This window comes from Pseudomonas sp. Os17 (assembly GCF_001547895.1).
In the GTDB taxonomy this organism is placed as follows: Bacteria; Pseudomonadota; Gammaproteobacteria; order Pseudomonadales; family Pseudomonadaceae; genus Aquipseudomonas.
In genome coordinates this window covers 5655353-5709298 of record NZ_AP014627.1, presented here as the reverse complement: position 1 = coordinate 5709298, position 53946 = coordinate 5655353, and the positions used below count along the sequence as shown (strand labels likewise).

59 protein-coding genes, 1 other RNA gene, 1 pseudogene and 1 riboswitch (2 of these 62 only partly in view) are annotated in these 53946 nt (G+C 61.1%); of the genes and pseudogenes, 39 read left to right on the top strand and 22 right to left on the bottom strand.

What is annotated here, in order from left to right; translation table 11 throughout:
* Nucleotides 1–312: the 3' portion of a ferrochelatase gene (gene hemH, locus POS17_RS25165; RefSeq protein ID WP_060841010.1), read on the top strand. Its footprint begins 714 nt before the window's first position; the window shows 312 of its 1026 coding nt (coding positions 715–1026); its start codon lies off the left edge, out of view; it ends in the stop codon at nt 310–312.
* A 56-nt stretch (nt 313–368) separates the two neighbouring features.
* Here the strand turns inward: hemH and POS17_RS25160 are convergent, their stop codons facing one another.
* Together POS17_RS25160 and upp are read right to left on the bottom strand one after the other, a co-directional pair.
* A complete protein-coding gene (locus POS17_RS25160) occupies nt 369–1643 on the bottom strand; it encodes a uracil-xanthine permease family protein (RefSeq protein WP_060841009.1) in 1275 nt (424 codons plus the stop codon).
* 2 nt (nt 1644–1645) lie between these two features.
* On the bottom strand, nt 1646–2284 hold the full coding sequence (upp, locus tag POS17_RS25155) for a uracil phosphoribosyltransferase (protein WP_011063386.1): 639 nt from the start codon (nt 2282–2284) through the stop codon (nt 1646–1648).
* A 165-nt stretch (nt 2285–2449) separates the two neighbouring features.
* Between upp and POS17_RS25150 the strand changes: the two genes are divergently transcribed.
* From POS17_RS25150 to POS17_RS25135, 4 genes are all read left to right on the top strand, one after another.
* Entirely contained in the window at nt 2450–3007 is a 558-nt protein-coding gene (locus POS17_RS25150) for a hypoxanthine-guanine phosphoribosyltransferase (protein ID WP_042941423.1), read from the top strand.
* 3 nt (nt 3008–3010) lie between these two features.
* The gene (locus tag POS17_RS25145; protein ID WP_060841008.1) at nt 3011–3484 is read left to right on the top strand and encodes a WbuC family cupin fold metalloprotein; all 474 of its coding nucleotides are present in this window, start codon (nt 3011–3013) and stop codon (nt 3482–3484) included.
* A gap of 94 nt (nt 3485–3578) precedes the next feature.
* A complete protein-coding gene (locus POS17_RS25140; protein ID WP_060841007.1) occupies nt 3579–4064 on the top strand; it encodes a hypothetical protein in 486 nt (161 codons plus the stop codon).
* A gap of 63 nt (nt 4065–4127) precedes the next feature.
* Nucleotides 4128–4415, top strand: coding sequence for a PA4642 family protein (locus POS17_RS25135; protein ID WP_060841006.1), 288 nt, complete (start codon nt 4128–4130; stop codon nt 4413–4415).
* Between the two features lie 66 nt (nt 4416–4481).
* Here POS17_RS25135 and mqo read toward each other — a convergent pair whose 3' ends face one another.
* A complete protein-coding gene (gene mqo / locus POS17_RS25130; RefSeq protein ID WP_060841005.1) occupies nt 4482–5993 on the bottom strand; it encodes a malate dehydrogenase (quinone) in 1512 nt (503 codons plus the stop codon).
* A 736-nt stretch (nt 5994–6729) separates the two neighbouring features.
* Complete coding sequence (locus tag POS17_RS25125; RefSeq protein ID WP_060841004.1) at nt 6730–6963, bottom strand: hypothetical protein; 234 nt, start codon at nt 6961–6963, stop codon at nt 6730–6732.
* Between the two features lie 206 nt (nt 6964–7169).
* On the opposite strand from POS17_RS25125, the gene POS17_RS25120 reads away from it, so the two are divergent.
* Nucleotides 7170–7754, top strand: coding sequence for a YajG family lipoprotein (locus tag POS17_RS25120; RefSeq protein ID WP_060841003.1), 585 nt, complete (start codon nt 7170–7172; stop codon nt 7752–7754).
* 90 nt (nt 7755–7844) lie between these two features.
* On the opposite strand, the gene POS17_RS25115 is transcribed toward POS17_RS25120, so the two are convergent.
* Nucleotides 7845–8051, bottom strand: a complete 207-nt coding sequence (locus POS17_RS25115; RefSeq protein WP_016964398.1) for a hypothetical protein — start codon at nt 8049–8051, stop codon at nt 7845–7847.
* Nucleotides 8052–8239: 188 nt separating this feature from the next.
* Between POS17_RS25115 and POS17_RS25110 the strand changes: the two genes are divergently transcribed.
* Nucleotides 8240–8527 (top strand): hypothetical protein, encoded by a 288-nt coding sequence (locus tag POS17_RS25110; protein WP_173655916.1) that lies wholly within the window; start codon nt 8240–8242, stop codon nt 8525–8527.
* Between the two features lie 66 nt (nt 8528–8593).
* On the opposite strand, the gene POS17_RS25105 is transcribed toward POS17_RS25110, so the two are convergent.
* On the bottom strand, nt 8594–9760 hold the full coding sequence (locus tag POS17_RS25105; RefSeq protein WP_060841001.1) for a 1-acyl-sn-glycerol-3-phosphate acyltransferase: 1167 nt from the start codon (nt 9758–9760) through the stop codon (nt 8594–8596).
* Between the two features lie 138 nt (nt 9761–9898).
* On the opposite strand from POS17_RS25105, the gene POS17_RS25100 reads away from it, so the two are divergent.
* Genes POS17_RS25100 through POS17_RS25090 form a run of 3 tightly spaced genes read left to right on the top strand, consistent with a single transcriptional unit; the run spans nt 9899 to nt 11013 of the window.
* On the top strand, nt 9899–10081 hold the full coding sequence (locus tag POS17_RS25100; protein WP_060841000.1) for a CPXCG motif-containing cysteine-rich protein: 183 nt from the start codon (nt 9899–9901) through the stop codon (nt 10079–10081).
* Nucleotides 10082–10096: 15 nt separating this feature from the next.
* On the top strand, nt 10097–10357 hold the full coding sequence (locus POS17_RS25095) for a putative signal transducing protein (protein ID WP_060840999.1): 261 nt from the start codon (nt 10097–10099) through the stop codon (nt 10355–10357).
* A gap of 35 nt (nt 10358–10392) precedes the next feature.
* A complete protein-coding gene (locus POS17_RS25090; RefSeq protein WP_060840998.1) occupies nt 10393–11013 on the top strand; it encodes an SOS response-associated peptidase in 621 nt (206 codons plus the stop codon).
* Between the two features lie 123 nt (nt 11014–11136).
* On the opposite strand, the gene POS17_RS32845 is transcribed toward POS17_RS25090, so the two are convergent.
* Nucleotides 11137–11880: a methyl-accepting chemotaxis protein gene (locus POS17_RS32845; RefSeq protein WP_370059449.1), complete on the bottom strand. Its 744-nt coding sequence runs from the start codon at nt 11878–11880 to the stop codon at nt 11137–11139.
* Nucleotides 11881–11991: 111 nt separating this feature from the next.
* Nucleotides 11992–12189, bottom strand: a pseudogene (locus tag POS17_RS32840) (HAMP domain-containing protein); the annotation flags it as partial.
* A 1364-nt stretch (nt 12190–13553) separates the two neighbouring features.
* Here POS17_RS32840 and POS17_RS25080 point away from each other — a divergent pair.
* Nucleotides 13554–14372, top strand: a complete 819-nt coding sequence (locus POS17_RS25080) for a M48 family metallopeptidase (RefSeq protein ID WP_060840996.1) — start codon at nt 13554–13556, stop codon at nt 14370–14372.
* Between the two features lie 84 nt (nt 14373–14456).
* On the opposite strand, the gene POS17_RS25075 is transcribed toward POS17_RS25080, so the two are convergent.
* From POS17_RS25075 to POS17_RS25065, 3 genes are all read right to left on the bottom strand, one after another.
* On the bottom strand, nt 14457–15041 hold the full coding sequence (locus POS17_RS25075) for a TMEM165/GDT1 family protein (RefSeq protein WP_042940848.1): 585 nt from the start codon (nt 15039–15041) through the stop codon (nt 14457–14459).
* A 91-nt stretch (nt 15042–15132) separates the two neighbouring features.
* A riboswitch (yybP-ykoY riboswitch) is annotated at nt 15133–15256 on the bottom strand.
* A gap of 51 nt (nt 15257–15307) precedes the next feature.
* Nucleotides 15308–16306, bottom strand: coding sequence for a class I SAM-dependent methyltransferase (locus tag POS17_RS25070; protein ID WP_060840995.1), 999 nt, complete (start codon nt 16304–16306; stop codon nt 15308–15310).
* A 30-nt stretch (nt 16307–16336) separates the two neighbouring features.
* Nucleotides 16337–17302: a 2-hydroxyacid dehydrogenase gene (locus tag POS17_RS25065; protein ID WP_060840994.1), complete on the bottom strand. Its 966-nt coding sequence runs from the start codon at nt 17300–17302 to the stop codon at nt 16337–16339.
* A gap of 84 nt (nt 17303–17386) precedes the next feature.
* On the opposite strand from POS17_RS25065, the gene POS17_RS25060 reads away from it, so the two are divergent.
* Entirely contained in the window at nt 17387–18016 is a 630-nt protein-coding gene (locus POS17_RS25060; protein WP_060840993.1) for a LysE family translocator, read from the top strand.
* Here the strand turns inward: POS17_RS25060 and POS17_RS25055 are convergent.
* A complete protein-coding gene (locus tag POS17_RS25055) occupies nt 18000–18773 on the bottom strand; it encodes an AraC family transcriptional regulator (RefSeq protein WP_060840992.1) in 774 nt (257 codons plus the stop codon). The genes POS17_RS25060 and POS17_RS25055 overlap by 17 nt on opposite strands.
* A gap of 85 nt (nt 18774–18858) precedes the next feature.
* Between POS17_RS25055 and POS17_RS25050 the strand changes: the two genes are divergently transcribed.
* From POS17_RS25050 to POS17_RS25030, 5 genes are all read left to right on the top strand, one after another.
* Nucleotides 18859–20043 (top strand): MFS transporter, encoded by a 1185-nt coding sequence (locus POS17_RS25050; protein ID WP_060840991.1) that lies wholly within the window; start codon nt 18859–18861, stop codon nt 20041–20043.
* 147 nt (nt 20044–20190) lie between these two features.
* Complete coding sequence (locus POS17_RS25045) at nt 20191–21873, top strand: fatty acid--CoA ligase (RefSeq protein WP_060840990.1); 1683 nt, start codon at nt 20191–20193, stop codon at nt 21871–21873.
* Nucleotides 21874–22210: 337 nt separating this feature from the next.
* Entirely contained in the window at nt 22211–24073 is a 1863-nt protein-coding gene (locus POS17_RS25040) for a DUF1302 domain-containing protein (protein ID WP_060840989.1), read from the top strand.
* 30 nt (nt 24074–24103) lie between these two features.
* Entirely contained in the window at nt 24104–25468 is a 1365-nt protein-coding gene (locus tag POS17_RS25035) for a DUF1329 domain-containing protein (protein ID WP_060840988.1), read from the top strand.
* A 308-nt stretch (nt 25469–25776) separates the two neighbouring features.
* A complete protein-coding gene (locus tag POS17_RS25030) occupies nt 25777–28512 on the top strand; it encodes a LuxR C-terminal-related transcriptional regulator (protein ID WP_060840987.1) in 2736 nt (911 codons plus the stop codon).
* A 37-nt stretch (nt 28513–28549) separates the two neighbouring features.
* On the opposite strand, the gene POS17_RS25025 is transcribed toward POS17_RS25030, so the two are convergent.
* From POS17_RS25025 to POS17_RS25015, 3 genes are all read right to left on the bottom strand, one after another.
* Nucleotides 28550–29452 (bottom strand): LysR family transcriptional regulator, encoded by a 903-nt coding sequence (locus POS17_RS25025; RefSeq protein ID WP_060840986.1) that lies wholly within the window; start codon nt 29450–29452, stop codon nt 28550–28552.
* Between the two features lie 252 nt (nt 29453–29704).
* The gene (locus POS17_RS25020) at nt 29705–31042 is read right to left on the bottom strand and encodes a sensor histidine kinase (protein WP_060840985.1); all 1338 of its coding nucleotides are present in this window, start codon (nt 31040–31042) and stop codon (nt 29705–29707) included.
* The gene (locus POS17_RS25015) at nt 31035–31709 is read right to left on the bottom strand and encodes a response regulator transcription factor (protein WP_060840984.1); all 675 of its coding nucleotides are present in this window, start codon (nt 31707–31709) and stop codon (nt 31035–31037) included. The genes POS17_RS25020 and POS17_RS25015 overlap by 8 nt, the downstream gene beginning before the upstream one ends.
* Nucleotides 31710–31844: 135 nt before the next feature.
* Between POS17_RS25015 and POS17_RS31285 the strand changes: the two genes are divergently transcribed.
* The 5 genes from POS17_RS31285 (at nt 31845) to POS17_RS24995 (ending at nt 34488) form a co-directional block, all read left to right on the top strand.
* Nucleotides 31845–32027: a hypothetical protein gene (locus POS17_RS31285; RefSeq protein WP_060844582.1), complete on the top strand. Its 183-nt coding sequence runs from the start codon at nt 31845–31847 to the stop codon at nt 32025–32027.
* Nucleotides 32008–32262 carry a hypothetical protein gene (locus POS17_RS25010; RefSeq protein ID WP_060840983.1) on the top strand — a complete coding sequence of 85 codons (255 nt, stop codon included), beginning with the start codon at nt 32008–32010 and terminating at the stop codon, nt 32260–32262. Before POS17_RS31285 ends, POS17_RS25010 begins: the two co-directional genes overlap by 20 nt.
* A 164-nt stretch (nt 32263–32426) precedes the next feature.
* A complete protein-coding gene (locus POS17_RS25005; protein ID WP_060840982.1) occupies nt 32427–32927 on the top strand; it encodes a methylated-DNA--[protein]-cysteine S-methyltransferase in 501 nt (166 codons plus the stop codon).
* A 58-nt stretch (nt 32928–32985) separates the two neighbouring features.
* On the top strand, nt 32986–33630 hold the full coding sequence (locus POS17_RS25000; RefSeq protein ID WP_060840981.1) for an MBL fold metallo-hydrolase: 645 nt from the start codon (nt 32986–32988) through the stop codon (nt 33628–33630).
* A gap of 111 nt (nt 33631–33741) precedes the next feature.
* Complete coding sequence (locus POS17_RS24995) at nt 33742–34488, top strand: OmpA family protein (RefSeq protein ID WP_047306025.1); 747 nt, start codon at nt 33742–33744, stop codon at nt 34486–34488.
* Nucleotides 34489–34566: 78 nt separating this feature from the next.
* Here POS17_RS24995 and POS17_RS24990 read toward each other — a convergent pair whose 3' ends face one another.
* Nucleotides 34567–35001, bottom strand: a complete 435-nt coding sequence (locus tag POS17_RS24990) for a YhcB family protein (protein ID WP_060840980.1) — start codon at nt 34999–35001, stop codon at nt 34567–34569.
* A gap of 144 nt (nt 35002–35145) precedes the next feature.
* Here POS17_RS24990 and POS17_RS24985 point away from each other — a divergent pair, with 144 nt between their 5' ends.
* The 3 genes from POS17_RS24985 (at nt 35146) to zapE (ending at nt 38338) form a co-directional block, all read left to right on the top strand.
* On the top strand, nt 35146–35775 hold the full coding sequence (locus POS17_RS24985) for an alpha/beta hydrolase (protein ID WP_060840979.1): 630 nt from the start codon (nt 35146–35148) through the stop codon (nt 35773–35775).
* A gap of 24 nt (nt 35776–35799) precedes the next feature.
* The gene (locus POS17_RS24980) at nt 35800–37155 is read left to right on the top strand and encodes a tryptophan--tRNA ligase (protein WP_060840978.1); all 1356 of its coding nucleotides are present in this window, start codon (nt 35800–35802) and stop codon (nt 37153–37155) included.
* Between the two features lie 88 nt (nt 37156–37243).
* On the top strand, nt 37244–38338 hold the full coding sequence (gene zapE, locus POS17_RS24975; protein ID WP_047306022.1) for a cell division protein ZapE: 1095 nt from the start codon (nt 37244–37246) through the stop codon (nt 38336–38338).
* 42 nt (nt 38339–38380) lie between these two features.
* Here the strand turns inward: zapE and POS17_RS24970 are convergent, their stop codons facing one another.
* Entirely contained in the window at nt 38381–39280 is a 900-nt protein-coding gene (locus tag POS17_RS24970) for a GlxA family transcriptional regulator (protein ID WP_173655961.1), read from the bottom strand.
* 244 nt (nt 39281–39524) lie between these two features.
* On the opposite strand from POS17_RS24970, the gene POS17_RS24965 reads away from it, so the two are divergent.
* Nucleotides 39525–40661 carry an acyl-CoA dehydrogenase family protein gene (locus POS17_RS24965; RefSeq protein ID WP_060840976.1) on the top strand — a complete coding sequence of 379 codons (1137 nt, stop codon included), beginning with the start codon at nt 39525–39527 and terminating at the stop codon, nt 40659–40661.
* Nucleotides 40662–40721: 60 nt separating this feature from the next.
* Here POS17_RS24965 and POS17_RS24960 read toward each other — a convergent pair whose 3' ends face one another.
* On the bottom strand, nt 40722–41762 hold the full coding sequence (locus POS17_RS24960; protein WP_060840975.1) for an NADP(H)-dependent aldo-keto reductase: 1041 nt from the start codon (nt 41760–41762) through the stop codon (nt 40722–40724).
* A 247-nt stretch (nt 41763–42009) separates the two neighbouring features.
* Between POS17_RS24960 and rplM the strand changes: the two genes are divergently transcribed.
* The 7 genes from rplM (at nt 42010) to POS17_RS24925 (ending at nt 46884) form a co-directional block, all read left to right on the top strand.
* Nucleotides 42010–42438: a 50S ribosomal protein L13 gene (gene rplM, locus POS17_RS24955; protein ID WP_007928449.1), complete on the top strand. Its 429-nt coding sequence runs from the start codon at nt 42010–42012 to the stop codon at nt 42436–42438.
* 14 nt (nt 42439–42452) lie between these two features.
* Nucleotides 42453–42845, top strand: a complete 393-nt coding sequence (gene rpsI / locus POS17_RS24950) for a 30S ribosomal protein S9 (RefSeq protein ID WP_003228056.1) — start codon at nt 42453–42455, stop codon at nt 42843–42845.
* 253 nt (nt 42846–43098) lie between these two features.
* Nucleotides 43099–43692: a ubiquinol-cytochrome c reductase iron-sulfur subunit gene (petA, locus tag POS17_RS24945; protein WP_047306018.1), complete on the top strand. Its 594-nt coding sequence runs from the start codon at nt 43099–43101 to the stop codon at nt 43690–43692.
* On the top strand, nt 43692–44903 hold the full coding sequence (locus POS17_RS24940; protein ID WP_016966673.1) for a cytochrome b: 1212 nt from the start codon (nt 43692–43694) through the stop codon (nt 44901–44903). Before petA ends, POS17_RS24940 begins: the two co-directional genes overlap by 1 nt.
* Entirely contained in the window at nt 44903–45685 is a 783-nt protein-coding gene (locus POS17_RS24935; RefSeq protein ID WP_060840974.1) for a cytochrome c1, read from the top strand. The genes POS17_RS24940 and POS17_RS24935 overlap by 1 nt, the downstream gene beginning before the upstream one ends.
* Nucleotides 45686–45836: 151 nt before the next feature.
* On the top strand, nt 45837–46454 hold the full coding sequence (locus tag POS17_RS24930) for a glutathione S-transferase N-terminal domain-containing protein (protein ID WP_016966671.1): 618 nt from the start codon (nt 45837–45839) through the stop codon (nt 46452–46454).
* A gap of 16 nt (nt 46455–46470) precedes the next feature.
* Nucleotides 46471–46884 (top strand): ClpXP protease specificity-enhancing factor, encoded by a 414-nt coding sequence (locus POS17_RS24925; RefSeq protein ID WP_060840973.1) that lies wholly within the window; start codon nt 46471–46473, stop codon nt 46882–46884.
* Between the two features lie 53 nt (nt 46885–46937).
* On the opposite strand, the gene POS17_RS24920 is transcribed toward POS17_RS24925, so the two are convergent.
* From POS17_RS24920 to POS17_RS24905, 4 genes are all read right to left on the bottom strand, one after another.
* Nucleotides 46938–47516 (bottom strand): BON domain-containing protein, encoded by a 579-nt coding sequence (locus POS17_RS24920; RefSeq protein ID WP_060840972.1) that lies wholly within the window; start codon nt 47514–47516, stop codon nt 46938–46940.
* A complete protein-coding gene (locus POS17_RS24915) occupies nt 47513–48106 on the bottom strand; it encodes a phosphoheptose isomerase (protein ID WP_007928463.1) in 594 nt (197 codons plus the stop codon). Before POS17_RS24915 ends, POS17_RS24920 begins: the two co-directional genes overlap by 4 nt.
* A gap of 104 nt (nt 48107–48210) precedes the next feature.
* The gene (locus POS17_RS31280; RefSeq protein WP_060844575.1) at nt 48211–48582 is read right to left on the bottom strand and encodes a YraN family protein; all 372 of its coding nucleotides are present in this window, start codon (nt 48580–48582) and stop codon (nt 48211–48213) included.
* Complete coding sequence (locus POS17_RS24905; protein WP_060840970.1) at nt 48582–50396, bottom strand: penicillin-binding protein activator; 1815 nt, start codon at nt 50394–50396, stop codon at nt 48582–48584. The genes POS17_RS31280 and POS17_RS24905 overlap by 1 nt, the downstream gene beginning before the upstream one ends.
* Nucleotides 50397–50633: 237 nt before the next feature.
* On the opposite strand from POS17_RS24905, the gene rsmI reads away from it, so the two are divergent.
* The 6 genes from rsmI to POS17_RS24875 form a co-directional block, all read left to right on the top strand.
* Nucleotides 50634–51488: a 16S rRNA (cytidine(1402)-2'-O)-methyltransferase gene (gene rsmI, locus POS17_RS24900; protein WP_173655960.1), complete on the top strand. Its 855-nt coding sequence runs from the start codon at nt 50634–50636 to the stop codon at nt 51486–51488.
* Nucleotides 51489–51560: 72 nt separating this feature from the next.
* Nucleotides 51561–51914: RNase P RNA component class A (gene rnpB, locus POS17_RS24895), an RNA gene on the top strand.
* A 308-nt stretch (nt 51915–52222) separates the two neighbouring features.
* The gene (gene mraZ, locus POS17_RS24890; protein ID WP_011063319.1) at nt 52223–52678 is read left to right on the top strand and encodes a division/cell wall cluster transcriptional repressor MraZ; all 456 of its coding nucleotides are present in this window, start codon (nt 52223–52225) and stop codon (nt 52676–52678) included.
* Nucleotides 52675–53622: a 16S rRNA (cytosine(1402)-N(4))-methyltransferase RsmH gene (gene rsmH, locus POS17_RS24885; protein WP_060840968.1), complete on the top strand. Its 948-nt coding sequence runs from the start codon at nt 52675–52677 to the stop codon at nt 53620–53622. Before mraZ ends, rsmH begins: the two co-directional genes overlap by 4 nt.
* The gene (gene ftsL, locus POS17_RS24880) at nt 53619–53912 is read left to right on the top strand and encodes a cell division protein FtsL (RefSeq protein WP_016966657.1); all 294 of its coding nucleotides are present in this window, start codon (nt 53619–53621) and stop codon (nt 53910–53912) included. Before rsmH ends, ftsL begins: the two co-directional genes overlap by 4 nt.
* Nucleotides 53909–53946 carry the 5' portion of a peptidoglycan D,D-transpeptidase FtsI family protein gene (locus POS17_RS24875; RefSeq protein ID WP_016966658.1) on the top strand. 1702 nt of this gene lie beyond the right edge of the window, so only the first 38 of its 1740 coding nucleotides appear in the window; it begins with the start codon at nt 53909–53911; its stop codon lies beyond the right edge, outside the window. The genes ftsL and POS17_RS24875 overlap by 4 nt, the downstream gene beginning before the upstream one ends.

Below are 53946 nucleotides of genomic sequence, written 5' to 3'. Positions count from 1 at the left end.
CACCTGGGGCTGGCGGATGGCACATGGTCGGTGTCCTTTCAGTCGCGCTTGGGCCGGGCCAAATGGATCGAGCCCTACACCGAGACGCGCCTTGATGAGCTGGCCAAGCAGGGCGTGAAGAAGCTGATGGTGATGTGCCCGGCGTTTGTCGCCGATTGCATCGAGACGCTGGAGGAGATCGGTGATCGCGGGCGCGAGCAGTTCCGTGAGGCGGGGGGCGAGGATCTGCTGTTGATCCCGTGCCTGAATGACGACCCGCAATGGGCGCAGGCCTTGAACACCTTGTGCGCCAGGGCGCCGTTGGCGTTGTAAACAGCTTCGCCGGCAAGCCGGCTCCTGCGAGGGGGCGGCTTGCCGGCGAAGGTTCTTCAGATCAAGGGCTCGTCGGCCTTCTTGTTCTTCCAGCCGTCATTACCCGGCAGCACCAGGTTCAGCACGATGGCGACGATGGCGCACAGGGCGATGCCCTTGAGGCCGAAGTCGTCCGGACCGGTGCCGGTTCCCACCAGCACGCCGCCAATCCCGAACACCAGGGTGACCGAGACGATCACCAGGTTGCGGGCTTCGCCCAGGTCGATCTTGTGGCGGATCAGGGTATTCATGCCCACCGCGGCAATCGAACCGAACAGCAGGCAGAGAATCCCGCCCATCACTGGCACCGGAATGCTTTGCAGCAGGGCGCCGAACTTGCCGATAAAGGCCAGGGAGATGGCGAAGACCGCCGCCCAGGTCATGATTTTCGGGTTGTAGTTCTTGGTCAGCATCACTGCGCCGGTGACTTCGGCGTAGGTGGTGTTGGGCGGGCCGCCGAACAGGCCGGCTGCGGTGGTGGCGATGCCGTCACCGAACAGGGTGCGATGCAGGCCGGGCTTCTTCAGGTAGTCGCGACCGGTGACGCTGCCCACGGCAATGACTCCGCCGATGTGCTCGATGGCCGGAGCCAGGGCCACAGGGACAATGAACAGGATCGCCTGCCAGTTGAACTCCGGTGCGGTGAAGTGTGGCAGTGCCAGCCAGGGGGCGGCGGCGATCTTCGCGGTGTCCACCACGCCGAAGTAGAAGGACAGGGCAAAGCCCACCAGCACCCCGGAAATGATCGGCACCAGGCGGAAGATGCCTTTGCCGAACACCGCCACGATCAACGTGGTGAGCAGCGCCGGCATGGAGATCATCATGGCCGTCTGGTAATGGATCAGCTCGCTGCCGTCACCGGCCTTGCCCATGGCCATGTTGGCGGCGATGGGGGCCATGGCCAGGCCGATGGAAATGATCACCGGGCCAATGACCACCGGCGGCAGCAGACGGTCGATGAAACCGGTGCCCTTGATCTTCACCGCCAGGCCGAGAAAGGTGTAGACGAAGCCTGCCGCCATCACGCCGCCCATGGTCGCCGCCAGGCCGAACTGGCCCTTGGCAAGAATGATCGGGGTGATGAAGGCAAAGCTCGACGCCAGGAACACCGGCACCTGGCGCCCGGTTACCAGCTGGAACAACAGAGTCCCGAGACCCGCCGTGAACAGCGCCACGTTCGGGTCAAGACCGGTAATCAGCGGCATCAACACCAGGGCGCCAAAGGCCACGAAGAGCATCTGTGCGCCAGACAGCACCTGGCGCCAGAGCGGATCGTTGAACTCGTCCTGCATGATCAGGAGTCCTTCTGCTTGGTGCCGAAGATCTTGTCACCGGCATCACCCAGGCCAGGAATGATGTAGCCATGTTCGTTGAGCTTCTGATCGATGGACGCGGTGTAGATGGTCACGTCCGGGTGGGCCTGTTCCACGGCGGCGATGCCTTCGGGAGCAGCCACCAGGACCATGGCGCGGATGTCGCGGCAACCGGCCTTTTTCAGCAGGTCGATGGTGGCGACCATGGAGCTGCCGGTGGCCAGCATCGGGTCGATGATCATCGCCAGGCGCTCGTCGATCTCCGGTACCAGTTTTTCCAGGTAGGTGTGGGCCTGCAGGGTTTCCTCGTTGCGGGCCACGCCCACGGCGCTGACCTTGGCGCCCGGGATCAGGCTCAGTACGCCTTCGAGCATGCCGATACCGGCGCGCAGGATCGGCACCACGGTAATCTTCTTGCCGGCGATTTTCTCGACCTGGACAGGGCCGCACCAGCCCGGGATTTCATAGCTTTCCAGGGGCAGGTCTTTGGTGGCTTCGTACGTCAGCAGGGCACCGACTTCCTGAGCGAGCTCGCGAAAGTTCTTCGTGCTAATGTCTGCGCGGCGCATAAGGCCAAGTTTGTGTCGGATCAGCGGATGGCGGATCTCACGGATGGGCATAGGGAAAGGCTCCGGCGGCGGGCAAAAAAAACGGCCTAGATTAATCTATCCGGGGTGGTTGTCCTATAGACATAAAGTACGTTAGTCCAGAAACGCTTGATCTGATCGGGCCGGATGCGTACCTTTGCCCGCTTTTCCGAAACTGCCACCCCCTTGGAGAGCGCCATGTCCGCTGATCTCGAGCATATCCGTCAAATCATGCGCGAGGCTGACTGCCTGTACACCGAAGCTGAAGTCGAGGCGGCCATCGCCCGTGTCGGTGCACAAATCACTGAAGAACTGGCTGAGCGCAATCCGGTGGTGTTCTGCGTCATGAACGGCGGCCTGATCTTCGCCGGCAAACTGCTGACCCACTTGCAGTTCCCCCTGGAAGCCTCCTACCTGCACGCCACGCGCTATCGCAACGAAACCAGCGGTGGCGAGCTGTTCTGGAAGTCCAAGCCGGAAGTCTCCTTTATTGACCGCGACGTGCTGATCATCGATGACATTCTCGATGAGGGGCACACCCTGGGCGCCATCATCGACTTCTGCAAACACGCCGGCGCCCGTGCCGTGCACACGGCAGTGCTGATCGACAAGGAACACGATCGCAAGGCCCGTCCGGACCTCAAGGCCGATTACATGGGCCTGCCTTGCGTCGACCGTTACGTTTTCGGCTACGGCATGGACTACAAGGGCTACTGGCGTAACGCCGCCGGCATCTATGCCGTGAAGGGGATGTAAGACATGACCGTGCCGAGCTTTCTCGATCAAGCCTTGTTCAGCGACCTGGCTGAGAAGGCGGCGGCCAATCCCCGTGGTCGTCAGCACCACAACTTCCACGCCATGGAAGAGCCTTGCCATCGCATGGCGGTGGCGCTGCAACCCTCGACCTATGTTCCCCCGCACCGGCACCTGAGCGCCGACAAGGCCGAGACCCTGTTGGTGCTCAAGGGGCGGTTGGGCGTGCTGATCTTCGATGAGGCGGGCCAGGTCCAGGGCAAGCGCGTCTTGCAGGCCGGTGGTGACTGCATCGGTGTCGATCTGCCGGCCGGGGTGTTCCATGGCCTGGTGGTGCTTGAAGCCGACAGCCTGATGTTCGAATGCAAGGCCGGTCCTTATCGTCCGGTGAGTGACGGCGAGCTGGCTGCTTGGGCGCCCCGGGAAGGTGAGCCCGGGGTCGCCGAATACCAGGCCTGGATGCGTGCTCAGTTCGACTGAGGGTCTGTGCGTAACCTGAGCTTACGATCGCAGGTGGTGAAGATCTGCGGCAAAAACCCGTGCTAGAGTGCTCAGCCCTTGATTGGAGCCTGTCATGAGCCTGTTGATTCGCACTAGCGCGGCCCTTCTTCTGAGCTTGAGCCTGCCCCTGGCAGCTGCCCCGGCGCCCCTGCATGGGCAATTCCTGCCGCCTGATGACCTGACTCTGCGCGACTCGGTTCCTGAACAGCAGCAGCTGTTGCAGGTCACCGAGTACTCGGTGGTGATCGGCAGCCAGCGTCAATCCAATCAGCAGCCGATTCCGGTGACCTCGCCGGTGTGGGTGCGGCTCAAGGGCAAGCCGTTGAACAAGGGCGCCACCATCAGCCAGGTGCTGGTGAATTTCGACGGTGAGAGCAAAAGCCTGAAAAAGCCCCAGTACGACGCCAAGGCCAGGACCCTGACGCTCTATTACCCCCTGGCTCAGTACCGGGCGGTGATGGACCTGTTGCGTAACGACACCGTGTATTGTCAATTCCTCAGCTACGCCAATGGCCATATCTGGGCCGACTTGCACACCGGCAGCGTGCGTCCGCGTTGAGGCCCGAGGCAGGCTGAGGGTAAACTGCCGGCCCCGTGTAATGTCTGCGAGCTGGAGTCGGCGATGCGTAAAGATAAGAAACAAGTGATTGGTGACGAGATCAGCGACGAGCAGATCAAATTGTTCCTCGATTTCGAGCCGGTCGACGCCACTTCGCCGTCCCTGCACAAGCTGATCAAGGCCTATCGTGGTCTGCGCATCGACGACTTCGAGCGCTTCCTGGTCTTCTTCCTCGAAGCCGGCCTGGACCTGGACGGCAAGGATGAGCACGGCCAGACCTTCGTTGACCTGATCAAGGATCAGCGCAACGCCGCCGACTACATCGAGCTGATGAACAACGCCCGCGGCTGAGTCGTTCAAAACGCATAAAAAAACGCCCCGACCTGCACAGGACGGGCGTTTTTTATGGGCGGCGGATCAGGCGCAGCTTTCGGTTTCCTTGCTTGGCTCGACCAGCTCCAGGCTCAGGTTATTTTCGCTGTTGATCTTGTGATACAGCGCTGCGTCGGTTTCCAGGGCCTTCTCCCGTGCCGGGAAAATTTCCTTGAGCTTGGCGGCCCATTCGCCGCTGGCCTTGGCCGGGAAGCAGCGTTCGATCAGTTCCAGCATGATCGACACGGTCACCGATGCACCCGGAGAGGCGCCGAGCAGGGCGGCCAGAGAGCCGTCCTTGGCCGCCACCAGCTCGGTGCCGAACTGCAGGATGCCGCCTTTCTTCGGGTCTTTCTTGATGATCTGTACCCGTTGCCCGGCCACTTCCAGGCGCCAGTCTTCGGCCTTGGCCTGTGGATAGAAGCGGCGCAGGGACTCCAGGCGCTGTTCCATGGACTGCATGACTTCGCTGACCAGGTACTTGGTCAGGTCCATGTTGTCCCGGGCCACGGCCAGCATTGGGCCGATGTTGCCGGCGCGAACCGACATTGGCAGGTCGAGAAACGAGCCGTGCTTGAGGAACTTGGTGGTGAAGCCGGCATAAGGTCCGAACAGCAGGGACTTCTTGCCGTCGACCACGCGGGTGTCCAGGTGCGGCACCGACATCGGCGGCGAACCCACCGCGGCCTGGCTGTAGACCTTGGCCTGGTGCTGCTTGACCACTTCCGGGTTGTCGCAACGCAGCCATTGGCCGCTCACCGGGAAGCCGCCGAAGCCCTTGCTTTCTTCAATGCCGGAAGCCTGCAGCAGCGGCAGCGCCGCGCCGCCGGCGCCGAGGAACACGAACTTGGCGTCGACTTCGCGGCTGTTGCCGCTGTTGACGTCCTTGATGCTCACGGTCCAGCCGTTGTCCTTATTGCGCTTGAGGCCGGTCACGCGCTTGCAGTACTTGACCTGGGCATCGGGTGCGCTGGTCAGGTGCTTGAGCAACTGGTTGGTCAGAGCGCCGAAGTTGACGTCGGTGCCGTTGATCACCCGGGTCGCGGCGATGGTTTCGTCCGCCGGGCGGCCCGGCATCATCAGTGGCATCCACTCGGCCATCTTGGCCTTGTCTTCGGTGTATTCCATGTCCGCGAAAGCGTGGTGCTGGCTCAGCACTTCAAACCGCTTCTTGAGGAAGGACACACCCTTGTCGCCCTGCACGAAGCTCAGGTGCGGCACCGGGCTGATGAAGGACTTGGACGAACCGAAGGTGCCTTTCTTGGTCAGGTAGGACCAGAACTGTTTCGACACTTCGAACTGGGTATTGATGTGCACGGCTTTCTTGATGTCGATGCTGCCATCGGCGGCCTGTGGCGTGTAGTTCAGCTCACAGAGGCCGGCGTGGCCGGTACCGGCGTTGTTCCACGGGTTGGAACTCTCCGCGGCACCCGAATCCATCAGCTCGACGACTTCCAGCTTGATCGCGGGGTCGAGCTCCTTGAGCAGTACAGCGAGGGTGGCACTCATGATGCCGGCCCCAACCAATACGACGTCTACTGCTTCGTTATGCGCCATTAACGCGTCTCCAAAATCTGCAGCACCAAATTGACGGCATGGCTGCCAGGAGTGACGGGGCGGTTCACGTAATGCCCCAGGTTACCCATGGCCAGGATCGCCATGTCCGAATCTTCGCAATTCTTTGCAACTACTGCGGACGCTGCCAACCGGGCCTCAAGGTGCATATGAACGCATCTCGGGGCGCTTCGGGCAATTCGACTTATGGTCGATACATCCGCTCGTGCAACCAAATCCGTCAGCGGACAGGCTTCAAGCACCAGTTCTTGAGGAGTGCTCGGTCCTGTGTAATCGGGCTGTTGTAGAGGCCAATGGTGCCAGTTCAGACGCAAAACTATTCATTTGCTCGCCACACTCTTGTGAAGTTGTGAAAACCCGTTTTTTCACGCTCTTTTGAAGACGTGAACCTCAAAAAAGGGCTGCCTCGGCCTGGCACCTGGCCCGAGCGGTGTTGCCGGCATGCAATGCACGCGGGCACAACGGGCAAAATTCAGTGGCCGAGCAATGGCAGCTCTGCAGATTCGCGAAAAGTGGAGGTTTGCAAGGTGGTACAGCAAGCACGCCAGCTTCACTCGATCTGTGTGGGCGGCTCTCTGTGGGCGGTGCGGGGTGCCAATGCAGTGGCGTTGGCGGTACTGCGAGGCCCGATCAGGAGACGTCCTTATAATCGGGGGGAGATTGTAACGAAGAAATGCGCAGAAATGATCCTGTTTCGTGACTTTTATTAGGCTGTTGGTCAGGTGGCCAGTATCGGTTGCACCACAGGGCCGCTGCTGCGTGGGCTGATCCAAGCGCTGGCGGGCAATGGCTGGTGCAACCAGTTCAGGCGAACCTCCCGGATTTCCACCCAGCCGTCGCCCACCGGGGCGGCGAGACAATGCTTGAAGGCCTGGCAGCGTCCCTGGCTGTCCAGCAAGGCGAAGCTGCGAAATGACTGACGCGGGGCGAACAGGGAGCGGAGGAAGTTCATGACCAGGCACCTGATTGTGTCATTGACGATAAGAATGACCTTGAACCGTTACATGATGATGTATCGCGGGTGAAAGGCAGGTTACAGGAACCCGCTTGTACGGCACCTGTCTGAGTCTTGACTAACTCGTGCCCGACGCTGGTTCGTCGCGGTTGTGCACCGCTATACTGCGGGCCTGTTTGTGCCTGATTCCTGGAGAGATGAGCATGTTGCAACGCCTGTTGTTCGGTTTGATCACTGTGACCAGCCTGTCGCTGGTGGGTTGCGCCCACAGCCCGCAACAACTGAGCCCGGAGCCGAAGCTCACCACTCAGCTGGCGCCTGTCGGCCATGGTCAGCCGGTGGTGGTGAAGGTGGTGGATGGACGTCCGTCGCCGACCCTGGGCACCCGTGGCGGCCTGTATCCGGAAACCAGCGCCATTACCGTGCAGAGCGCGCAGATCCTGCCGAAGCTGCAGGCCCAGGCCGAAGCGGCGGTGCGCCTGCTGGGCTTCACCCCGACGGCTGGAGGCAGCAACGCCCCGCAATTGACCGTGACCCTGGCCGAGCTCAAGTACCAGTCGCCTAAAGAAGGCCTGTACGTGACCGAGGCCACCATTGGCGCGACCTTCCGATCCGATGTGCAAAACGCCAACCGCCGCTACAGCGGTCGCTATGGCGCGTCCCTGGACCAGCGTTTCGGCATGGCGCCGAACCAGGACACCAACACCAAGCTGGTGGGCGATGTGTTGAGCGATGCGCTGACCCGCCTGTTCAAGGACCCGACCATCGGTCAGATCCTCGGCGAATAAGGCGCTGCAACGGACCTGGATCCGTTGCCGGCCCAGTCGACAGAAGCCCGGTTGCCCCTTCAGGCCGCCGGGCTTTTTGTTGGTCGTGTCTCAGGCCGCTTCGACGTAGAAGTCCAACATGCTGATGCCGGTCAGCAGGTCGGTTTCCGGGAGATCCGCGTGCTGATGGCCGCCCAGTGCGCAATACACCAGCCAGTGCCGGTCCTGAACATTGAAGGCCAGGGCGCCCACCAGCGCCTGCTGTTCTTCGCTGGGGGTGATCAGGTAGAGGCGATCCTGGTTTTCTGCGTGCAGCATGACAAGCTCCGTGGGTTTCGAGGGGCGACAGACTGGCTTGTTTGGATGACGAAAAGATGACGCTTTAAATTAATTGCCCCGTGCCTCGTTACTGGTCGGAAAGCCCCCCGCGATTCGACGGCGATTGAGTAGAATCTGCGCGCGGGTGCACTCGGCGACCCGAATGCGGTTTTCCTTCGAGGTTCATGATGTCGCTGCAACTGATCTGGTCGATGTTCAACGCCCACCCCGCCAAATTGATCAACCTGCTGGCCCTGTTGTTCGCCTGTCCGGGCAGCTGGCTGTTGCATGCCACCCGCCGCCGCGAACAGCGGGCCCTGGCCAACCTGGCCACCCAGAGTGAAGACCGGGCCGTGGATCAGCCGCTGCTGATGCTGGATCCCGCCACTGTGCGCATCAATCGCTTCTTCTATCGTTTCGGTTTCGCCTGCCTGGGGCTGGCGCTGCTGGTGTCCTGGATCAGCACGCGTTTCTGATCCGGCACCAAGCTGCAGAGACGACAACGGCGCCCATGGGCGCCGTTGTGCGTTGCGGGGCCGCGCTTACAGCGCCAGGCCGGCCTTGACACGGTACTGGTTGCGTACCGGGTTGGCGTATTGCAGCACCAGATAAGGGCGGTGCTCCGGCGGACAGGCATCCAGTCGGCGTTGCCATTCTGCCTCGGCCTTGGCCAGTTCCTGCGCCGGGAACACTTCGGCGGCGGCCGGAACCTGCAGTTGCGGGTCGGCGTCGCTCCACTGGGCGTAAGCCAGGTAGTGCACCGGGAACAGGCGGTAGCCGCCGAGAATCTGCCGGTCCATTTCCATCGCCAGTTGCTTGGTGTCTTCGAACAGGGCGCTGATGGGAGCGGCGAAGTTCACGTGGACCCGGCCCTTGTAGCCGGTGATGCCCTTGGCGATGCTCACGTCGTCCTCGCCCGGGGCCTTGGTGTAGCTGCCGGTGGTGGCGCGGATATACAGCTCGCGAGCCTTGGCCTGGTCGCAAGGGTCGTATTCGTAGCTGATGGACACCGGGGTCAGGTTCAGCGAGCGGATCACCTCGCCAAACGGCTCGTCCTTGCGGCTCATGTGGAACATCTTGAGGATGGCCGACTCGGTGCGGTCGTCGCCATCCTTGGCCCGGCCTTCGGCCTGGGCGATCCAGATCGACTGGCCGTCGTTGCGGATCGAGTGGTTGATATAGGCCGAGAGCAATTGGTAGGCCGCGAGTTTTTCCCGACGACCGCTGATGGAGCGGTGCACGATGAAACTCTTGTTCAGGCGCATCAGGTCGCTGACAAACGGCTTCTGCAGCAGGTTGTCGCCAATGGCGATGCGTGGCGTCGGCAGGCCGGCGTGATACACCGCGTAGTTGACGAAGGCCGGGTCCATGACGATGTCGCGATGGTTGGCCAGGAATACATAGGCGGTGCCCGACTTGAACTGCTCGACGCCGGTGTAGGTCACGCCGTCGGTGGCGCGTTCGATGGTGTGGTCGACGTAGAACTCGACCTTGTCCTGCAACGTGGCCACCGAAGTGACTCCGGCGAACTCGCGGCGCAGGCGATGGGCGATCAGGGGTTTTAGCAGCCAGCCGAACGTGTTGGCAAAACGCGGGAAGCGAAAGTGGGTGAGGATATCTAGAAACGCCTTGTCGCTGAGCAGCCGGGCCAGCACCGCTGGTACTTCGCTGTCGTGGTAAGGTCGGATGGCATCGAATTCGCCCATCATGCTCTCTTGTTAGAAACGGCTAGGGTAAGTAAAGGTTCGGATCGAAAAAAAGCGGGCACGGTCTGAAAATGCGGTTCAGACAAAAAAGCCCTGCAAATAGACCGGCGATTATACGCATAAGTCACTCTGGAGACGGCGATGCTGGAAACCGACCATTATCAGTGCCCTTACTGTGGCGAACAGGCGGAAGCGGTTCTGGACCTGTCCGCTGGCGACCAGACCTACATTGAAGACTGCCCGGTATGCTGCCGGCCGATAGTCTTCACGCTGCAGACCGATGGCCATGAATGGATGCTCGACGTTCACAGTGAAAACGACTGACGGGGAGAGGCTCTCATGCAGCGCATCTACGAGCCGGAAAACCTGATGGAAGGCGAGTTGCTCCAGTGCATGCTGGCCAGCGAGGGCATCGAGTCCCACCTCCAGGGGCGCGACCTGCTCGGCGGGGCCGGGGAGCTGCCGTTGTTCGGGTTGCTGGGGCTGTCGGTGCACGACCATCAGGCGCAGCAGGCACGCGCCCTGATCGCTGCGTACAATGCGGCCCTGCCATTGCCCTTTGACGAACCGGACAGCTTCGCCGGGGTGCTGGTCTGTTAGGCTGAGCGCCGATTTGCCGAGAGTTGTATTGCCCCATGTGTGGACGTTATGCCCTGTTTCGCTGGAACCCCGCCTTTGCCGCCTTGCCGGGATTTCCCGAGGATCAGCGCGCGCAGTGGAATATTTCGCCCAATGATTCGGTGCTGATCCAGCGCGCGGAAAACGGCCAGCGCACCCTGGCCCGGGCCCGTTGGGGGCTGACCCCGGCGTGGCTCACCGATCTGTCGCGCACACCGGCCCATGCCCGGGCGGAAACCCTGGCCGAACAGCCGATGTTTCGCCAGGCATTTCGCGAGCGGCGTTGCCTGCTGCCGGCCAACGGTTTCTATGAGTGGCGTGGTGGCAGCCGCAAGCGGCCTTACTGGCTGACGCCGGGGGAGGGTTCGTCGATCTTCTTTGCGGCGATCTGGGAGGCCTACCCGGTGCAGGAGCAGGTCTGGTTGAGTACGGCGGTGGTGACCCAGGCCGCAGCCAATCTGCGCCGCCCGTTGATCCTCGATGCCGCCGGCCAGGACGCCTGGCTCGATCCAGAGACTCCGTTGCACGTGCTGCAAGCCTTGCTTGCCAGCCCGCCCGCGGCCTTGCGCGAGCGGGTCCTGGCCAATCTGGTCAACGATCCCAAGCTCAACGGCCCCGAGTGCCTGACGCCGGCCTGACGGACCGGCCACGGGCACTGATTGCACAAGCGAACCGTAGGCGCGGGCTAGCCCGCGAAGAGGCCCTTTTGAGAGCGTCTTCGCCGAGCAGCCGGCTCCTACGCGGGGAGGCAGGTCGCCTGCTTACACCTTGAACTGATTGATCAGGCGGCGTTGCTGTTCCGCCAGCTTGGTCAGCCCGGCGCTGGCCGCACTGGACTCGTCGGCGCCGCCGGCCACTTCGTTGGCCACCTGGCCGATGTTGATCACGTTGCGGTTGATGTCTTCGGCCACGGCGCTCTGCTCCTCGGCGGCGCTGGCGATCTGGGTGTTCATGTCGTTGATCACCGACACGGCCTGGGTGATGGTTTCCAGGGCCTGGGCGGCCTTGGCCGCATGCTCCACGCTCTGGTCGGTCTTGTGCTGGCTGTCTTCCATGACCCGCACCACTTCCCGGGTGCCCTGCTGCAGTTGCTGGATCATCGACTGGATTTCTTCCGTGGCCTGCTGGGTCTTCTGCGCCAGGTTGCGCACCTCGTCGGCGACCACGGCAAAGCCGCGCCCCTGTTCGCCGGCCCGGGCTGCCTCGATCGCCGCGTTGAGGGCCAGCAGGTTGGTCTGTTCGGCGATGCCGCGAATGGCGATCAGGATGGCGTTGATGTTCTCGCTGTCCTTGGCCAGGGTTTGCACCACGCCTACCGCGCGGCCGATCTCCTCGGCCAGGGCGCCAATGGCGCTGGAGGTGTCGCGCACGATCTGCATGCCCTGGCTGGCGGCCTGATCGGCATGGCTGGCGGCTTGTGCGGCCTGGGTCGCGTTGCGCGCCACATCCTGGGCGGTGGCGGTCATCTCATGCACCGCGGTGGCCACCTGATCGATTTCCACCATCTGTTTATGCACACCCTGGTTGGTGCGAATGGCGATGTCGGCGGTGTGCTCCGAGGAGTCGCTGACGCTCTGCACCGAGGTCACCACCTGGCTGATCATCGCCTGCAGCTTGGCCAGGAAGGTATTGAAGCCCTTGGCAATGGAGCCCAGTTCGTCGGCGCGGTCGCTGGTCAGGCGCCGGGTCAGGTCGCCTTCGCCCTGGGCGATGTCGTCGAGCATGGCCACCATCTGCCGCAGTGGCCGGGCGATGCCATGGCCCACCAGCCAGATCACCAGCAGGCCGAGGCCGGCGATGAGCAGGCCGACCATGGCCATGCCGAACGTGTCGGCCTTGCGCTGTTCGGCCAGATCATTTTGCAGGGTGTTCAGATCGGCCATCACCGCCCCCAGGGGCAATTGCAGCATCAGGGTCCAGTTGGCGTCGGTCTGGCCGATGCCGAACGGCAGATACAGGGCAATCTTGCCGTTGGCCTGGTCGACGTTGTAGGTCACTTCGCCGCGCTTGAGGCTGGACAGCCTGGCCACCGCGTCTGCGGGCAGTACATCGCTGACCTTCTCGCCGAACTTGCTCGAATCCTTGGTGTAGGCCACCAGGCGACCGTTGCCGCCAATCAGTGCCATCTCGCCGGCACCGCTGTAGAGCTTCTGATTGGCGCCCACCAGCATGTCCTGGATGAAGTTCACCGACAGGTCGGCGCCGACGATGCCCTGGAACTTGCCCTTGAGCAGAATGGGCTGAATAAAGGACGCGAGCATCACCACCTTGTCGCCGACCTTGTAGGGCGCAGGGTCGATGACGCAGGACTTGAGACTGTCCTGGGAGCACAGGTAGTACTCGCTGGTGCGCACGCCGGTGGAAAGCAGGGTCCGGTCGTTGACGTCGGCCAGTTTGTCCAGGCCCAGGCTGCCGTCTTCGTTGCGGAACCACCAGGGCAGAAAGCGGCCATTGGTGGTGTCGATGCCCACCACCGAGGTGCCGACATAGGCCGCGTCGTTGTGGTCGATGGCATTGGGCTCCCAGGCGATGTAGGCGCCGAGGATCTTCGGATTCTGGGTGACGTTTTCCTTGACCAGTGCGATCAGCTGTTCCCGGCTCAGGTTGAGGCCGGCGCGGCCTTGCGCATCCGCAGTGCCCAGCAGGGCGTTGACCCGCACCAGGCCGCCGGCAATCAGCAGCGGCGCTTCGAGTTCGCGCTGGATCTGGCTGACCTGGGTCTGGGCCAGGCCGCTCAGGCGCTGCTCGATCACTTGCTCGAACTGGGTCTGGGTGCGTTCTTGCACCATTTGCTGGGTCCTGGCGCCGGAGAACAGGGCATACAGCACCAGGGCTGCAACCACGCTGAGAACGATGGCTCCGGCCAGGGCGGCCACGGAAAACTGGATCGACTTGAACTTCATAGAGGCTCCGGGCGCAGGAATTGAGGTCTGCCGTGCTGTATCGGCAGCAGCCTCGCGGGTCATTAGCCTTGAGTGCACAAATGACTCTTTCAGAGTGATGCATGTCGCTATTGGAGGGGGGGGGTCGCGGGCCGCTGGCGGCCTGGAGCGAACTGTGAATTTTTTCCTTCAACGACCCAGCGGTATCTGAAATGCGACTCAATGGGTGTTTTGCATCTGGCGCGGATACAGTTCCGCCCTTAGGATACGCGCCATGTTTTCAGGGAGGTTTCATGATGAAGAAGTCGTTACTGGTGTGTGCACTGAGCGCTGCCGTTCTCCTGACCGGTTGTGAAACGGTCAATACCACCAGCGGTGGCGTGGTGGGTGTGGATCGCAAGCAGTCCATGTTCAGCATGGTGTCCAGTGCCGAGGTCAATCAGTCCTACGCCCAGTCCTACCAGGAGACCCTGGGTGAGGCCAGCAGCCAGGGCGTGCTGGACAAGACCAGTGCCAATGCCAAGCGCCTGCAGGTCATCGCTGACCGGCTGATCGCCCAGGCCCCGACTTTCCGCCCCGACTGCGCGCAGTGGAAGTGGGAAGTCAATCTGATCAAGAGCGACGAGCTCAACGCCAACTGCGGTCCTGGCGGCAAGATCATTTTCTACTCCGGCCTGATCGAAAAACTCAAACTGACCGACGATGAAATCGCCGCGGTCATGGGCCACGAGATTGCCCACGCCCTGCGCGAGCATGGTCGCGAGGCCATGTCCAAGCAGTACGCGGTCGGTGCCGGCAAGCAGATCGCTACCCTGTTCGGGGTGTCGCAGGAAACCGTTGCCCTGGGGGATAACGGCGTGAATTTGCTGATGACCCTGCCCAACAGCCGCGAGAACGAAAACGAGGCGGACCTGATCGGCCTAGAGCTGGCCGCGCGTGCCGGTTACAACCCGAATGCCGCCATCAGCCTGTGGAACAAGATGGGCCAGGCGGCGGGTGGTTCGGCGCCGCCTGAGTTCATGAGCACTCACCCGGCTTCCAGCAGCCGAATCGCTTCGTTGCAGGCGGCGATTCCCAAGGTGATGCCGTTGTATCAGCAGGCCAAGAAGTCCTGATCCATCGCTTCATTGTCGCTGACGCTTTCGCCGGCAAGCCGGCTCCTACAGGTTGTGTGGGAGTCGGTTTGCCGGCGATTTCGTTTACAGCCAGCCGCTGATCTGCATGGCCTTGTACACCGCCACCACGGCGAGGATGAAGAAGGCCGACGCAGCCAGGCGACGAATCAGGGTCAGGGGCAGTTTGTCCGCGGCGAAGTTGCCCGCCAGGACCACCGGCACGTTGGCAATCAGCATGCCCAGGGTGGTGCCGATGATCACCAGCCACAGGTCCGGGTATTGCGCCGCCAGCATGACGGTGGCGACCTGGGTCTTGTCACCGATTTCCGCCAGGAAGAAGGCGATCAGGGTGGTCAGGAACGGCCCGAACTTGCGGGCGGTGGTGGCTTCGTCGTCATCCATCTTGTCTGGTACCAGGGTCCACAGCGCAGTGGCGGTGAAGCTGGCGGCCAGAATCCAGTGCAGGGTCGCGTCGGAGAAGAAGCTGCCGAACCAGGCACCTACCGCACCGGCGGCCGCGTGGTTGGCCAGGGTCGCGGCGACGATGCCGGCGATGATCGGCCAGGGTTTGCGAAAGCGCGCGGCAAGAATCAGGGCAAGCAGTTGCGTCTTGTCGCCGATTTCGGCCAAGGCAACGATTGCGGTGGGAACGAGGAGAGAATCCAGCATCATCAGGGTTTTCCTAAGGGGCGGGTCGACACGGCTATGACACGTACAGCCTTCCCGCCCCGGGTAAGGTGTGCGTGTCATAGGTCTTGTCAAACCCTGCGGTCCGTCTGTGCGGACTCTTGGGTCGCATGCGCCATGGTCTGAGGACCAAGTATGTTGACGCATGCCGGACGAGCGTGGCGCTCGTGGGAGACTACTCCCCTAGGACGGAGCGGATTCTGCCTAGGCAAAATCCATTCGGCAAGCCTTGTTTGCGAAAAACCGTCTCAGCCGCGCTTGGCCCGGTAAATCCGGAAACCCTGGCCTTCGGCTTTGATCGCGCACGGCCCGAGGTGCTCTTCGATCAGGGGTTGGTAGCGCAGGAAGCTGTTGGCGACTACCCGTAGTTCGCCGCCTTTTTGCAGATGTTTACTCGCTTTTCGCAGCAGGTTTTCTGTTGCCTGGTAGTCGGTGTGAACCCCGGTATGGAAGGGCGGATTGGTCAGGATGCCGTTCAATTCCATGGGCGCGGCGTCGATGCCATCACCGGTCAGCACCTCGGCTTGCAGACCGTTGGCGGCCAGGGTCAGGCGACTGCTGGCGGCGGCAAAGGCGTCCACATCCAGCAGGGTCACGCGGTTGTCCGGGTAACGGCGTTTCACCGTGGCGCCCAGGACCCCGGCGCCACAGCCGAAGTCCAGCAGATGACCGGCGGGCAGGTGATCCAGATGCTCCAGCAGTAATGCGGTGCCGCGATCCAGGCGCCCATGGCTGAACACTCCCGGCAGGCTGACCACCGTCAATGGACCTTCGGCCAGGGGCAGTTGGTATTCCTGGGCCAGGCTCTCCAGCGCCACCGGTTCGGGAGCGTTGGCGACCGTGACCTGCCACAGTTGGCAGTGGCGCGCGCTGTCGAGCTTGCGCGGTTTGCCGAAGGGGTTGAGTTGCTTGGCGGCGCTTTCCACGCCGCTGCGCTTCTCGCCCACCAGGTACAGCTCGCGCCCGGCCAGGCGCGAGGCCAGGGCATTGAGCAGGTAGTCGGTCAGGTCCTTGGATTTGGGCAGAAACAGCACGGCGCTGTCGAAGGCCTCGGTCGGCGCGGCTACGCCGAAGTGGCAGCGCCCGGGAAAGCGTGCCTCCAGGGCCGCGTGGTCGCCGGCGTGCCAGCTCCAGCCCCGGGCGTTGGGCAGGCGGCCCAGCAGATCATCCGCGGCCAGGCCGGCCAGCAGCAGTGAGCCTTGAAACAACTGAGCCTGGCGTAACAGTACTTCGCTGCGTGTGTCCATGGTCGCCCCCGAAAAAAGTGGCGAAGTTTATCAACTCACGACCCGCAGCGGGGTGCCACTGAAGAAGGCTCGGGCATTTTCCGTCAGTTGGCCGACGATCCGCTGGCGGGCTTCGCGGCTGCCCCAGGCGTTGTGCGGGGTCACGATCAGGCGCGGGATATCACGGGCCAGCAGGGGGTTGCCGGCCACCGGCGGTTCGACGCTCAGCACGTCGGTGGCCGCGCCGCCCAGATGGCCGCTGCGCAGTGCATCGGCCAGGGCCTGTTCGTCGATCAGGCCGCCGCGAGCGGTGTTGACCACCAGGGCACCGGGCTTGAGCAGGGCCAGCTCCCGGGCACCGATAAAGTTTCGGGTGTGTTCGTTGAGTGGGCAGTGCAGGGTCAGGGCATCCACTTGTGGCAGCAGTTCCTCCAGCGGCAGGCGGTCCGCTCGAGCCGGGCGTCCGGGTATCTGCCCCAAGACCACGCGCATGCCAAAGGCTTCGGCCAGGCGCGCCACGGCGCTGCCCAGTTCGCCGTTGCCCAGCAGGCCGAGGGTCTTGCCCGCGAGTTCGATGATGGGGAAGTCCAGCAGGCAGAACTGCTTGGCCTGCTGCCAGCGGCCGGCGGCCACGGCCTCTTGGTAGTCGGCCACCCGAGTGGCGAGATTGAGCAGCAGCATCAGGGTGTGCTGGGCCACCGATGGCGTGCCGTAGCCCTGGCAGTTGCTGACCCGGATGCCCTGCTGGCGGGCCGCGTTCAGATCGACATTGTTGGTGCCGGTGGCGGCCACCAGGATCAGTTGCAGATCGGGGCAGGCCGCCAGGGTTTCGGCACTCAGAGCGACCTTGTTGCTGATGACCACCTGGGCGCCTTGCAGGCGCTCGATCACCTGCTCCGCGCGGGTGTGGGCATGCACTTGCAGGGGGCTGAAACAGTCGTGCAGCGCACTCAGGTCCAGGTCGCCCAGGTCCAGCGAGCTGTGATCGAGAAAGACGGCGCGGCGATTGTTGGTCATGAACTGTACCTTTTGCACGGGGGATCTAAGGCGTAATCTGCCGAGCCTAACAGATGAAATAATTAGACATACACAGGAGCCTGCATGTACCTCACCGAGTTCTTGACCGTTGCCCTGATCCACTTGCTGGCGGTGGCCAGCCCCGGCCCGGATTTCGCCGTGGTGGTGCGCGAAAGCGTGACCCACGGCCGTCGAGCCGGCACCTGGACCGCTCTGGGCGTGGGCTGCGCGATCTTCCTGCACGTGGGTTACTCACTGCTGGGGATCGGCCTGATCGTTTCCCAATCCATCGTGCTGTTCAACGCCCTGAAGTGGCTGGCGGCCGCCTACTTGCTGTACATCGGCTTCAAGGCCCTGCGCGCCCAACCGGTCAAGCCGGCGGCGGACGATCTGCACAAGGAAGCCGGGGTGCGGACCGCCCGCGGAGCCTTCACCTCGGGTTTTGTCACCAATGGCCTGAATCCCAAGGCGACCCTGTTCTTCCTCTCGCTGTTCACGGTGGTGATCAACCCGCACACGCCCCTGGCGATCCAGGCCGGTTACGGGGTGTACCTGGCGGTGGCGACCGCGCTCTGGTTCTGCCTGGTGGCGCTGCTGTTCAGCCAGCAGCGGGTTCGTGCCGGCTTCGCCCGCATGGGCCATTGGTTCGACCGCACCATGGGCGCGGTGCTGATCGCCATCGGCGTGAAACTGGCCTTCACCGAGATGCATTGAGTGCGCTGAGCTGGTTCAGGGTCGCCACGTAATGCCGTGGCGTATCCCCCAGCAAGCGGCAGAACATCGCGCTGAAGGCCCGGGCGCTGCCGTATCCCAACGAGTCGGCCACGCTGTGCACGCTTTCCCCGGCGAGCAGGCGTGGCAGGGCTTCCATCAGGCGCAGTTGCTGGCGCCAGGCATTGAAATTCATCCGCACCTGCTGTTGAAACAGCCGCGCCAGGGTTCGCGAACTGGCGCCGACCTGCTGCGCCCAGTCTTCCAGGGTGTGGGGATGGTCCGGGGTCTGCAGCAGGGTTCGGCAGATGCTCTGCAGGCGCCGGTCCTGGGGCATGGGAATGTGCAGGGGCAGGTTTTCCAGGCCGGCGATCTCTTCCAGCATCAGTTGCTGGATCAGCGGATTTTCCGCCTGCTCCGGTCCTTGCACCGCTCGCAGGATCAGCTCCCGCAGCAGGGGTGTCACCGCCAGCACACAGCACTGTTGCAAGGACGGCGGAGACAGATGCGCGGCAATGAACAAGGAGCGCATGCGGACCTCGCCGACCATGAAGATTTCATGTTCCACCAGGGGCGGAATCCACACCGCGCGGGTTGGCGGAATGACCCAGGCGCCCTGGGCGGTGACCACGCGCATGGTGCCGCAGGCGGCGTAGAGAAACTGCGCTTCGCGATGGCGATGGGATTGCTGGTGGGCGGCATCGGGATAGTCGCGGGGATAGGCGCTCACCGGGCCGTGGTGGAAGTGGCTGATTAACATGTCCGATCCAATGACTTTGTTGTCAGGAATGCTGTAAACAGCCAACTTAGCATAGGCGACACCACCACCAACCTTGTGTGCCGCCATGAATCAAGCTCGAAACGTTATCCGCTACGTCAACGCTGCCCATGTCATCGATCACATGTTCATGCTGATCTTTCCCGCCGCCGTGCTGGGCATGACCCAGGCCTTTGCCCTGGACTATGCCGCGCTGATCGGCCTGTCCCTGGGCGGTTTCATCGCCTTTGGCGCCTGTTCGCTACCCGCCGGCTGGCTGGGGGACCACTGGAGCCGACGACAGATGATGTTGCTGTTCTTCTTCGGCATGGGCGCGGCGTCGATCCTCACCGGCCTGAGCAACAGCCCGACCCTGTTGGTGATCGGCCTGACCCTGATGGGGGTATTCGCTGCGATCTACCACCCGGTGGGCACGGCCATGCTGGTGGCCTATGCACAGAATCGTGGGCGGGAGATCGGCATCAACGGTATGTGGGGCAATCTCGGCGTGGCGTTTTCGGCGCTGATCACCGGTTTTCTCGTGGCTCGGTTCGGCTGGCGTTCGGCTTTTATCCTGCCGGGGGCGGTGGCGATCCTGCTGGGGATCGGCTTTGCCTGGCAGGTGCGTGACGAACCGGTGCCGGTACGGCCCCACGTCGGCTTGAAGGGCAAGGGCGGGCAGCAGATCTCCATGTTCCTGGTGTTCGGTGTCCTGGCCCTGGCCACGGCCACCGGCGGGGTGGTGTTCAACGCCACCACCATGACCTACCCCAAGCTGTTTCAGGAGCGCCTGCACGAGCTGTTCACCTCGCCGCAGACCCTGGGCCTGGTGGTCAGCCTGGCCTATGCCTTCGGTGCGGTGGCGCAGTTGACCATTGGCCGGGTATTGCATCGCTTCAGCCTGAAGTGGCCTTTTATCGTCTTGACCCTGTTTCAGGCGCCACTGCTGTTGGCCATGGCCCACAGCGAGGGCTGGAGTGTGATCCTGCTGGGGGCGGCCTTCATGTTCGTGGTGTTTGGCCAGGTCACGGTGAATGACGCCATGGTCGCCAACTTCGTCGCGCCGCAGTGGCAGTCGCGGGTCTTCGCCTTGCGTTACTGCCTGTCGTTCGGTGCCAGCGCCACGGCCATTCCGTTGATTGCCCTGGTGGAGCCGCGCCAGGGGTTGAGCGGCCTGTATCTGATCCTCGCCGGGTTTGCCGCGCTGACTTTTGCCGCCGCGCTGGCGTTTCCCCGGACGCCGGCCGAAGCGGCGGTGGGACAGAGCGCTTGATCTCACGCAGAGCCGCACCAATGCTGGCTTGGAGCTAGTATTTGTACGGCTCTGCAAATCATCCCTTTGGCTGATTTAGCGGGCGCACAGGAACTCTAGAGTGAGTATTCTCCAGCTACGACCGAGCCGTCAGAAAAAGGGATTCTTATGTTGCAGACTCGTGTTATCCCCCCCGCCGAAGGCGCCTATCAATACCCGCTATTGATCAAGCGGCTGCTGATGTCCGGCAGTCGTTACGAGAAAACCCGCGAGATCATCTACCGCGATCAGTTGCGCTATACCTATCCGACCCTGATCGAACGCGTGGCGCGCCTGGCCAACGTATTGACCGCCGCCGGGGTCAAGGCCGGCGACACCGTGGCGGTGATGGATTGGGACAGCCATCGCTACCTGGAGTGCATGTTCGCCATCCCGATGATTGGCGCGGTGATCCACACCATCAACGTGCGCCTGTCGCCGGAGCAGATCCTCTACACCATGAACCACGCCGAAGACCGCTTCGTGCTGGTCAACAGCGAGTTCGTCGGTCTGTACCAGGCCATCGCCGGGCACCTGACCACGGTGGAGAAAACCCTGCTGCTTACCGATGCGCCGGAGAAAACCGCCGAGCTGCCGAACCTGGTGGGGGAGTACGAGACATTGCTGGCGGCCGCCAGTCCCCAGTACAACTTTGAGGATTTCGACGAGAATTCGGTGGCCACCACCTTCTACACCACCGGCACCACCGGCAATCCCAAGGGCGTGTATTTCACCCACCGGCAGCTGGTGCTGCACACCATGGGGGTGTCCACCATCATGGGCTGCATTGACAGTGTGCGGCTGCTGGGCACCAACGACGTGTACATGCCCATCACCCCGATGTTCCACGTGCACGCCTGGGGCCTGCCCTATGTGGCCACCATGCTCGGGCTCAAGCAGGTCTACCCGGGACGCTACGATCCGGAGTACCTGGTGGAGTTGTGGCGTCGGGAAAAGGTCACTTTCTCCCATTGCGTGCCGACCATCCTGCAGATGGTGCTCAACGCCAAGGCGGCCCAGGGCACCGATTTCGGCGGTTGGAAGATCGTCATCGGCGGCAGCGCGCTGAACCGTGCGCTGTACGAGGCGGCCAAGGCCCGGGGCATCCAGCTGACCGCCGCCTATGGCATGTCGGAAACCGGCCCGCTGGTGTCCTGCGCTCACCTCAATGACGAGCTGATGGCGGGCAGCGAAGACGAACGCACCACTTACCGGATCAAGGCGGGGGTGCCGGGCCCGCTGGTGGAGGCGGCGATCATCGATGCCGAGGGCAAGTTCCTGCCGGCGGACGGCGAGTCCCAAGGCGAGCTGGTGCTGCGCGCGCCCTGGTTGACCGAGGGCTATTTCAACGAACCGCAGAAGGGCGCCGAACTCTGGGACGGCGGCTGGCTGCACACCGGTGACGTGGCGACCCTGGACAGCATGGGGGGGATCGACATCCGTGACCGGATCAAGGACGTGATCAAGACCGGGGGCGAGTGGATCTCGTCCCTGGACCTGGAAGACCTCATCAGTCGTCACGCGGCGGTACGTGAAGTAGCAGTGGTGGGCATCGCCGATCCGCAGTGGGGCGAGCGCCCGTTCGCCCTGCTGGTGATCCGCGAAGGTCATGCCATTGGCGCCCGCGAGCTCAAGGAACATCTGAAGCCGTTCGTGGAACTGGGGCACCTGAGCAAGTGGGCGATTCCCAGTCAGATCGCCCTTGTTACTGAAATTCCCAAGACCAGCGTGGGCAAGCTCGATAAGAAGCGCATCCGTGTCGACATCAGCGAATGGCAAGCCAGTAACAGCACCTTCCTCTCCACGCTTTGAGCGTCCTCTGCCGTGCCCGCCCGGGCACGGCATGCCTACCCGGCAAGCCTTTGTCTTGTGCTCGCGAGATTTTCAGCCATTCTTACCGCGCCGTCTTTCAACGGTTTTGGCAAAGGGTTGTTCCAGCGCGGTGGGTGGTTGCAAATCACACTTTAGAGGGATCAAGCAGTAATCCCCGCTGGATATAGTCCGCTCACGGATTTTTCTGAAGTACGGAGCATTGTGGGGTGCTCGCGCCACGCAACTTTGGGCCTGGGGCGGTGTTGCTCGACCCGGTATCCGCAGCGTCTTCAGAAGAGCGTACTGCCATAACAATAATGCACATGGAGTAGCGTCGATGACATCAGCAAACCAGTTCTGGCGCCGGGCAAAACTGCCCCTGGCCGTCGGTCTCGCCTCCACGCTCGCCGGGCCGGCATTCGGCGTCAGCTTCAACATCGGTGAAATCGAAGGCAGCTTCGATTCGTCTCTTTCCCTGGGGGCCAGTTGGTCCACCGCCGAGCGCAACAAGAACCTGATCGGGGTCAATAATGGCGGCAAGGGCCTGTCCCAGACCTCTGACGATGGTCACTTGAACTTCAACAAGGGCCAGACCTTTTCGAAGATCTTCAAGGGCATCCATGACCTGGAGTTGAAGTACGGCGATACCGGTGTGTTTGTCCGTGGCAAGTACTGGTATGACTTCAAGCTCAAAGACGAAGACCTGGACTTCAAGAACATCAGCGACAACAACCGCAAGGAAGGCGCCAAGTCCTCCGGCGGGCAGATCCTCGATGCTTTTATCTACCACAACTATTCCATCGCCGATGAGCCGGGTTCGGTGCGTTTCGGCAAGCAAGTCGTGAGCTGGGGTGAAAGTACCTTCATCGGTGGCGGTATCAACTCGATCAACCCCATCGACGTATCGGCGTTCCGTCGCCCAGGTGCCGAGATCAAGGAAGGCCTGATTCCGGTCAACATGTTCTACATCTCCCAGGCCCTTACCGAGAACCTCTCGGCCGAAGCCTTCTACCAATTGGAGTGGGACCAGACCGTTACCGATAACTGCGGCACCTTCTTCTCGCAGCCGGACATCATTTCCGACGGTTGCGACAACAACCTGCGGGTGCTGAACAAGCGCTCGACCATCAACCCGGCAGCGTTCCCGACCCTGAACGCCCTGGGGGTGGACGTTAACAACGAAGGTGTTCTGGTTCGTCGTGGCGCCGATCGTGACGCCCGCGACAGTGGCCAGTTCGGCGTGGCCTTTCGCTACAACTACGAGCCGCTGGATACCGAGTTCGGCGCCTACTTCATGAATTACCACAGTCGCGCGCCGATCTTCAGTGCTCAGGGCGCTGCGTCGCGCTACTACACGATGCCGTTGGGGCCGTTGGCCAGCGCCAGGCCGCTGATCGTGGCAGGCAACTCCAACTACTTCGTCGAGTATCCGGAAGACATCCGTCTGTACGGCCTTAGCTTCTCCACCACCTTGCCTACCGGCACGGCCTGGAGTGGCGAACTGAGCTATCGCCCCAATGCTCCGGTCCAGCTGAACTCCACCGACATCCTGTTCGCCGGCGTGACGCCCATTACCGGCTTTGGCAACGCATCCGTCTTGAAAGGCACGCCCGGGCAGGACCTGCACGGCTATAACCGCAAGGAAATTACCCAGCTCCAGACCACCTTCACGCACTTCTTCGATCAGGTCATGGGCGCCAGCCGCCTCACGCTGGTGGGTGAAGTCGGTATGACTTATGTCGGCGGCCTGGAAAGCAAGACTAAAGCTCGATATGGCCGCGATCCGGTCTTCGGGCCTGGCACCTTGCCGAACGGTTTCTGCGCCACCCTCAACGGCAACACCATCGCCGGAGCCGGGGCGGGCACTGATGCCAGCAATCGCACCACCAACTGCAACAACGACGGCTTCACCACCGCCACTTCCTGGGGCTACCGCGGCCGGGCCATCTGGGAATACCCGGATGTGTTCGCCGGTGTGAACCTCAAGCCCAACGTGGCCTGGTCCCATGACGTCAAGGGTTACTCGCCAGGTCCTGGCGGCAACTTCGAGGAAGGTCGCAAGGCCATCAGCCTGGGGTTGGATGCCGAGTACCAGAACACCTACACCGCGAGCCTGGCCTACACCAACTTCTTTGGTGGCGACTTCAGCACCGTGGATGACCGGGACTTCCTCGCCTTGAGCGTTGGCGTGAACTTCTAAGCACACTGCATTTTCAGGAAGAACGACACTATGAACATCACCAAGAGTCTGTTGCACGTCGGTGTGCTGGGACTGTCACTGCTGGCCACCGGGGTCATGGCCGCGGTCTCGGCCGATGAAGCCGCCAAGCTGGGCACCAGCCTGACGCCGATGGGCGCGGAAATGGCCGGCAACGCCGCCGGCACCATTCCGGCCTGGAAGCCGCTGGCGACCAATGCCGGCACCGTGGACAGCAAGGGTTTCCTGTCCAACCCGTACGGCAGCGAGCAACCGCTGTTCACCATCACCGCGCAGAATGTCGAGCAGTACAAGGACAAGCTGGCACCGGGGCAGTACGCGATGTTCAAGCGCTACCCGGAAACCTTCAAGATGCCGGTCTACCCGTCCCATCGCGGGGCTACCGTGCCGGCTGACGTGTTCGCCGCGATCAAGCGCAACGCCACCAAAACCAACCTGGTGTCCGGCGGCAACGGCCTGGAGAACTTCGAAACCGCGATTCCGTTCCCTATCCCGAAAAGCGGGGTGGAAGTGATCTGGAACCACATCACCCGCTATCGCGGTGGCAGCGTGACCCGCCTGGTGACCCAGGCCACGCCACAGGCCAACGGCTCCTACAGCCTGGTGTACTTCCAGGACCAGTTCGTGTTCCGCGACAAGATGAAGGACTACGACCCGAAAAACCCGGGCAACATCCTGTTCTACTTCAAGCAGAAAGTGACCGCCCCGGCGCGTCTGGCCGGTGGTGTGCTGCTGGTTCACGAAACCCTCGACCAGGTGAAGGAACCGCGTTCGGCCTGGGTCTACAACGCGGGTCAGCGGCGTGTGCGTCGTGCCCCGCAAGTGTCCTATGACGGCCCGGGTACCGCCGCCGACGGCCTGCGCACCTCGGACAACCTGGACATGTACAACGGTGCTCCGGATCGCTACGACTGGAAGCTGGAAGGCAAGAAGGAGATGTACATTGCCTCCGACAGCTACAAGCTCGATTCGCCGAGCCTGAAGTACGCCGACATCATCAAGGCCGGGCACATCAACCAGGATCTGGCTCGCTACGAGCTGCGTCGGGTCTGGCATGTGGTCGCGACCCTGAAGGAAGGCCAGCGCCACATCTACGCCAAGCGTGACTTCTACATCGACGAGGACACCTGGCAGGCGGCGGTGATCGACCACTACGACGGCCGTGGCCAACTGTGGCGCGTGGCCGAGGCCCATGCCGAGAACTACTACGACAAGCAAGTGCCGTGGTACGCCCTGGAAACCCTCTACGACCTGCAGTCCGGCCGCTACCTGGCGCTGGGCATGAAGAACGAAGAGAAGCAGGCGTACGACTTCGGCTTCACCGCGACCACCAGCGATTTCACCCCAGCCGCCCTGCGTCAGGACGGGGTTCGCTGATCCGCTGCAAATAGAGGCCGCATCCTCGGAAATTGCCCCGACCGGTTCGGGGCTTTTTTTTGCCTGAAAAATCTTGCCCTTGGGGAAGTGCACATCAATCCAGGTGGACTAGGCTGGTTTTCTCCAAGTGAATTAGTAAGTTGCTTAATAAATAACTGAAATATCGACTGATCAGTCAGATATATCTGACCCATTTGGACATAGTCTTTTTTACCCGAATGGTCGCAAAAATCTTCAACAGGTCGCTTTTTACCGCTAGTCTGCGGGCATCTGCTACGCCGACAACCCTACATCAATAAGAGTTGGCCATGACTGAGCTGTCCTCCCTTCAACGGTCTGCCAGCGCGGTGATTCCCGCGTTGGAAGGGCGTTTCTATCGACCCCCTCTGCCCGACGGATACGTGCAGCGGCCGCGTCTTTGCGAACGCTTGAGCGCCGGGTTGAAGGGGCGGTTGTTGTTGGTCAGTGCGCCGGCCGGATTCGGCAAGAGCTCGCTGGCGGTGGAGTTCTGCCAGGGCTTGCCGGGAAACTGGCAGAGCCTGTGGCTGGGGTTGAGCCGTCGGGACAGCGATCCCGGACGCTTCCTCGAGCGTCTGCTAGCAGGCTTGCAGCAGTACTTTCCCCAACTGGGCCGGCAGTCTCTCGGGCTGTTGAAAATGCGCCAGCGTCATCAGCCCTTTGCCTTTGAAGAGTGGCTCGACGGCCTGCTGGACGAGTTGGCGCAGCACCTGTCCGGCAGCTCGCCGCTGCTGCTGGTGCTGGATGACTACCACCTGGCCCAGGGCCCGGTGCTGGATCGCTGCTTGCAGTTCTTTCTCAATCACTTGCCCGATGGCCTGGTGGTGCTGGTCACCAGTCGCCAGCGCCCGGACTGGCATCTGGCGCGGCTGCGGCTGTCGCGACAGTTGCTGGAACTCAATGAACAGGATTTGCGCCTGACCCATGACGAATCCCTGAGCCTGTTGGATCGGCACAGCAGCGCCTTGCGTGGCGAGGCTCTGGAAAGCTTGATCCAGCGTAGCGAGGGCTGGGTTGCCGGGCTGCGTTTCTGGCTGCTGGCGGCGTCCGAGGCCGGTGCGCTGGGCACCTTGCCCCAGGGGCTGCATGGGGGGGAAGGGCTGATCCGTGACTACCTGCTGGAGGAAGTGATCGACTGTCTGCCCGCCGAGGTCCAGGCGTTCCTCTATGACACGGCGCCCCAGGAGCGTTTTTGCGCCGAACTCTGCGATGCCCTGCGCGAGGCCCATGACAGCGCGGAAATCCTCGGGTTTCTGCAGGCCCACCAGGTGTTCCTGGTGCCGCTGGACGAACACGGGCATTGGTATCGCTATCACCACCTGTTTTCCGATCTGTTGCGCACCCGCCCCACGGCCAATGCCCTGGTGCCGGCCGCTACTCTGCATCTGCGGGCCTGTCGCTGGTTCAATGCCCAGGGGCTGCTGGATGAAGCGGTGGAGCAGGCGCTGCGTGCCGGGCACCTGGATGTGGCGGCCAACCTGGTGCAGAACCTGTCGGAGGAGCAACTGCTGGCGGAGCAGAATGTCGGCATGCTGCTGCGCTGGAAGATGGACCTGCCCGACAGCCTGTTGATCAGCACGCCGCGCCTGATCGTGCTTTACAGCTGGGCCCTGGGCCTGGCCTGCCAACTGGATGCCGCGGAAGAGCTGGCCGATCACTTGAGTCGTTTCTTGCCGGCGCCTTCGGCCACCGCGCAGAAGTCGATGCTGGCGCAATGGCTGGCCCTGAGCGGGATCATCGCCCGTGGTCGCGGGCAGCGGGAAAGAACCCTGGCCTATTGTGGTGAAGCTCTTGAGAGCCTGCCGCACAAGCGTTACGGGCAACGCCTGATGTGCCTGTCGACCCTGTCCAACCTGGCGATTACCGACGCTGATCTGTGGCGCGCCCGCAGTCTCAATCGCGAATCCCTGGAGCTGGCACAGCGGGTCGGCAATCCGCTGTTCGAGGCCCTGGCCCATTACGATCGGGCCCGGGTCCTGCAGGCTCGGGGCGAGGTGCTCAGAGCGCAGGAGGAGGTGCACCAGGGGCTGCGCCGGCTGCAGGGGCTGTCGGCTCAGCGACTGTATGCGGTGCGGGCCCGGCTGACCCTGTATGAAGGCTATCTGTTGACGCTGCGGGCCCAGCCTGAAACCGGTCTGCTGCGTCTGCAGGCCGGGCTGGTGGAGGCCCGGGCCTGTCGCGATATCAGCGTGTTGATCGCCCACTGCGTGATCGCCAAGCAGGAGGGGCTGCGAGGCGAGTTTGCCCGGGCCTTTGCCGAACTCGCCGAAGCCGAGCGCCTGATGCACATCTGGGACGTGCCGCCGATCTACTACCTGGCAATGATCACCCTGGTGAAATGCGAGCTGTGGCTGGCTCAGGGACGCACCGACCTGGCCGAGGCCTGGCTTGGCCGCCTGGGCCAGACCTACACCGGCGAACAGGCGGCGGCACCGCCTGAGTTTCACCCGCAACTGCCGTTGCATATCGAGCTGCAGCAGGCCCGACTGGACACCATCAAGGGCGACGCTGCCAGGGCCGAGCAGCGTTTGCGGCGGCTGGTGGAGCATGGTCGGCAGAGCGGCCGGCAATTGTTGAGCGTGATGGCCCTGACCCAGAAGGCTCAGTTGCTGCTGGGGCTCGGGCGTGGCCCCGAGGCCCGCCAGGATTTGCTCCAGGCCCTGGAGGCCGCCGTCGGGGGCGCATTGCAGCCTTTCGAGGGGCTGATTGCGCAGCATCCCGGCTGGATGCGCGAGCAGTTGCAGCAGGGCGCACCGACCGCCTTGACCCAGGCGCTGCTGGAGCGCTTGCCCGCCGCACCCCGGGAACTTCCCGAAACGGCGGTCCCCAGCGAATCCTTGAGTTCCAGGGAGTTGTCGGTGCTGCAACTGATCGCTCAGGGCTGTTCCAACCAGGAGATCAGTGAGCGACTGTTCATCTCCCTGCACACGGTCAAGACCCATGCCAGCCATATCAACAGCAAGCTGGGGGTGGAGCGCCGTACCCAGGCAGTGGCCCGGGCCCAGGAGCTGGGGCTGCTGGGCTAGGCTCCCGGGCGAGGGGCGAGTCGGCGGCAAGGTGCGCTCAACGGGCCAGGTGTTCCTTGCAGTAGTCGGCAAACAGGCGCGCCGGCTTGGTCAACTGGCCACGCTTGAGCCAGGCGGCGACCAGGCCTGAGCCGGTCACGTCCTCGACGATATCCACGCACACCACCGGCTTGCCGTCGTAGGAGCACTGGGAGTGGGGGCGGGTCACCAGGATCGAAAAGCCGAAGCCCTGGCCGACCATGCCCCGCACCATCTCGATGGAGGGCGAGCTGAAGGCGATCTGCGGGGTGAGCCCCAACTCCTCGAACAGGCTGACAAAGTAGGTCCGGCTGGGTTGCACATCCAGCAGGATCATCGGTTCCAGGCTCAGGTCGCGCAGTGAAACCTGGGCTTGCTGGGCGTAGCGATGATCGGCCGGCAGCAGCACATAGGGGCGTTGCGCCGGCATCAGCGGCTCGGTTTCGATGGTGCCGTCCAACTCATGTTCATACAGGATCACCAGGTCGAAGGCGCCCCCGGTCAGGCCTTGCACCAGTTCCTGTTGCTCGCCGTCACGGATGCGAATCTCCACGCCGGGATAGAGCGCGCTGAAACCGGCGATCAACTGCGGCAGGTACAACGGAGCCACGGTTTCAAAGCAGCCGATGTCGATCTGTCCGGACACCACATCATTGTCGGCCAGGGCGTTCTGTTCGAACTCCTTGGCCATGCGCAGCAGTTCCTGGGCCTTGCGATAGAAGCGTGCACCGCTTGGGGTCAGGGACACGCCCAGGGCGTGATGACGAATCAGCAACTGCACACCGAAGCTGTCCTCCAGGCCCTTGATGGCAGTGGAGATCGACGGTTGGGCGATATACAGCTTGCGCGACGCCTCGGCAACGCTGCCGCACTCGACGGTGGTGATGAAGTACTTGAGTTGACGCAGATTGTAGGTGGCCACAGCGAACCTCGTTCTTTGCCTTGGCGCGGGGGCGGGCGGGGTCGTTCGGACCCGGTTCTTGAGTGCAGTGCGAAAGATGCAGTCCGCTTCCTGCAAGCAAGTTATGCACCGACAAGCTCCCCCGGGCGTGGTTTTTTGTCCGTCAACGATACTCACAAGCGTCGTCGGAGAGGGCCGGGTCTAGACAGTTTTTTCATCGCTTGTGAGCAGGAATTTCCTGGCCTTCACCGAGCTAGACCAGGACGGCGGTGTTCAACTCGGCACCTCGGGAGCGCTCTGTGGTGCAGGCAGTTCCTCGGCGGGCGGGGCGGCGTTGAAGTCCAGGGTCACCGTGAAGAGTTGCTGTTCCGTCAGCACTTCAATGCGCCAGCCGAGCCGGGCACTGAGTTGCCGCATCAGTTCCAGACCCAGGCCATAGCCAAAGTCGTTGGACGGCTCCAACTGCTTGGTCTCCCGAATGCGGTTGACGATACGCAGTTGCGGATAGTCGAAATGGATCTCGACGCTGCCTTCATCGGCATATTGCAAGGCATTGCGCAGGAAGTTGCCCACCACGATGCGGCAGGCGGTGAGGGGCAGGCGGCAAGGGGTACTGCTGATGTCCAGCAGCAGCTCGATATCCCGTGTGCCGATCAGGTAGCGGTGTTCCTCGATCAGTTCGGTGACCAGGCCGCTCATGTCGATGGGCTCCTCGGGCAAGGGTTCCGGCAGTTCCCGGCTCATCCACAGCAAGGTTTCGGCGATGCGCTGCATGTTCAATACCGAGCGCTCGATGCGTTGCAGGGGCGGCGGCAGGACACCGCCGGATTGCAGGGTCAGCAGTTCGATATTGGCCTTGAGCACCGCCAGCGGGGTACGCAGTTCATGGCTGGTATAGCGCAGCAGGCGGCCTTCGCGCAGGCTGGCGGCCTGCACCTGCTGCACGCTTTGGGCCAGGGCATCGGCGAGCACGTTGAACTCCTTGAAACCGAAATTAGGCCGCTGGCCGGACACCGCGTCCGCATCCTTGAGGGTCGAGGACCATTGGGCCAGGCGCTCCAGGGGCCTTACCAGCCACCAGACCAGCAGGACAATGATGATCAGCGCCGGGACGAACACCGCCAGGCTGATGAGGTTGACGCCGCGCAACTGGCGCTCGATGTAGGCGTCGGACAGTGGCGTCTCCACTTCGCCGCCTTCTTCCTTGTCGTGGTCGACGTCGAACATGTACAGGGTCTTGCCGTCGCTGAGGGGCTGGGCCAGGACCGCCCGCCCTTCATCCTCGTCATCGGAGTCCAGGTCGCCGAAGGCCTGTAGCGCGCCGAAGGACAGGCTGGGCGGAGTATCCAGTAGCTGACGGATTTTCTCCGGCAGGGCTTCCTTGCCGATCACGCTGGTATAGAAGTAGTTGTGCGGCGGCGGGGTGTTCGGATCCTTCTTGTAGTGCCTGGCGAAGTACTGGGCTTCTTCTTCCATCATGGCGCTGGCGGTGTAGAGCAGGCCACGCACGCTGTATTCGGGCAGCAGCAGGCTGTAGATCAGCAAGACGACGCCGATCAGCAGCAGGAAGCTGCCACTGATCACCCATTTCAGACCCAGACCGTTACGCATGTGACCTCATCTGTATGCCAATTCCGGGGATGGTGTGGATCAGCGGTTGGCCGAAGGATTTGTCCACGGTCTTGCGCAGCCGGTGCATGTGCACCTTGAGGGTATTGCTGTCCGGCGGTTCATCGCCCCAGATGGTCGCTTCCAGGCGCTCCCGGGTCACGGGTTCCGGGCTGGCGCGCATCAGGCATTCCAGCAAGGTCCAGCAAATGGGCGACAGGTGCAGTTCCTGGCCCGCGCGGCTGACCTTGCGGGTGGACAGCTCCATGACCAGGTCGGCCACTTGCAGGCGGCTGGCCTGACCGCTGCGGCGCATGCTCAGGGCGCGGATGCGGGCTACCAGTTCCGCCAGCTCGAAGGGTTTGACCAGGTAGTCGTCGGCCCCGGCGGCAAAGCTGGCGAGCTTGTCGGAAAGAGCGTCCAGTGAAGTGAGCATCAGGATCGGCGTCTGGCTGCCTTGCTGGCGCAACTGTTGGCACAGCTGCTGGCCGTCCAGTCGCGGCAGCATGATGTCGAGGAGTATCACGTCGTAGTGCTGGCCCAGAGCCAGGTTAAGACCGGTCTGGCCGTTGCTGGCGTGGTCGCAGACGATGCCGCTGATTTCCAGGTATTCGATGACGGTATTGGCCAGATCGAGGTTGTCCTCGACCAGCAGCAGGTTGATATGCACGGGTATGTCCCCCTGGACCCTTGGCGCTCAGGGGAGCAAGGATAGCGGAGTCGGATGGGGTTCTACCGATGTTTACCCAGTGTTAACCCGGCCCGGCCTAAGCTGGGGATCAACTCATCCGGAGCGCTATCTGCCATGAACGTGTCTTCAGTGGTCAAAGGTATCTTGCTGCTCATGATTGTCCTGGTCCTGATGGCCTGTGTATTGCCCTCCAGGGGGCCTCTGGTGCGCCTGGGGCAGGGTGGTCCATTGAGTTGGCTGGTGATTGGGCAAGGCAAGGCGCCAATAGGGGCGGGTTATGTCGCCAGTGCTTTCTGATGACTCCGGCGCCCGTTACACCGATCAGTTGGTGGGGTGTCTGGTGCTGATTCTTTGTGTGTCGATTTCCCTTGGGGTGTATATCGTGCGCTTGAACGCGCAGATCGACAGTCAGCGCGAGCTGGCGCCGGTGCGCTTGCTCGAATGCGGCCAGGGCCGCGGAGCCTTTATCGTCGATCCCCATGGACATCGCAGCAGCAGTGACAATTGTTACCTGGTGGATGAGGACGACTAGCCTCGGGCAGGCTCGGTGCGCGGAGTCATGCGCCATGAGATTCAAACGCAAGAAACGTGGTTCTTGCGCTTGAATCTCCCTTTACTGTGCAGGCTATCGAGAGAACGGTGCGGCAAGCGTGACAGGCCCGCCCGACTCCACTGGCGGACTGAAGGAGAGCTGAGATGTCCTGCGTATTCAAATTGATGGCGTCCCCTGTTGGCCAACTGACCCTGGTCGCCAGAGGCAGCAAGTTGGCGGCGATTCTCTGGGAGCATGAACGGCAGAATCGGGTTCGTCTCGGGCCATTGCAGGAAGCGGCCGATCATCCGCTGTTGCGGGAAACCGAGCGTCAGTTGCAAGAGTACTTTGCCGGTAGCCGTGAGCGTTTCGAGCTGGAGCTGGATTTTGCCGGCACCGAGTTCCAGTGCCAGGTCTGGCAGGCGCTGTTGACCATTCCATTCGGTGAAACCCGCAGCTATGGCCAGATCGCCCGACAGATCGGCCACCCCAAGGCGGTACGGGCAGTAGGGGCGGCCAATGGCCGGAACCCGATTTCGATTGTTGCTCCCTGTCATCGAGTGATCGGCGCTTCGGGAAGCCTGACCGGTTTTGCCGGTGGGCTGCAGGCCAAACGGTATCTGCTGGCGCTGGAAGGCGAAGAGACGCTGCAATTGAGGTTCTGAGTCAGCAGGGGCGGCGAGCTGTGCCAGAATGGCCGATCGTTTTTTCTGGAGCCTTGCCATGAGCGCCGTTACCCCCAGCCTGATCCGCGAGACCTTCCCCGTCGGTCCGTTGCAGTGCAACTGCACCATCATCGGCGACCCGTTGACCAAGAAAGCCATTGTGGTCGATCCGGGCGGCAATCCGGACTTGATCATGGCTCGCCTCGAGGCCCTGGGGCTGAAGGTGGTGAGCATCATTCATACCCATGCTCATCTGGACCATTTCCTGGCCTCGGGGCAGATGAAGGAAAAGACCGGCGCCACCTTGCACCTGCACAAGGACGATCAGTTCCTCTGGGACAACCTGGAGATGCAATGCAGCATGTTCGGCGTGCCCTTTACCCCGGTGCCGTCACCGGACCGCTGGCTGGATCACGAGGAAGAGTTGGCTTGTGGATGCGGCGTAGCCTTGCATACCCCCGGGCATACTCCGGGTTCCATGAGCTTTTGGTTTTCTGAAGCTAAGCTTCTGATTGCCGGCGACACACTGTTCAAGCGCGGCGTCGGACGCACGGACTTGTGGGGCGGCGATCAAGCCACCCTGGTGCGTTCGATCAAGCAGCGTCTGTATACCCTCGACGAAGACGCCACAGTGGTGGCCGGGCACGGTCCAGACACCCGCCTGGGGGATGAAATGCGTCAGAATCCGTTCGTGAGAGCCTGAGGATTTGCTCTGTTGCTCACGGAATTTTTGCCGTTTCGCGTGTTCCAACGGCAGCACAGGTCTGTTGCCAACGTCCGCTGCACCACAGAATGCAAAAAGTAGGAGCTTTCCATGTTCACCTCGCGTCGTTTGATTGTTGTCGCTACTGCTGTGGCCTTGTTGTCCGGCTGCGCTTCGCCTAACCCCTATGACAATCAGGGGCAGGCCGACGGCGGCTCGTCGGGCATGAGCAAAACTGCAAAATACGGTGGCCTGGGTGCCCTGGCCGGTGCTTTGGCCGGTGCCGCCATCGACCACAACAACCGTGGCAAGGGGGCGCTGATCGGTGCCGCCGTGGTGGGTGCGTCTGCTGCCGGTTACGGTTACTACGCCGACCAGCAAGAGAAGAAACTGCGCGCCAGCATGGCCAATACCGGGGTTGAAGTGCAGCGCCAGGGTGATCAGATCAAGCTGATCATGCCCGGCAACATCACCTTCGCCACCGACTCGGCGAACATCGCTCCCAGCTTCTATCAGCCGCTGAACAACCTGGCCAACTCGCTGCGCGAGTTCAACCAGAACCAGATCGAGATCGTCGGCTACACCGACAGCACCGGCAGCCGCCAGCACAACATGGACCTGTCCCAGCGTCGTGCCCAGAGCGTCGCGACCTACCTGACGTCCCAGGGCGTGAGCAGTGCCAACCTGTCCGCTCGCGGTGCCGGCCCGGACAACCCGATCGCCAGCAACGCCGACGTCAATGGTCGTGCGCAGAACCGTCGGGTAGAGGTCAACCTCAAGGCGATTCCGGGTCAGCAGTATCAACAGCCGAACCAGCAGTACCAGCAGCCTTACCAGCAGCAAGGTCAGCAGTACTAAGGGCAAACTGGCTGAACCCCAGGCACAAAAAAGCCCGCCCGATGCAAATCGGGCGGGCTTTTTAATGGCTGAGGCGTATTACTTCTTCAGGCCGTAATGCTCGTCGAGCATGCCGGGGGCATTCGGCGTCTTTGGCGCGTAGTCCCGTGGCGGCTCCTGGTCCCGCGGTGGTGTCAGGCGTTCACGAGGAGCCTGCACCGACTCCGAGTGCAGGGCGGCCAGCAGGCGTTGGCGGGTCAGTTCGTCCAGGGCCAGACGGTTGGCGCCCTCGGCGAGATGGTCCTGCACTTCCTGATAGCTCTGGGTGAGCTTTTTCACCAGGGTGGCGGTGCTGTTGAAGTGGGTGACCACTTCGTTCTGATAATTGTCGAAACGTTCCTGAATATCGTCCAACTGACGCTGCGTGCGGTTAGGCGCGGCATTGGGCAGCAGGCGAGCAACCAGGAATCCAATGGCGACACCCGCGACCAGGGCAAGAGTCGGCAACAACCAAACTAAGAGCGAGTGTTCCACGAGTCCTTCCTCTATAAACGGCTTTGCTTTACGTTAACGGCTCGAACCTGCGCTGTATACCGCGATTCACTCGCAATAGATTGGCACAGACCATTTGCTAGACGAGTCGACCCCCTTCGAGGTCACGGAGTTCCTTCCTTGCTAATGCGTGAAACCCCTGTAGTGATTGACGGCCCTGTGGGCCAACTGGAAGCCCTGTATCTGGAGGTGCCCGACGCTCGCGGCGTGGCGCTGATCTGTCACCCCAATCCGGTGCAGGGTGGCACCATGCTCAACAAGGTGGTGTCCACCTTGCAGCGCACCGCGCGGGATGCCGGGCTGATTACCTTGCGCTTCAACTATCGGGGCGTGGGCGCCAGTGAGGGCAGTCACGACATGGGCAGTGGCGAAGTCGATGACGCCCAGGCCGCCGCTCAGTGGTTGCTGGCCCGGCACCCGGGATTGCCATTGACGCTGCTGGGTTTTTCCTTCGGAGGCTTCGTCGCCGCCAGCCTGGGTGGACGCCTGGAAGCCCAGGGCATTCGGCTCAAGCATCTGTTCATGGTGGCGGCGGCGGTGACCCGGCTGCGGGACAGCGATCAGTTGCCGGAGAACTGCCCGCTGACCCTGATCCAGCCGGAAACCGATGAAGTCATCGACCCGCAGGCGGTCTACGACTGGTCCGACGCGCTTGTTCGCCCCCATGAGCTGCTGAAAGTGGCAGAATGCGGACACTTTTTTCATGGCAAGCTCACCGATCTCAAGGATCTGGTGCTGCCGCGACTTTCGAATTGATAGCAGTCTGATAAGCGATTACCCATGACTACTCGTACGCGTATCCTCACCGGCATCACCACCACCGGCACCCCGCACCTGGGCAACTATGCCGGCGCGATTCGCCCGGCGATCCTTGCCAGTCGCGACAGCAATGCCGACTCCTTCTACTTTCTGGCCGACTACCACGCGCTGATCAAGTGCGACGACCCGTTGCGCATCCAGCGTTCGCGTCAGGAGATTGCGGCCACCTGGTTGGCCGGTGGCCTGGATGTGGAGCGCGTGACTTTCTATCGCCAGTCGGACATTCCGGAAATCCCGGAACTGACCTGGTTGCTGACCTGCGTCGCGGCCAAGGGGCTGCTCAATCGCGCGCATGCCTACAAGGCCTCGGTGGACAAGAACCTGGAAGCCGGTGAAGACCCGGACGCCGGCATTACCATGGGGTTGTACAGCTACCCGGTGCTGATGGCCGCGGACATCCTGATGTTCAACGCTCACAAGGTGCCGGTGGGCAGGGATCAGATCCAGCACGTGGAGATGGCCCGTGATATCGGCCAGCGCTTCAACCACCTGTTCGGCCAGGGCAAGGAGTTCTTCACCATGCCCGAGGCGCTGATCGAGGAAAGCGTTGCCACCTTGCCAGGTCTCGATGGCCGCAAGATGTCCAAGAGCTACGACAACACCATTCCGTTGTTCACCAGCGCCAAGGAGATGAAGGACGCGATCTCGCGGATCGTCACTGACTCCAAGGCGCCGGGCGAGGCCAAGGATCCGGACAACGCTCATTTGTTCACCCTGTTCCAGGCCTTCTCCACCCCGGCGCAGGCTGCCGAGTTCCGCGCGGAATTGCTTCAGGGCCTGGGTTGGGGAGAAGCCAAGAACCGCCTGTTCCAATTGCTGGACGCCGAGCTGGGCGAAGCCCGCGAGCGTTACCACCAACTGATCGCTCGCCCGTCGGACCTGGAAGACATTCTGCGTGCCGGCGCCGTCAAGGCCCGTGCCGTGGCCACGCCGTTCCTCGCCGAGTTGCGTGAGGCCGTAGGCCTGCGCTCCTTTGCCAGCCAGGTGCAGGTTGCCGCCACGACCAAGAAAAAGGCCGCCAAGGCTGCGCGCTTCATCAGCTTCCGTGAAGACGATGGCAGTTTCCGTTTCCGCCTGCTGTCTGCCGATGGCGAGCAGTTGCTGCTGTCGCGCCATTTCGCCGATGGCAAGGCGGCCGGTGTGGTGAGCAAACAGCTGCAGTCCGGGCAGGCGCTGGATCTGCGCAGCGAAGCCGGCAGTTTCAGCGTCTGGCTCGATGGTGCCTGTGTGGCTGACAGCCCTGAGTTCGCCGACGCTGCCGCGCGTGATGCAGCAATAGATGCACTGCGGATTGCGCTGACCCCGGCGCAGGACTAATCGGAATCTTCCCGACCAAGGGCTGATTGCCATTCCCCAGGGCCGTCGCTAAAGTGACGGCCCGTTTTTGTTGCCTTGCTAACGAATTATGACGCCCCTAGAACGATACCAAGCAGATCTGAAACGCCCGGACTTCTTTCATGACGCGGCACAGGAAACCGCTGTGCGTCATCTGCAGCGTCTGTACGACGATCTGATTGCAGCCGAGCAAAACAAGCCGGGACTGCTCGGCAAGCTGTTCGGCAAGAAGGATCAGGTGCCGGTCAAGGGCCTGTATTTCTGGGGGGGAGTGGGGCGCGGCAAGACCTATCTGGTGGATACCTTCTTCGAGGCCCTGCCGTTCAAGGAAAAGGTTCGCACGCACTTTCACCGCTTTATGAAGCGCGTCCACGAAGAGATGAAGACCCTGGGCGGCGAGAAGAATCCGCTGACCATCATCGCCAAACGCTTCTCCCAAGAGGCGCGGGTGATCTGCTTCGACGAGTTCTTCGTCTCCGACATTACCGATGCGATGATCCTCGGCACCCTGATGGAAGAGCTGTTCAAGAATGGCGTGACCCTGGTCGCCACCTCGAACATCGTTCCGGACGGCCTGTACAAGGATGGCTTGCAGCGTGCGCGCTTCCTGCCGGCCATTGCCCTGATCAAGCAGAACACCGAGATCGTCAACGTCGACAGCGGTGTCGACTACCGTCTGCGGCATCTGGAACAGGCCGAGCTGTTTCATTACCCCCTGAATGAAGCGGCTCACGAAAGCCTGCGCAAGAGCTTCCGGGCGCTGACCCCTGAATGCACTCAGGCGGTGGAAAACGATGTGTTGATCATCGAGAACCGGGAAATTCGTGCCCTGCGTACCTGTGATGATGTGGCCTGGTTCGATTTCCGCGAGCTGTGCGACGGTCCCCGCAGCCAGAACGATTACATCGAACTGGGCAAGATCTTCCATGCGGTGCTGCTCAGCGGCGTGGAGCAGATGAGCGTGACCACCGACGACATTGCCCGGCGCTTTATCAATATGGTCGACGAGTTCTATGACCGTAACGTCAAGCTGATCATCTCTGCCGAGGTTGAACTCAAGGATCTGTACACCGGTGGACGCCTGACGTTCGAGTTCCAGCGAACCCTCAGCCGGTTGCTGGAGATGCAGTCCCACGAGTTTCTGTCGCGGGCACACAAGCCGTAAGCGTCGCCAAATGAACAAGGGCCTGCATTGCAGGCCCTTTTTTTATGCCGCCTGTTGCTGGAACTGTTGGCGGTACTGGTTGGGTGAGAGTTCGGTGTGCTGGCGGAACAGGCGGGCAAAGAAGCTGGCGTCGTCGTAGCCGACTTCGTAGCTGATGGTCTTGATGCTCTTGCGTGTTCCCGAGAGCAGGCCCTTGGCGGTTTCGATACGCAGCCGCTGCAGGTAATGCAGAGGCTTGTCGCCGGTGGCGGTCTGGAAGCGGCGCATGAAGTTGCGAATGCTCATGCCATGCTCGCGGGCCACGTCTTCGAAGCGGAACTTGTCGGCGAAGTGCTCTTCGAGCCAGTGCTGGATCTGCAGGATGATCACGTCCTGGTGCAGCTTCTGGCCGCCAAAGCCGATGCGTCCGGGGGCGTAGTTGCGTTGCACTTCGTAGAGTATGTCCCGAGCCACGGCCTGGGCTACGTTGGCGCCGCAGAAGCGTTCGATCAGGTAGATGTACAGGTCGCAGGCCGAGGTCGTGCCGCCGGCGCAGTAGAGGTTGTCGGCGTCGGTCAGGTGCTTGTCCTGATTGAGCTGGACCTGGGGGAAGCGTTCGCTGAAGGCGCTGAAGAAGCGCCAGTAGGTGGTGGCTTCCTTGCCGTTGAGCAGCCCGGCTTCGGCCAGCCAGAACACGCCGGTGGCCTCGCCGCAGAGCACGGCACCGCGGGCGTGCTGAGCCCGCAGCCAGGGCAGTATCTGTGGATAACGCTGGCACAGGGTGTCGAAGTCGTCCCAGAACGCAGGGAGGATGATCACGTCTGTGTCTTCCAGCGGGCCATCCACCGGCATGATCACGTTGCTGAAGCTGCAAACCGGCTGGCCGTCGGGACTGACCAGGCGGGTTTCGAAGGCCGGGGTCAGGCCTTGGCCCAGTTGTTTGCCATAGCGCAGGCTGGCCAGATGGAAGAAATCCTTGGCTTGCATGAGGGTGGAGGCGAAAACCCGGTCGATAGCCAGGATGCTGACGCGCCGCAAGGGCGTGGAGGTTTGGTTAGACATAATTCAATTGTTCTTATAGGGGAAAGTGGTCACCAGACGGCTGGATCGTCTTATTTTTTGTCGGATGTGTCCAGTGTCCTGTGCAGGTGGCTGGCCTTAGGCTCTGGCAGCCAACCCATGATCAATAAACATCACAGGTGCCTGCATGATCCCTAGAACCTTGTTCAGTTCCGAGCACGAGCTCTTCCGTGACAGCGTGCGTACGTTCCTTGAAAAAGAGGCTGTGCCTTTCCATGGTGAGTGGGAAAAACAGGGCTATATCGACCGCCAGTTGTGGAACAAGGCCGGGGAGGCGGGGATGCTGTGCTCACATATTCCCGAGGAGTACGGCGGCCTGGGTGCGGATTTTCTCTACAGTGCGGTGGTGATCGAGGAGATCGGTCGGCTGGGACTGACGGGCATTGGTTTCTCTCTGCATTCGGACATTGTTGCGCCCTACATCCTGCATTACGGCAGTGAGGCGCTGAAACGCCAATACCTGCCCCGTCTGGTGTCGGGGGAAATGGTGACGGCCATCGCCATGACCGAGCCGGGTGCCGGTTCCGACCTGCAAGGGGTGAAGACCACGGCGGTGCTCGATGGCGACGAGTATGTGATCAACGGCTCCAAGACCTTCATCACCAACGGCTATCTGGCGGATCTGGTGATTGTGGTGGCCAAGACCGATCCCAAGGCCGGGGCCAAGGGCACCAGCCTGTTTCTGGTGGAGGCCGATACGCCGGGGTTCTCCAAGGGCAAGCGTCTGGAAAAGGTGGGGATGAAGGCTCAGGACACTTCGGAGTTGTTTTTCCAGGATGTGCGTGTGCCCAAGGAAAATCTGCTGGGACAGGCTGGAATGGGGTTCGCCTATCTGATGCAGGAGTTGCCTCAGGAGCGCCTGACGGTCGCCATTGGCGGTCTGGCCAGCGCGGAGGCGGCGCTGCAATGGACCCTGGACTACACCCGTGAACGCAAGGCTTTCGGCAAGGCGATTGCCGACTTCCAGAACACCCGTTTCAAATTGGCGGAGATGGCCACCGAAATCCAGATTGGCCGGGTGTTTGTCGATCGCTGCCTGGAGTTGCATCTGCAAGGCAAGCTCGATGTGCCAACGGCGGCGATGGCCAAGTACTGGGGCACCGATCTGCAGTGCAAGGTGCTTGATGAGTGCGTGCAGTTGCACGGCGGCTACGGCTTTATGTGGGAGTACCCGGTAGCCCGGGCCTGGGCCGATGCCCGGGTACAGCGCATTTATGCCGGGACCAACGAGATCATGAAGGAAATCATCGCCCGCTCACTGTAGCCATGGGCTTGCCGGCGAATGGGCGACGCACATTCGCCGGCAAGCCAGCTGCTGAAGTGTTTAAGGGGCGGGGTTGGGGTGGTCCTTGTGAATCGCCTCGATACCGGCCAGGACTTCTTCCGACAATTTCAATTCGGCACTGGCGATGTTGCTGTCCAGCTGGTCCAGGGTCGTGGCGCCGATGATGTTGCTGGTCACGAAGGGCTGCTGATTGACGAAGGCCAGGGCCATTTGCGCTGGATCCAGTCCGTGTTCGCGGGCCAGGGCGACGTAACGGCTGCAGGCCGCTTCCGACTGAGGATTGAAGTAGCGGCTGAAGCGGCTATAGAGGCTCAGTCGAGCCTTGGCTGGCCGGGCGCCGCCTTCGTATTTGCCGGACAGGTAGCCAAAGGCCAATGGAGAGTAGGCCAACAGGCCGCATTGTTCGCGAATGGCGATTTCCGCCAGGCCCACTTCAAAGCTGCGGTTGAGCAGGTTGTAGGGGTTCTGGATCGAGACTGCGCGAGGCCAGCCACGGCTCTCGGCCAGGGCGAGGAACTTCATGGTGCCCCAGGGCGTTTCATTGGACAGGCCGATATGGCGGATCTTGCCGGCCTTGACCTGTTCGTCCAGGGCTTCGAGGGTTTCTTCCAGCGGGGTGAAGTCTTCGTCGGCCTGGTGCTTGTAGCCCAGTTGACCGAAGAAGTTGGTGCTGCGCTCGGGCCAGTGCAACTGATAAAGGTCGATCCAGTCGGTCTGCAAGCGCTTGAGGCTGGCATCCACGGCTTCGACTATGTGTTTGCGGTTGTGCTTGAGTTGTTTGTCGCGGATGTAGTCGATGGTGTTGCCGGGGCCGGCGATTTTGCTGGCCAGGATCCAGTCGGCACGGTCGCCGCGTTGCTTGAACCAGTTGCCGATATAGCGCTCGGTGGTGGCGTAGGTGTCGGCCTTGGGGGGCACCGGGTACATCTCGGCGGTGTCGATGAAGTTGATTCCGGCGTGTTTGGCTCGCTCGATCTGAGCGAAGGCTTCAGCCTCGGTATTCTGTTCGCCCCAGGTCATGGTGCCCAGGCAAATTGCGCTGACGTTAAGGTCGGTTCGGCCCAGCTGGCGGTAGTCCATCGGGTACTTCCTTGGCAAAACAATCATAAAAGCAGGTTGAAATTTTTTTCGCAATCTGCATAATTCGGCAGCTCTTTCTGCAGTGGAAGTGATGCGCCGCCTGCCGAAGAATCTTGCCGTATTCCAGACGCGCTGACCCGAGCCCCCGATAGCGTCTGTGTCCGGCTGCCTTTGACCTTGTCAAAGTACGCACTATTCAGTAAGATCCGCCGTCTATTTTGCTGGGCGGCCCCTGAGGCTATAAAGAATGAAAACTTTTACTGCTAAACCGGAAACAGTAAAGCGCGACTGGTTCGTCGTCGACGCTGCTGGTCAGACCCTGGGTCGTCTGGCCACCGAAATCGCGAGCCGTCTGCGTGGCAAGCACAAGCCTGAGTACACTCCTCACGTTGACACCGGCGACTACATCGTCGTTATCAATGCCGAGCAGGTACGTGTTACTGGCGCTAAAACCACTGACAAAATGTACTACTCCCACTCCGGTTTCCCGGGCGGCATCAAGTCGATCAACTTCGAAAAGCTGATCGCCAAGGCCCCTGAGCGCGTGATCGAGACCGCGGTAAAAGGCATGCTGCCTAAGAACCCGCTGGGTCGCGACATGTACCGTAAGCTGAAAGTCTATGCGGGCGCTGCTCACCCTCATACTGCTCAGCAGCCCCAAGAACTGAAGATTTAACGGAATAGTTCATTATGTCGGCGACTCAAAATTACGGCACTGGCCGTCGCAAGACTGCAACCGCACGCGTTTTCCTGCGTCCGGGCACTGGCAACATCTCGATCAACAACCGTTCCCTGGATAACTTCTTCGGTCGCGAAACTGCCCGCATGGTAGTTCGTCAGCCGCTGGAGCTGACCGAGACTGTTGAGAAGTTCGATATCTACGTTACCGTTATCGGCGGCGGTGTAAGTGGTCAAGCTGGCGCGATCCGCCACGGTATCACTCGCGCTCTGATGGATTACGACGAAACTCTGCGCAGCGCTCTGCGTAAAGCTGGTTTCGTAACCCGTGACGCACGTGAAGTTGAACGTAAGAAAGTGGGTCTGCGTAAAGCGCGTAAGCGTCCGCAATACTCCAAGCGTTAATTCGCTACTGCGTTCAAAGACGCCCAGTCTCCTTGCGGAGCTGGGCGTTTTTTATTGTCTGAAATTTGCTCTGTGACAACTTGCCACATCCGCGGAGGCCCTATACTACAAGGCTTCGGGCTGGCTGGGCTTGGTAATTACCTTGTCAGAATAGGGGCTTTTCATTACCATTCGGCAAAATTTTTATAAGTTCAGATTTTTACTTAGTAGATGCCTGATTTAACAGGCCACAAAGCTGATGGGAGAGGACTGAATGAGCAATGACGGCGTGAATGCAGGCCGGCGTCGCTTCTTAGTAGCAGCCACATCCGTGGTGGGTGCTGCAGGAGCGGTGGGGGCTGCGGTCCCGTTCGTGGGGTCATGGTTTCCCAGTGCCAAGGCGAAAGCCGCAGGTGCACCGGTGAAAGTGAATATCAGCAAGATCGACCCAGGTCAGCAGATGATTGCTGAATGGCGTGGTCAGCCGGTGTTCATCGTCCGCCGTACAGAGGAAATCCTGGGGAATCTTAAAAAGATCGAGGGCCAGCTGTCTGACCCTGACTCCAAGAACTCGGTACAACCAACCTACGTCGATCCGGAAGTGCGTTCGATCAAGCCAGAGATCCTGCTGCTGATCGGGATCTGCACTCACCTGGGTTGTTCTCCGACCTTCCGTCCTGAAGTGGCGCCCGCCGATCTGGGCAAGGACTGGGTAGGTGGCTATTTCTGCCCTTGCCACGGCTCCCACTACGATCTGGCTGGTCGCGTCTACAAGGCGCAGCCTGCGCCCCTGAACCTGCCAGTACCCCCGCATTCCTATGAGTCGGATGACATCATCGTCATTGGCGTCGACACGGAGAAAGCGTGATGAGCAAGTTCATGGATTGGGTTGATGCGCGCTTCCCCGCGACCAAGATGTGGGAAGACCATCTCAGCAAGTATTACGCTCCGAAGAACTTCAACTTCTTCTATTTCTTTGGCTCCCTGGCGCTGCTGGTGCTGGTCAATCAGATCGTTACCGGTGTCTGGCTGACCATGAGCTACACCCCTTCGGCAGAAGAGGCCTTCGCTTCTGTTGAATACATCATGCGCGACGTCGAGTACGGCGCGATCCTGCGTCTGCTTCACTCCACCGGCGCTTCGGCGTTCTTCATCGTGGTCTATCTGCACATGTTCCGTGGCTTGCTCTACGGTTCCTACCAGAAGCCTCGTGAGCTGGTGTGGCTGTTCGGCATGCTGATCTACCTGGCGCTGATGGCTGAAGCCTTCATGGGCTACCTGCTGCCTTGGGGACAGATGTCCTATTGGGGTGCTCAGGTAATCATCTCGCTGTTCGGTGCGATCCCCGTTATTGGTGACGACCTGACCCAGTGGATTCGTGGTGACTACCTGATTTCCGGGATTACTCTGAACCGCTTCTTCGCCCTGCACGTAGTAGCCCTGCCGATCGTGATCCTCGGCCTGGTGGTGCTGCACATCCTGGCGTTGCACGAAGTGGGTTCGAACAACCCGGATGGCGTAGACATCAAGAAGAACAAGGACGAGAACGGCATCCCGCTGGATGGCATTCCTTTCCACCCTTACTACACCGTGAAGGATATCGTCGGCGTAGTGGTGTTCCTGTTCATCTTCTGCTCGATCGTGTTCTTCTTCCCGGAAATGGGCGGTTATTTCCTCGAGAAACCGAACTTCGAACAAGCCAACCCGTTCAAGACTCCCGAGCACATTGCTCCGGTTTGGTACTTCACGCCGTTCTACGCGATCCTGCGTGCGGTGCCGGACAAGCTCTTGGGTGTTATCGCCATGGGCGCTGCAATTGCGGTCCTGTTCGTACTGCCTTGGCTTGACCGCAGCCCGGTCAAGTCCATGCGCTACAAAGGCTGGCTGAGCAAGATCTGGCTGCTGGTGTTCTGCATCTCGTTCGTGATCCTGGGTGTGCTGGGTGTTCTGGCACCGACTCCGGGCCGTACGCTGCTGTCGCAGGTATGTACCTTCCTGTACTTCGCCTACTTCATTCTGATGCCGTTCTACACCAGGCTCGAGAAGACCAAACCGGTTCCGGAAAGGGTGACTGGCTGATGAAAAAGCTATTTGCTGTACTGATTCTTGCTGCTATGCCTGTATTGTCTTTCGCGGCCGAGCACGGCGGACCTGAGTTGGAGAAGATCGATATCGATCTCTCCGACAAAGCCGCCCTGCAAGACGGCGCGCGTACTTTTGCCAACTACTGCATGGGCTGCCACAGCGCCAAGTTCCAGCGTTATGAGCGAGTGGCCGATGACTTGGGCATTCCTCACGACCTGATGTTGAGCAAGCTGGTTTTCACTGGTGCCAAGATCGGCGACCACATGAACATCGGCATGCAGCCGGCGGATGCCAAGACCTGGTTCGGTGCAGCGCCGCCAGATCTGACCCTGGTGGCTCGTGTTCGTGGTACCGACTGGCTTTATGGCTACCTCAAGTCCTTCTATGAAGATCCTGCGCGCCCTTGGGGTGTGAACAACAAGGTCTTCCCGAACGTTGGCATGCCTAACGTCCTGGTCGGTCTGCAAGGGCGTCAAGTGGTCGGTTGCAAGCAGGTGCAGATCGTTGAAGACGGCAAGAAGCAATACGATCCGCTGACTGGTACACCGCTGACTCACGAGGCGTGCGATCAACTGACAGTCAAAGAGGGTACCGGTACTCTCAACGAGGCTCAGTTCGACGAGAAGGTTAAGAATCTGGTGACTTTCCTTGCCTACTCGGCCAACCCGGTCAAGCTGCAACACCAGCGCATCGGCACTTATGTGCTCTTGTATCTGGCCTTCTTCTTCGTGTTCGCCTATCTGCTCAAGCGCGAATACTGGAAGGATGTGCATTAATAACGTTTTAAGCATCAGTTGTTGAGCGTGCGCGCCCAAGGGCGTCTCTGATCAGTAACAACCCTGTATCATTCGGGGGTTACCAGAGGCGCCCTGAGGGCGCGCTCGTTTTTTCTGCTTCCGATAATTTCAACAAGCGAGGAGGATCGCCATGGGCGTGACCAATCGGTTGGCCTGTTACTCCGATCCCGCCGACCACTATTCCCACCGGGTGCGCATTGTGCTGGCGGAGAAGGGTGTCAGCGCCGAGATCATCAGTGTGGAGGCGGGCCGTCAGCCGCCGAAGCTGATCGAAGTGAATCCTTACGGGAGCTTGCCAACGCTGGTTGATCGTGACCTGGCGTTGTGGGAATCGACAGTGGTGATGGAGTACCTGGATGAGCGTTACCCTCATCCGCCGCTGTTGCCGGTTTACCCTGTGGCGCGTGCCAACAGTCGTTTGCTGATGCACCGAATCCAGCGTGATTGGTGCGGGCAGGTGGATCTGATCCTGGATCCGCGGACCAAGGAGGCGGCGCGGGTGCAGGCGCGTAAGGAATTGCGTGAAAGTCTGACCGGAGTGTCTCCGCTGTTTGCCGACAAACCATTTTTCCTCAGTGAGGAACAAAGTCTGGTGGACTGCTGCCTACTGCCCATACTCTGGAGATTGCCAATCCTGGGTATCGAATTGCCGCGGCAGGCCAAGCCGCTGCTTGATTATATGGACCGCCAATTTGCGCGTGAGGCTTTCCAGGCGAGTCTGTCTGGCGTCGAACGTGACATGCGCTGAGGCTTAAGGAGCCGCTATGAACTCCAGTCGACCTTATCTGGTCCGCGCGCTCTATGAGTGGATTGTGGACAACGATTGCACCCCGCACCTGCTGGTCAATTCCGACTATCCGGCTGTGCAGGTGCCCCAGGGCTTTGCCAGTGATGGGCAAATTGTCCTGAATATTTCTCCCAGTGCCGTGCGTCATCTGCACATGGACAACGACGCCGTGACCTTTGAAGGGCGCTTCGGCGGTGTGCCACACAGCTTGCACGTACCGGTCGCGGCGATACTCGGAATCTATGCGCGCGAGAATGGTCAGGGCATGGTCTTTGATCTGGAGTCGCCTCTGGACGAAGAAGATGACATCGAGCCGGATGACGATTTGCCGCCACCGGACAGTGAGCCGCCGCGCCCCAGTGGCCGGCCCAGCTTGAAAGTGGTCAAGTAATAAAAAAGGCGATCCAGATGGATCGCCTTTTTTGTGTCTGACGCAGTGCTGTGTCAGTCGATGTATTCGAACAGTTTGACGATTTTTTGTACGCCGGAGACGCCCTGGACCAGATTGGTGGCTTGCGCGGCTTCCTGTTGGGTCAGCAGGCCCAGCAGGTAGACGATGCCATTCTCGGTGACGACCTTGATCCGCGATCCGGGAATGCTGGCGTCGGTGAGCATCTGAGTCTTGATCTTGGTGGTCAGCCAGCCATCGTTCTGCCGTGCCAGAAAGCCGGAGGGCGGCAGTACTTGCAGTTCGTTATGGACCTTCTTGACTCGCTGCACTTCGCTGGCGGCCTGTTCGGCTGTTGCCTTGAGGTCGGGGCGCGGTGTCTGGCCTGCGAGCAGGACAATGCCGTTGAAGCTGGTGACGACAATGTGTGAGTTGTTTTCCAGGTCCGGGTTGGCCTTGGCAACGTTGACGGCGACTTTGGTTTCGATCAGTGAGTCGTCGATCTTGCTGCCGAAGGTGCGAGTGCCGCGATCGTCATCAATGGGTTTGTCGCGGGTGGCGGTAATCACCGAGCTGCAACCAGTGATGCCGAGGCACAAGGTCAAGGCCAGAAGGCCAAGGCGATTAGGGGTCATTCTTCACTCCCGAACAATTGGCTGTCGATCAAGTCGCAAAGGCAGTGGATCGCCAGCAGGTGGACTTCTTGAATACGTGCGGTGACGTTGGCCGGTACACGAATTTCAACATCTTCAGGCAAAAGCAGGGAAGCCATGCCTCCACCATCGCGACCGGTCAATGCTACGACAATCATTTCTCGATCATGTGCGGCCTGGATTGCTTGAATAATGTTGGCCGAGTTGCCGCTGGTGGAAATCGCCAGCAGTACGTCGCCAGGTTGTCCCAGGGCGCGGATCTGCTTGGAAAAGACTTCGTTGTAGCTGTAGTCGTTGGCGATCGAAGTGATGGTCGAGCTATCGGTGGTCAGGGCGATGGCTGGCAGGCTGGGGCGTTCACGTTCGAAGCGGTTGAGCAGTTCGGAGGAAAAGTGCTGGGCGTCGCCCGCAGAACCGCCGTTGCCACAGGAGAGCATTTTGCCCTCATTGAGCAGGGCGTTGACCATGACTTGGCTGGCTTGCTCGATGTGCGGTGCAAGTACGTCCATCGCCTGTTGCTTGGTGTCGATACTGGCCTGAAAAAGCTGGCGAATTCGGGATTGCATGTCCATCTGTGTGACCTTAAGTAGCGCGGCTTGGTGGCACGTGAATGTGCAGCCCGCAAAGCAAAGAGCAAAAAAGTTGAGTGAAAATGGGTGCTGCCTGATGGCTTCTTTCAGCTGTCAAAGGCATTGCGCAGCCAGTTCAGGCGGGCTTCTGCACCTGGGGCGCCGTCAATGGCGACCACATCGAAACGGCAGGGATGGTTGGACCAGCGTGACTCTTTTTGCAGAAAAATCTGCGCAGCAAGAATGAGTTTCTGACGCTTGCGCCCATCGATACTGCCCAGGGCGCCACCCCATTGCGTGTGTTGTCTGTAGCGGACTTCGACGAATACTACTGTATCGCCGTCAAGCATGACCAGATCAAGCTCGCCGCGTTTGCACAGCCAGTTCTGCGCCAGCAGGCGCAGCCCTTGCTGTTGGAGATGCCTGAGCGCTTGGCTTTCGGCATCTCTTCCGCTTTGCTGGCGTGATCCTTGGAGCATCAGCGCGGTGTATCGGGCAGGCGGGTGACCTGGCCGTTGACGAACTTGGCCCACGGCAGCTGGCGTTCGATACGCTGACCTGCGGCCATGCCCAGGCTGCCGGACTCACCATCGATCCGGCTGTCAGGCAGGGCCTTGAGCTGGCCCAGGCGAGGTGCAAGACGATAGGCGTCGACGCCCATGGCGTACAGGCGACCTAGGCTGCCTCCGGCTTGTGGCCATTGTGCAGTGACCTGGCGCCGCAGAAGGCCGTTGGCGTCTAGCAGCCAGGGGGTTTCACAGAACATTACTCCGTTCATGTCGTTGTATTGGTTCTGATCGCCGCTGGCACTGAATACGTTGGAGGTGGCGTACACCGGAACGTCCCCGGCGTATTGGAAGTTCAGGGTCGGCTTGATCTGTTGTGCCTGCTGTGGCGTTGCAGCAAGGAAAATGAACTCGATGTCCTGGCGGCGTGCCGGTTGCGCGGCGACTTGAGTGCCTACGGTGCTTTGCAGGCTCTTGGCGCGACCTTCGCTTTGGCGCAGTTGGAACAGGTCGGCAATCTGCTGGGCCAGGGCGACTGGCTGATCGATGCGTTCGATGCCGATCATGCTGCCGCCGTTGGCTTCCCAATCCTGGCGGAAGGCTTTGAGCACGCGATCGCCCCATTCACCCTTGGGGACCAGCGCGGCGGCACGGTGCAAGCCGTCGGCGCGGGCGCGACGAGAAACTTCACGGGCTTCGTCTTCGGCTGCCAGGCCAAACTGGAACAGTTGCGCAGGGCCCTGTTCGCCGCCCTCGCTGTAGTTCAGTGCCAGGGTAGTAATCGGCAGTTGCGGGCGTGCAGCCAGCTGTTTGACCAGGGGTTTTTCCAGTGGGCCGACTACCAACTGCACGCCGGCTGCTTGGGCCTTGCGATAGAAGTCATCCAGGGAGCTCAGGCGCGAGCTGTCGTAGAACTCGATGCTGGGTGGTTTCTGTCCGGCTTGCTGTGCTTGATAGTGGGCCGCCATGAAGCCTTCGCGCAGGGCTTTGGCTACAGAGGCCAGCGGGCCGTCCTGTGGCAGCAGCAGGGCGATTTTCGACACGGGTTGGCTGGCCAGCTCTTTGAGCTTGATCAGCGGTTGCGGCAATTGGAGGGCAGCAGGGTGTTTTGGATTCTGTGCGCGCCACTGATCAATGGCGGCCTGCTGCTGTTCCAGGGTGCCGGCGCTCTTGACTGCCAGGGCCAGGCTCATCCAGCCGGCCAGATCGTCATTGCCCGCTGGCTGCAGTTGGTCGGTTGGCAGGGCGGCGATCAGTGCCCAAATGGCTTCGTGGTTCTTTGCTGCGGCATCGTCTTTGAGCAAGGGGGCAATAAAGATCCGCTCCTTGGCGGCTGCCAATGTTTGGCCGTCGGCCTCAAGGGCGCGAGCATGAACGGTGCCGGTGCGAATCTGTTGTGGTGCGGGCAGCTCGCTCAGGTGCTGCAGGCTGGGATGGCTCAAGGCGGTTAAAGCCGCCTTTGGCTGATTGCGTACCATGGCCAGCTCGGCGGACAGCGTGCTGGCGAAGATTTGCTGGGCAGGTTTGAGCTGATCCAGCGGCACTTGCTGCAGAATCTGTCCGGCGCGTCCGGCGTTGCCTTGGCGATACGCCATGTCTGCCGCGCTCAGGCGTAGCAGGGCGGCTTTGTCGGGGCTTTTGCTGGTGGCGGCCTGTTCGAGCAATTGCTCGATGCTGGCATCCGGTGTCCGTGGAAGTTCGCCAAGGCTGGAGGAGGGCGAGCTGGCGCAAGCCACCAAAAGGGTAGCCAGGCAGAGGGCGAGAAACAGCCGCAGGCAAGCGATCATGTAAGTGTTCCTGATACTCGATCAAATGAGCGTGGAATTGTACCCAAGCGCTGGCCGGGGCGCGATGTTACTGGTGATAAACCGTCCATTTAGCTGGTGCAAATGTTGCTGGGAGGCACAAAAGCCGGCAAAGGATCAGAGTGTTGAGCGATTGACAGGTCTATTGAGAGGGCTTCAACGCGCTACAATGGCGCTTTTGCCGATCAAGAGGTGTGCGCTTTGACTGTTCCGGGTCCTTTGAATTCCGCTGCTGGCTCGCTTTATGTGGTGGCGACGCCCATCGGTAATCTGGACGACATCAGCGCCCGGGCTCTGAAGTTGTTGCGCGAGGTGTCGCTCATTGCTGCGGAGGATACCCGGCATTCTCAGCGCCTGATGCAGCACTTCGGCATTGCCACGCCTCTGGCGGCCTGTCATGAACATAATGAGCGTGACGAAGGCAGTCGTTTCATCACCCGTTTGCTCGCCGGGGATGATGTTGCGTTGATCTCGGATGCGGGCACGCCGTTGATTTCTGATCCTGGTTATCACTTGGTGCGTCAGGCGCGAGCAGCAGGTATCAATGTGGTTCCTGTGCCCGGGGCCTGTGCTTTGATCGCTGCATTGTCGGCAGCAGGTCTGCCATCGGACCGGTTTATCTTCGAAGGTTTTCTACCGGCCAAGGCGGTTGGGCGGCGTGGGCGTCTGGAGGCGGTCAAGGAAGAGCCGCGTACGTTGATTTTCTATGAGGCTCCGCATCGGATTCTTGAGTGTCTGCAGGACATGGAGGCGGTATTCGGTGGCGATCGGCCTGCGTTGCTGGCTCGGGAGCTGACCAAGACTTTCGAGACTCTCAAGGGCTTGCCGCTTTCTGAGTTGCGCCAGTTCGTTGAATCCGACAGCAATCAGCAGCGTGGCGAGTGCGTAGTGCTGGTCGCGGGGTGGACGGCGCCGGAAGGTGATGAGGCGATCAGCGCTGAGTCGATGCGCGTGCTTGACCTGCTGCTCAAGGAAATGCCTCTCAAGCGGGCGGCAGCGCTGGCGGCCGAGATCACTGGTGAGCGCAAGAACGTGCTGTATCAGGTGGCCTTGAATAAGCAGAAAGAACAATAAATGGCATGCCAGGGTGGCCAATGGCTTTTAGCGCTTGTTCTTGGGCCGCTCTGCCGTTAACCTGCGCGGCGGAGAGTCGATTGGACAGTCGCTGCCCTCTATGAAAATTAGAGGGGGGAGGAAAGTCCGGGCTCCATAGGGCGGAGTGCCAGGTAATGCCTGGGGGGCGTGAGCCTACGGAAAGTGCCACAGAAAATAACCGCCTAAGCACTTCGGTGCCGGTAAGGGTGAAAAGGTGCGGTAAGAGCGCACCGCACGTCTGGTAACAGTTCGTGGCTAGGTAAACCCCACTCGGAGCAAGACCAAATAGGGTTCCAAGGCGTGGCCCGCGCTGGAACCGGGTAGGTTGCTAAAGATGTCCAGTGATGGCCATCGTAGAGGAATGACTGTCCTCGACAGAACCCGGCTTACAGATCGACTCTCCACCTTTTCCCTCCCTGCTTGAATCAATAGCAGAAGCGTTTTTGTAATACCGAAAAAATCTTACTCTTAATAAATCACTTTAACTTCGCATTGCAGCTTATTGAGCTGTCTGAAGTTAATGCTCTGGAATGCCCCTCGAATTCTCGTTGCCTCTCCTCTTAGTGTCCTAAATCTCCGTTCTATAAGGCTTTTCCGTCGCTGCGCGCCTTGACGGTGGTGTGGGCGCATTCCTATAGTGTGCGCAAGTGGCGGAAAGTGGCATGAAGTGGGTTTTATGAGCGCAAAACGCTAAAATTTGGAGAAACGCTGACGTGTTTCGCGGAGCTAACGCTATCAGTCTCGATGCAAAAGGCCGTCTCGCCATGCCGAGCCGGTATCGTGACGAGCTCGTTTCGCGAAGTTCTGGGCAGTTAATCGTCACGATCGATGCTGTTGATCCTTGTTTGTGTGTTTACCCTCTCGACGAGTGGGAGCTGATAGAAACCAAACTGCGCGCGCTGCCTTCGCTGCGCGAAGAGAACCGTCGTTTGCAGCGTTTGCTGATTGGTAATGCCGTCGATCTTGAGCTCGATGGCAGTGGTCGTTTTCTGGTACCGCCGCGCCTGCGTGAATATGCCAAGTTGGATAAGCGCGCAATGTTGGTGGGCCAACTGAACAAGTTCCAACTGTGGGACGAGGATGCCTGGAATGCTGTTTCCGCAGCGGACCTGGCGGCTATTCAACAACCGGGCGCCATGCCTGATGAACTGCGTGATTTGATCCTGTGACTATTGATAGCGGCTTTAACCACATCACCGTGCTGCTTGACGAAGCCGTCGAGGCTCTCGCCGTGCGGCCTGATGGCTGCTATCTGGATGGCACCTTCGGCCGTGGTGGGCATAGCCGGCTGATTCTCAGCAAGCTCGGGGCGGAGGGCCGGCTCCTCGGATTCGACAAAGACCCCCAAGCGATTGCCACCGGGCAAGCGCTAGCGGCCGAAGACGGCCGCTTTGTCGTTGTGCAGCGCAGTTTTGCCGAGCTGGGTTCGGAAGTCGCCGAGCGCGGGCTGGCCGGCAAGGTCAGTGGCGTACTGCTCGACCTGGGTGTGTCGTCCCCTCAGTTGGACGATCCTGAGCGCGGCTTCAGCTTTCTCAATGATGGCCCCCTGGACATGCGTATGGACCCGACTCGTGGTATCAGTGCCGCTGAGTTCATCGCCACCGCGCCAGTGGAGGATATCGCCCGCGTATTCAAGGAGTACGGCGAAGAGCGCTTCTCCGGTCGTATGGCGCGAGCAGTGGTCGAACGTCGTGAGATCCAGCCTTTCGAGCGCACTGCCGATCTGGCTGAAGTGCTCAAGGTGGCCAACCCAGCCTGGGAAAAGGGCAAGAACCCGGCGACCCGGGCTTTCCAGGGGTTGCGCATTCATGTGAATAACGAGCTGGGTGATCTGGAGGCGGGCCTGGAAGCTGCGCTGGACGCCCTGGAAGTGGGTGGCCGTCTGGTGGTCATCAGTTTCCACTCCCTGGAAGATCGCATCGTCAAATTGTTCATGCGTCGCCTGGTGAAAGGCGAGTCTGACAATCTGCCGCGTAACCTGCCGGTACGTTTCGAAGCCTTCGTGCCGAAAATCAAGATCCATGGCAAAGCGCAGTTCGCCTCCGAGGCCGAACTCAAGGCCAACCCGCGTGCTCGTAGTGCCGTCATGCGTGTTGCGGAGAAGCTTCGGTGAGCAAGCTCTTCGCCAAGCCGCTTCCAGGCGGAAGCTTTTTCATGCTGCTGCTATTCGTAGGGGTGCTGGTGTCCGCGATCGCGGTTTCCTACAGTGCCCACTGGAACCGTTTGCTGCTCAATACGCTGTACGGCGAGCTGAGTGTGCGCGACAAGGCCCAGGCTGAATGGGGTCGCTTGATCCTTGAACAAAGCACCTGGACCGCTCATAGCCGGATTGAAGTACTGGCCACCGAGCAGTTGAAAATGCACATCCCAGGTGCGGCCGAAGTTCGAATGGTGGCGCCATGAAGCTTGAAGGCGCGCTCTATCCTTGGCGTTTTCG

What these genes read in the sequence shown, in the direction of transcription:
- POS17_RS24965 (WP_060840976.1), top strand. Translation starts at nt 39,525, where the DNA reads ATGATCCCTAGAACCTTGTTCAGTTCCGAGCACGAGCTCTTCCGTGAC.
- POS17_RS25150 (WP_042941423.1), top strand. Translation starts at nt 2,450, where the DNA reads ATGTCCGCTGATCTCGAGCATATCCGTCAAATCATGCGCGAGGCTGAC.
- POS17_RS25045 (WP_060840990.1), top strand. Translation starts at nt 20,191, where the DNA reads ATGTTGCAGACTCGTGTTATCCCCCCCGCCGAAGGCGCCTATCAATAC.
- POS17_RS24985 (WP_060840979.1), top strand. Translation starts at nt 35,146, where the DNA reads ATGCGTGAAACCCCTGTAGTGATTGACGGCCCTGTGGGCCAACTGGAA.
- upp (WP_011063386.1), bottom strand. Translation starts at nt 2,284, where the DNA reads ATGCCCATCCGTGAGATCCGCCATCCGCTGATCCGACACAAACTTGGC.
- POS17_RS25070 (WP_060840995.1), bottom strand. Translation starts at nt 16,306, where the DNA reads ATGGACACACGCAGCGAAGTACTGTTACGCCAGGCTCAGTTGTTTCAA.
- POS17_RS25060 (WP_060840993.1), top strand. Translation starts at nt 17,387, where the DNA reads ATGTACCTCACCGAGTTCTTGACCGTTGCCCTGATCCACTTGCTGGCG.
- POS17_RS24935 (WP_060840974.1), top strand. Translation starts at nt 44,903, where the DNA reads ATGAAAAAGCTATTTGCTGTACTGATTCTTGCTGCTATGCCTGTATTG.
- POS17_RS25105 (WP_060841001.1), bottom strand. Translation starts at nt 9,760, where the DNA reads ATGATGGGCGAATTCGATGCCATCCGACCTTACCACGACAGCGAAGTA.
- POS17_RS25110 (WP_173655916.1), top strand. Translation starts at nt 8,240, where the DNA reads ATGTCGCTGCAACTGATCTGGTCGATGTTCAACGCCCACCCCGCCAAA.
- POS17_RS25125 (WP_060841004.1), bottom strand. Translation starts at nt 6,963, where the DNA reads ATGAACTTCCTCCGCTCCCTGTTCGCCCCGCGTCAGTCATTTCGCAGC.
- POS17_RS25075 (WP_042940848.1), bottom strand. Translation starts at nt 15,041, where the DNA reads ATGCTGGATTCTCTCCTCGTTCCCACCGCAATCGTTGCCTTGGCCGAA.
- POS17_RS25080 (WP_060840996.1), top strand. Translation starts at nt 13,554, where the DNA reads ATGAAGAAGTCGTTACTGGTGTGTGCACTGAGCGCTGCCGTTCTCCTG.
- POS17_RS24980 (WP_060840978.1), top strand. Translation starts at nt 35,800, where the DNA reads ATGACTACTCGTACGCGTATCCTCACCGGCATCACCACCACCGGCACC.
- POS17_RS25020 (WP_060840985.1), bottom strand. Translation starts at nt 31,042, where the DNA reads ATGCGTAACGGTCTGGGTCTGAAATGGGTGATCAGTGGCAGCTTCCTG.
- POS17_RS25000 (WP_060840981.1), top strand. Translation starts at nt 32,986, where the DNA reads ATGAGCGCCGTTACCCCCAGCCTGATCCGCGAGACCTTCCCCGTCGGT.
- POS17_RS25095 (WP_060840999.1), top strand. Translation starts at nt 10,097, where the DNA reads ATGCAGCGCATCTACGAGCCGGAAAACCTGATGGAAGGCGAGTTGCTC.
- POS17_RS24960 (WP_060840975.1), bottom strand. Translation starts at nt 41,762, where the DNA reads ATGGACTACCGCCAGCTGGGCCGAACCGACCTTAACGTCAGCGCAATT.
- POS17_RS25055 (WP_060840992.1), bottom strand. Translation starts at nt 18,773, where the DNA reads ATGTTAATCAGCCACTTCCACCACGGCCCGGTGAGCGCCTATCCCCGC.
- POS17_RS25010 (WP_060840983.1), top strand. Translation starts at nt 32,008, where the DNA reads ATGTCGCCAGTGCTTTCTGATGACTCCGGCGCCCGTTACACCGATCAG.
- POS17_RS24940 (WP_016966673.1), top strand. Translation starts at nt 43,692, where the DNA reads ATGAGCAAGTTCATGGATTGGGTTGATGCGCGCTTCCCCGCGACCAAG.
- POS17_RS25065 (WP_060840994.1), bottom strand. Translation starts at nt 17,302, where the DNA reads ATGACCAACAATCGCCGCGCCGTCTTTCTCGATCACAGCTCGCTGGAC.
- POS17_RS25035 (WP_060840988.1), top strand. Translation starts at nt 24,104, where the DNA reads ATGAACATCACCAAGAGTCTGTTGCACGTCGGTGTGCTGGGACTGTCA.
- POS17_RS24915 (WP_007928463.1), bottom strand. Translation starts at nt 48,106, where the DNA reads ATGGACATGCAATCCCGAATTCGCCAGCTTTTTCAGGCCAGTATCGAC.
- POS17_RS25140 (WP_060841007.1), top strand. Translation starts at nt 3,579, where the DNA reads ATGAGCCTGTTGATTCGCACTAGCGCGGCCCTTCTTCTGAGCTTGAGC.
- rpsI (WP_003228056.1), top strand. Translation starts at nt 42,453, where the DNA reads ATGTCGGCGACTCAAAATTACGGCACTGGCCGTCGCAAGACTGCAACC.
- POS17_RS24920 (WP_060840972.1), bottom strand. Translation starts at nt 47,516, where the DNA reads ATGACCCCTAATCGCCTTGGCCTTCTGGCCTTGACCTTGTGCCTCGGC.
- POS17_RS24925 (WP_060840973.1), top strand. Translation starts at nt 46,471, where the DNA reads ATGAACTCCAGTCGACCTTATCTGGTCCGCGCGCTCTATGAGTGGATT.
- POS17_RS25050 (WP_060840991.1), top strand. Translation starts at nt 18,859, where the DNA reads ATGAATCAAGCTCGAAACGTTATCCGCTACGTCAACGCTGCCCATGTC.
- POS17_RS24930 (WP_016966671.1), top strand. Translation starts at nt 45,837, where the DNA reads ATGGGCGTGACCAATCGGTTGGCCTGTTACTCCGATCCCGCCGACCAC.
- rplM (WP_007928449.1), top strand. Translation starts at nt 42,010, where the DNA reads ATGAAAACTTTTACTGCTAAACCGGAAACAGTAAAGCGCGACTGGTTC.
- POS17_RS24905 (WP_060840970.1), bottom strand. Translation starts at nt 50,396, where the DNA reads ATGATCGCTTGCCTGCGGCTGTTTCTCGCCCTCTGCCTGGCTACCCTT.
- POS17_RS25090 (WP_060840998.1), top strand. Translation starts at nt 10,393, where the DNA reads ATGTGTGGACGTTATGCCCTGTTTCGCTGGAACCCCGCCTTTGCCGCC.
- POS17_RS25005 (WP_060840982.1), top strand. Translation starts at nt 32,427, where the DNA reads ATGTCCTGCGTATTCAAATTGATGGCGTCCCCTGTTGGCCAACTGACC.
- mqo (WP_060841005.1), bottom strand. Translation starts at nt 5,993, where the DNA reads ATGGCGCATAACGAAGCAGTAGACGTCGTATTGGTTGGGGCCGGCATC.
- POS17_RS32845 (WP_370059449.1), bottom strand. Translation starts at nt 11,880, where the DNA reads ATGGTGGAAATCGATCAGGTGGCCACCGCGGTGCATGAGATGACCGCC.
- POS17_RS25030 (WP_060840987.1), top strand. Translation starts at nt 25,777, where the DNA reads ATGACTGAGCTGTCCTCCCTTCAACGGTCTGCCAGCGCGGTGATTCCC.
- petA (WP_047306018.1), top strand. Translation starts at nt 43,099, where the DNA reads ATGAGCAATGACGGCGTGAATGCAGGCCGGCGTCGCTTCTTAGTAGCA.
- POS17_RS25115 (WP_016964398.1), bottom strand. Translation starts at nt 8,051, where the DNA reads ATGCTGCACGCAGAAAACCAGGATCGCCTCTACCTGATCACCCCCAGC.
- POS17_RS25120 (WP_060841003.1), top strand. Translation starts at nt 7,170, where the DNA reads ATGTTGCAACGCCTGTTGTTCGGTTTGATCACTGTGACCAGCCTGTCG.
- POS17_RS25135 (WP_060841006.1), top strand. Translation starts at nt 4,128, where the DNA reads ATGCGTAAAGATAAGAAACAAGTGATTGGTGACGAGATCAGCGACGAG.
- POS17_RS25160 (WP_060841009.1), bottom strand. Translation starts at nt 1,643, where the DNA reads ATGCAGGACGAGTTCAACGATCCGCTCTGGCGCCAGGTGCTGTCTGGC.
- zapE (WP_047306022.1), top strand. Translation starts at nt 37,244, where the DNA reads ATGACGCCCCTAGAACGATACCAAGCAGATCTGAAACGCCCGGACTTC.
- POS17_RS25040 (WP_060840989.1), top strand. Translation starts at nt 22,211, where the DNA reads ATGACATCAGCAAACCAGTTCTGGCGCCGGGCAAAACTGCCCCTGGCC.
- POS17_RS24995 (WP_047306025.1), top strand. Translation starts at nt 33,742, where the DNA reads ATGTTCACCTCGCGTCGTTTGATTGTTGTCGCTACTGCTGTGGCCTTG.
- POS17_RS25100 (WP_060841000.1), top strand. Translation starts at nt 9,899, where the DNA reads ATGCTGGAAACCGACCATTATCAGTGCCCTTACTGTGGCGAACAGGCG.
- POS17_RS25145 (WP_060841008.1), top strand. Translation starts at nt 3,011, where the DNA reads ATGACCGTGCCGAGCTTTCTCGATCAAGCCTTGTTCAGCGACCTGGCT.
- POS17_RS31280 (WP_060844575.1), bottom strand. Translation starts at nt 48,582, where the DNA reads ATGCTCCAAGGATCACGCCAGCAAAGCGGAAGAGATGCCGAAAGCCAA.
- POS17_RS31285 (WP_060844582.1), top strand. Translation starts at nt 31,845, where the DNA reads ATGAACGTGTCTTCAGTGGTCAAAGGTATCTTGCTGCTCATGATTGTC.